General features: G+C 68.5%; 55 protein-coding genes (1 of these 55 running past the window's edge). 27 read left to right on the forward strand and 28 right to left on the reverse strand.

What is annotated here, in order from left to right; all coding sequences use genetic code 11:
- The 3 genes from O1Q03_RS24265 to lpxL all read right to left on the reverse strand — a co-directional run.
- Nucleotides 1–549, reverse strand: a 549-nt coding sequence (locus O1Q03_RS24265; RefSeq protein WP_269506554.1) for a DUF484 family protein, incomplete at its 3' end; no start/stop codon positions are given.
- 36 nt (nt 550–585) lie between these two features.
- Nucleotides 586–1,455 carry a diaminopimelate epimerase gene (gene dapF / locus O1Q03_RS24270; RefSeq protein ID WP_269506555.1) on the reverse strand — a complete coding sequence of 290 codons (870 nt, stop codon included), beginning with the start codon at nt 1,453–1,455 and terminating at the stop codon, nt 586–588.
- A gap of 317 nt (nt 1,456–1,772) precedes the next feature.
- A complete protein-coding gene (gene lpxL / locus O1Q03_RS24275) occupies nt 1,773–2,657 on the reverse strand; it encodes a lauroyl acyltransferase LpxL (protein WP_269506556.1) in 885 nt (294 codons plus the stop codon).
- A gap of 265 nt (nt 2,658–2,922) precedes the next feature.
- Here lpxL and metK point away from each other — a divergent pair, with 265 nt between their 5' ends.
- Entirely contained in the window at nt 2,923–4,110 is a 1,188-nt protein-coding gene (gene metK / locus O1Q03_RS24280) for a methionine adenosyltransferase (protein ID WP_269506557.1), read from the forward strand.
- Nucleotides 4,111–4,214: 104 nt separating this feature from the next.
- Here metK and O1Q03_RS24285 read toward each other — a convergent pair whose 3' ends face one another.
- A complete protein-coding gene (locus O1Q03_RS24285) occupies nt 4,215–4,556 on the reverse strand; it encodes a hypothetical protein (protein ID WP_269506558.1) in 342 nt (113 codons plus the stop codon).
- A gap of 351 nt (nt 4,557–4,907) precedes the next feature.
- Between O1Q03_RS24285 and O1Q03_RS24290 the strand changes: the two genes are divergently transcribed.
- Nucleotides 4,908–5,681: a phytanoyl-CoA dioxygenase family protein gene (locus O1Q03_RS24290; RefSeq protein WP_269506559.1), complete on the forward strand. Its 774-nt coding sequence runs from the start codon at nt 4,908–4,910 to the stop codon at nt 5,679–5,681.
- Nucleotides 5,682–5,848: 167 nt separating this feature from the next.
- Here O1Q03_RS24290 and O1Q03_RS24295 read toward each other — a convergent pair whose 3' ends face one another.
- A complete protein-coding gene (locus O1Q03_RS24295) occupies nt 5,849–6,055 on the reverse strand; it encodes a DUF3185 family protein (protein WP_269506560.1) in 207 nt (68 codons plus the stop codon).
- Between the two features lie 185 nt (nt 6,056–6,240).
- Here O1Q03_RS24295 and mgrA point away from each other — a divergent pair, with 185 nt between their 5' ends.
- Nucleotides 6,241–7,284: an L-glyceraldehyde 3-phosphate reductase gene (mgrA, locus tag O1Q03_RS24300; RefSeq protein ID WP_269506561.1), complete on the forward strand. Its 1,044-nt coding sequence runs from the start codon at nt 6,241–6,243 to the stop codon at nt 7,282–7,284.
- Nucleotides 7,285–7,401: 117 nt separating this feature from the next.
- On the opposite strand, the gene O1Q03_RS24305 is transcribed toward mgrA, so the two are convergent.
- The 3 genes from O1Q03_RS24305 to O1Q03_RS24315 form a co-directional block, all read right to left on the reverse strand.
- Nucleotides 7,402–7,587, reverse strand: a complete 186-nt coding sequence (locus O1Q03_RS24305; protein ID WP_011886314.1) for a hypothetical protein — start codon at nt 7,585–7,587, stop codon at nt 7,402–7,404.
- Between the two features lie 300 nt (nt 7,588–7,887).
- Nucleotides 7,888–8,769, reverse strand: coding sequence for a DMT family transporter (locus O1Q03_RS24310; protein WP_269506562.1), 882 nt, complete (start codon nt 8,767–8,769; stop codon nt 7,888–7,890).
- A 374-nt stretch (nt 8,770–9,143) separates the two neighbouring features.
- Nucleotides 9,144–10,394, reverse strand: coding sequence for an MFS transporter (locus O1Q03_RS24315; protein WP_269506563.1), 1,251 nt, complete (start codon nt 10,392–10,394; stop codon nt 9,144–9,146).
- A 332-nt stretch (nt 10,395–10,726) separates the two neighbouring features.
- Here O1Q03_RS24315 and O1Q03_RS24320 point away from each other — a divergent pair, with 332 nt between their 5' ends.
- Nucleotides 10,727–10,939, forward strand: coding sequence for a hypothetical protein (locus O1Q03_RS24320; RefSeq protein ID WP_014895745.1), 213 nt, complete (start codon nt 10,727–10,729; stop codon nt 10,937–10,939).
- Nucleotides 10,940–10,997: 58 nt separating this feature from the next.
- The gene (locus O1Q03_RS24325) at nt 10,998–12,020 is read left to right on the forward strand and encodes a serine/threonine protein kinase (protein ID WP_442865832.1); all 1,023 of its coding nucleotides are present in this window, start codon (nt 10,998–11,000) and stop codon (nt 12,018–12,020) included.
- A gap of 73 nt (nt 12,021–12,093) precedes the next feature.
- Here O1Q03_RS24325 and O1Q03_RS24330 read toward each other — a convergent pair whose 3' ends face one another.
- Nucleotides 12,094–13,536: a coniferyl aldehyde dehydrogenase gene (locus O1Q03_RS24330; protein WP_269506565.1), complete on the reverse strand. Its 1,443-nt coding sequence runs from the start codon at nt 13,534–13,536 to the stop codon at nt 12,094–12,096.
- Between the two features lie 719 nt (nt 13,537–14,255).
- On the opposite strand from O1Q03_RS24330, the gene O1Q03_RS24335 reads away from it, so the two are divergent.
- Nucleotides 14,256–15,896: a GMC family oxidoreductase gene (locus O1Q03_RS24335; protein ID WP_269506566.1), complete on the forward strand. Its 1,641-nt coding sequence runs from the start codon at nt 14,256–14,258 to the stop codon at nt 15,894–15,896.
- A gap of 32 nt (nt 15,897–15,928) precedes the next feature.
- Here the strand turns inward: O1Q03_RS24335 and O1Q03_RS24340 are convergent, their stop codons facing one another.
- The 6 genes from O1Q03_RS24340 to fliF are packed head-to-tail and all read right to left on the reverse strand — an operon-like array spanning nt 15,929 to nt 22,670.
- Nucleotides 15,929–17,215 carry a flagellar hook-length control protein FliK gene (locus O1Q03_RS24340; protein WP_269506567.1) on the reverse strand — a complete coding sequence of 429 codons (1,287 nt, stop codon included), beginning with the start codon at nt 17,213–17,215 and terminating at the stop codon, nt 15,929–15,931.
- Between the two features lie 31 nt (nt 17,216–17,246).
- On the reverse strand, nt 17,247–17,705 hold the full coding sequence (gene fliJ / locus O1Q03_RS24345) for a flagellar export protein FliJ (protein WP_269506568.1): 459 nt from the start codon (nt 17,703–17,705) through the stop codon (nt 17,247–17,249).
- A gap of 5 nt (nt 17,706–17,710) precedes the next feature.
- Nucleotides 17,711–19,252, reverse strand: a complete 1,542-nt coding sequence (fliI, locus tag O1Q03_RS24350) for a flagellar protein export ATPase FliI (protein ID WP_269506569.1) — start codon at nt 19,250–19,252, stop codon at nt 17,711–17,713.
- Nucleotides 19,246–19,929, reverse strand: a complete 684-nt coding sequence (fliH, locus tag O1Q03_RS24355; RefSeq protein WP_269506570.1) for a flagellar assembly protein FliH — start codon at nt 19,927–19,929, stop codon at nt 19,246–19,248. The genes fliI and fliH overlap by 7 nt, the downstream gene beginning before the upstream one ends.
- A complete protein-coding gene (gene fliG, locus O1Q03_RS24360) occupies nt 19,922–20,917 on the reverse strand; it encodes a flagellar motor switch protein FliG (RefSeq protein WP_269506571.1) in 996 nt (331 codons plus the stop codon). Before fliG ends, fliH begins: the two co-directional genes overlap by 8 nt.
- Complete coding sequence (fliF, locus tag O1Q03_RS24365; protein ID WP_269506572.1) at nt 20,907–22,670, reverse strand: flagellar basal-body MS-ring/collar protein FliF; 1,764 nt, start codon at nt 22,668–22,670, stop codon at nt 20,907–20,909. Before fliF ends, fliG begins: the two co-directional genes overlap by 11 nt.
- Before the next feature lie 249 nt (nt 22,671–22,919).
- Between fliF and fliE the strand changes: the two genes are divergently transcribed.
- The 7 genes from fliE (at nt 22,920) to O1Q03_RS24400 (ending at nt 27,140) form a co-directional block, all read left to right on the forward strand.
- Nucleotides 22,920–23,264 (forward strand): flagellar hook-basal body complex protein FliE, encoded by a 345-nt coding sequence (gene fliE / locus O1Q03_RS24370; protein ID WP_269506573.1) that lies wholly within the window; start codon nt 22,920–22,922, stop codon nt 23,262–23,264.
- 145 nt (nt 23,265–23,409) lie between these two features.
- Nucleotides 23,410–23,844, forward strand: coding sequence for a flagellar export chaperone FliS (gene fliS, locus O1Q03_RS24375; protein ID WP_269506574.1), 435 nt, complete (start codon nt 23,410–23,412; stop codon nt 23,842–23,844).
- A complete protein-coding gene (locus tag O1Q03_RS24380; protein ID WP_269506575.1) occupies nt 23,841–24,173 on the forward strand; it encodes a flagellar protein FliT in 333 nt (110 codons plus the stop codon). The genes fliS and O1Q03_RS24380 overlap by 4 nt, the downstream gene beginning before the upstream one ends.
- Before the next feature lie 73 nt (nt 24,174–24,246).
- The gene (locus O1Q03_RS24385; RefSeq protein WP_269506576.1) at nt 24,247–25,605 is read left to right on the forward strand and encodes a flagellar hook-length control protein FliK; all 1,359 of its coding nucleotides are present in this window, start codon (nt 24,247–24,249) and stop codon (nt 25,603–25,605) included.
- Complete coding sequence (locus O1Q03_RS24390; protein ID WP_269506577.1) at nt 25,602–25,940, forward strand: EscU/YscU/HrcU family type III secretion system export apparatus switch protein; 339 nt, start codon at nt 25,602–25,604, stop codon at nt 25,938–25,940. Before O1Q03_RS24385 ends, O1Q03_RS24390 begins: the two co-directional genes overlap by 4 nt.
- A 172-nt stretch (nt 25,941–26,112) precedes the next feature.
- A complete protein-coding gene (locus O1Q03_RS24395; protein WP_269506578.1) occupies nt 26,113–26,295 on the forward strand; it encodes a hypothetical protein in 183 nt (60 codons plus the stop codon).
- 125 nt (nt 26,296–26,420) lie between these two features.
- Nucleotides 26,421–27,140 (forward strand): PepSY-associated TM helix domain-containing protein, encoded by a 720-nt coding sequence (locus tag O1Q03_RS24400; RefSeq protein WP_269506579.1) that lies wholly within the window; start codon nt 26,421–26,423, stop codon nt 27,138–27,140.
- Between the two features lie 84 nt (nt 27,141–27,224).
- Here O1Q03_RS24400 and O1Q03_RS24405 read toward each other — a convergent pair whose 3' ends face one another.
- The 9 genes from O1Q03_RS24405 to O1Q03_RS24445 form a co-directional block, all read right to left on the reverse strand.
- Nucleotides 27,225–28,250 (reverse strand): XdhC family protein, encoded by a 1,026-nt coding sequence (locus O1Q03_RS24405; RefSeq protein ID WP_269506580.1) that lies wholly within the window; start codon nt 28,248–28,250, stop codon nt 27,225–27,227.
- Between the two features lie 395 nt (nt 28,251–28,645).
- Nucleotides 28,646–30,046: an amino acid permease gene (locus O1Q03_RS24410; RefSeq protein ID WP_269506581.1), complete on the reverse strand. Its 1,401-nt coding sequence runs from the start codon at nt 30,044–30,046 to the stop codon at nt 28,646–28,648.
- A gap of 285 nt (nt 30,047–30,331) precedes the next feature.
- Nucleotides 30,332–30,988, reverse strand: coding sequence for a response regulator transcription factor RqpR (rqpR, locus tag O1Q03_RS24415; RefSeq protein ID WP_269506582.1), 657 nt, complete (start codon nt 30,986–30,988; stop codon nt 30,332–30,334).
- 7 nt (nt 30,989–30,995) lie between these two features.
- Nucleotides 30,996–31,811, reverse strand: a complete 816-nt coding sequence (gene rqpS / locus O1Q03_RS24420; RefSeq protein ID WP_269506583.1) for a quorum system sensor histidine kinase RqpS — start codon at nt 31,809–31,811, stop codon at nt 30,996–30,998.
- A 415-nt stretch (nt 31,812–32,226) separates the two neighbouring features.
- A complete protein-coding gene (locus O1Q03_RS24425) occupies nt 32,227–32,997 on the reverse strand; it encodes a ferredoxin--NADP reductase (protein ID WP_269506584.1) in 771 nt (256 codons plus the stop codon).
- Between the two features lie 226 nt (nt 32,998–33,223).
- A complete protein-coding gene (locus tag O1Q03_RS24430) occupies nt 33,224–33,871 on the reverse strand; it encodes a LysE family translocator (RefSeq protein ID WP_269506585.1) in 648 nt (215 codons plus the stop codon).
- A 71-nt stretch (nt 33,872–33,942) separates the two neighbouring features.
- Nucleotides 33,943–34,758 carry an endonuclease/exonuclease/phosphatase family protein gene (locus O1Q03_RS24435; RefSeq protein WP_269506586.1) on the reverse strand — a complete coding sequence of 272 codons (816 nt, stop codon included), beginning with the start codon at nt 34,756–34,758 and terminating at the stop codon, nt 33,943–33,945.
- Between the two features lie 5 nt (nt 34,759–34,763).
- Complete coding sequence (locus O1Q03_RS24440; protein ID WP_269506587.1) at nt 34,764–35,252, reverse strand: hypothetical protein; 489 nt, start codon at nt 35,250–35,252, stop codon at nt 34,764–34,766.
- Between the two features lie 147 nt (nt 35,253–35,399).
- Complete coding sequence (locus tag O1Q03_RS24445; protein WP_269506588.1) at nt 35,400–36,128, reverse strand: nitroreductase; 729 nt, start codon at nt 36,126–36,128, stop codon at nt 35,400–35,402.
- A gap of 229 nt (nt 36,129–36,357) precedes the next feature.
- Here O1Q03_RS24445 and O1Q03_RS24450 point away from each other — a divergent pair, with 229 nt between their 5' ends.
- The 10 genes from O1Q03_RS24450 to O1Q03_RS24495 all read left to right on the forward strand — a co-directional run bounded on the left by O1Q03_RS24450 (nt 36,358) and on the right by O1Q03_RS24495 (nt 47,801).
- A complete protein-coding gene (locus O1Q03_RS24450; RefSeq protein WP_269506589.1) occupies nt 36,358–37,338 on the forward strand; it encodes an AAA family ATPase in 981 nt (326 codons plus the stop codon).
- A gap of 152 nt (nt 37,339–37,490) precedes the next feature.
- Entirely contained in the window at nt 37,491–38,600 is a 1,110-nt protein-coding gene (locus O1Q03_RS24455) for an NAD(P)/FAD-dependent oxidoreductase (RefSeq protein ID WP_269506590.1), read from the forward strand.
- Between the two features lie 173 nt (nt 38,601–38,773).
- Entirely contained in the window at nt 38,774–39,085 is a 312-nt protein-coding gene (locus O1Q03_RS24460) for a high-potential iron-sulfur protein (protein WP_269506591.1), read from the forward strand.
- A gap of 189 nt (nt 39,086–39,274) precedes the next feature.
- Entirely contained in the window at nt 39,275–40,582 is a 1,308-nt protein-coding gene (locus O1Q03_RS24465) for an MFS transporter (RefSeq protein ID WP_269506592.1), read from the forward strand.
- A 311-nt stretch (nt 40,583–40,893) separates the two neighbouring features.
- The gene (locus tag O1Q03_RS24470; protein WP_269506593.1) at nt 40,894–42,522 is read left to right on the forward strand and encodes an ABC transporter substrate-binding protein; all 1,629 of its coding nucleotides are present in this window, start codon (nt 40,894–40,896) and stop codon (nt 42,520–42,522) included.
- 118 nt (nt 42,523–42,640) lie between these two features.
- Nucleotides 42,641–43,651 (forward strand): ABC transporter permease subunit, encoded by a 1,011-nt coding sequence (locus O1Q03_RS24475; protein ID WP_269506594.1) that lies wholly within the window; start codon nt 42,641–42,643, stop codon nt 43,649–43,651.
- Between the two features lie 4 nt (nt 43,652–43,655).
- Nucleotides 43,656–44,573 carry an ABC transporter permease subunit gene (locus tag O1Q03_RS24480; protein WP_269506595.1) on the forward strand — a complete coding sequence of 306 codons (918 nt, stop codon included), beginning with the start codon at nt 43,656–43,658 and terminating at the stop codon, nt 44,571–44,573.
- An 84-nt stretch (nt 44,574–44,657) separates the two neighbouring features.
- Nucleotides 44,658–45,653, forward strand: coding sequence for an ABC transporter ATP-binding protein (locus O1Q03_RS24485; RefSeq protein WP_269506596.1), 996 nt, complete (start codon nt 44,658–44,660; stop codon nt 45,651–45,653).
- Entirely contained in the window at nt 45,650–46,666 is a 1,017-nt protein-coding gene (locus O1Q03_RS24490; RefSeq protein ID WP_269506597.1) for a peptide ABC transporter ATP-binding protein, read from the forward strand. Before O1Q03_RS24485 ends, O1Q03_RS24490 begins: the two co-directional genes overlap by 4 nt.
- Nucleotides 46,659–47,801 (forward strand): TraB/GumN family protein, encoded by a 1,143-nt coding sequence (locus tag O1Q03_RS24495; RefSeq protein ID WP_269506598.1) that lies wholly within the window; start codon nt 46,659–46,661, stop codon nt 47,799–47,801. Before O1Q03_RS24490 ends, O1Q03_RS24495 begins: the two co-directional genes overlap by 8 nt.
- Nucleotides 47,802–48,346: 545 nt before the next feature.
- Here the strand turns inward: O1Q03_RS24495 and pxpA are convergent.
- From pxpA to pxpB, 3 genes are read right to left on the reverse strand one after another with little or no spacing between them, the layout of a single operon-like run.
- Nucleotides 48,347–49,111, reverse strand: a complete 765-nt coding sequence (pxpA, locus tag O1Q03_RS24500) for a 5-oxoprolinase subunit PxpA (RefSeq protein ID WP_269506599.1) — start codon at nt 49,109–49,111, stop codon at nt 48,347–48,349.
- Nucleotides 49,112–49,165: 54 nt separating this feature from the next.
- Nucleotides 49,166–50,233 carry a biotin-dependent carboxyltransferase family protein gene (locus O1Q03_RS24505; protein WP_269506600.1) on the reverse strand — a complete coding sequence of 356 codons (1,068 nt, stop codon included), beginning with the start codon at nt 50,231–50,233 and terminating at the stop codon, nt 49,166–49,168.
- Entirely contained in the window at nt 50,230–50,886 is a 657-nt protein-coding gene (gene pxpB / locus O1Q03_RS24510) for a 5-oxoprolinase subunit PxpB (RefSeq protein WP_269506601.1), read from the reverse strand. Before pxpB ends, O1Q03_RS24505 begins: the two co-directional genes overlap by 4 nt.
- A 148-nt stretch (nt 50,887–51,034) precedes the next feature.
- On the opposite strand from pxpB, the gene O1Q03_RS24515 reads away from it, so the two are divergent.
- Nucleotides 51,035–51,547, forward strand: a complete 513-nt coding sequence (locus tag O1Q03_RS24515; protein ID WP_269506603.1) for a winged helix DNA-binding protein — start codon at nt 51,035–51,037, stop codon at nt 51,545–51,547.
- Between the two features lie 74 nt (nt 51,548–51,621).
- Here O1Q03_RS24515 and O1Q03_RS24520 read toward each other — a convergent pair whose 3' ends face one another.
- On the reverse strand, nt 51,622–52,230 hold the full coding sequence (locus O1Q03_RS24520) for a 5-formyltetrahydrofolate cyclo-ligase (protein WP_269506604.1): 609 nt from the start codon (nt 52,228–52,230) through the stop codon (nt 51,622–51,624).
- 8 nt (nt 52,231–52,238) lie between these two features.
- On the opposite strand from O1Q03_RS24520, the gene O1Q03_RS24525 reads away from it, so the two are divergent.
- From O1Q03_RS24525 to O1Q03_RS24535, 3 genes are all read left to right on the forward strand, one after another.
- Nucleotides 52,239–54,191: a lytic transglycosylase domain-containing protein gene (locus tag O1Q03_RS24525; RefSeq protein WP_269506605.1), complete on the forward strand. Its 1,953-nt coding sequence runs from the start codon at nt 52,239–52,241 to the stop codon at nt 54,189–54,191.
- A 239-nt stretch (nt 54,192–54,430) separates the two neighbouring features.
- Entirely contained in the window at nt 54,431–55,390 is a 960-nt protein-coding gene (locus tag O1Q03_RS24530) for a complex I NDUFA9 subunit family protein (protein ID WP_269506606.1), read from the forward strand.
- A gap of 55 nt (nt 55,391–55,445) precedes the next feature.
- A protein-coding gene (locus tag O1Q03_RS24535) for a glutathione S-transferase family protein (RefSeq protein WP_269506607.1) crosses the window boundary here: on the forward strand, nt 55,446–55,982 show its 5' portion. Its footprint extends 111 nt past the window's final position; only the first 537 of its 648 coding nucleotides appear in the window; its start codon is at nt 55,446–55,448; its stop codon lies off the right edge, out of view.

The raw sequence follows: 55,982 nt of genomic DNA on the forward strand, positions 1-55,982 counted from the left end.
CGTGGCGGCGCCGTCGCCGGCCGGCGCGGCTTCGCCGCCTTCCGCGGCGTTCGCGGCAGGGGCGGCGAGCGCGGGCGCGAGCCACTGCGCCGCTTCGAAGCCGGTGTTCGCACCGCAGTACGGCGTCGACAGGCCGTTCGTGAACAGACGCACTTCCTCGCCGACCTGGCGCGCGAAATCGGCCTGCGCGTAAGTATCGGCGACGTCCCACACGCGCAGCGCCGTTTGCGGCACGTCGAACACGTCGGAAATGCCGTCGGCGATCGTGCGCGGCAGCGCGTACGGGTCGCGCTCGGCGATCACGCGGGCGGTCCAGCGGCTGAACTTCGCTGACAGGCTGTCGTTCTCGTGCCCGTAGCGCACCAGTTCCGCGAGCCGGCGCTCGAGGTGCTTGTTCTTGTCGCGCAGCATTTCCATCTGCCGCTCCTGCAGCGAGATCGCGGCCTTGCCGTGCGGGTTCGCGAGACGGACCGTCGCGAGCAGTTCCGCGTGTCGCGCGAAGAATTCGGGATTGGCGAGCAGGTAGTCGGCGACTTCGCGATCGTTCATGTGACTGGAGCGTTCAGTTATCAGGACGTTGAAGGGTCAGACGTTCAGGTCGATCTCGCCTTCGAACACGGTCGCGGCGGGCCCGGCCATCATCAGCGCGGCGGTTTCGTCGCGCGCGCCGTCCCAGCCGATCGTCAGCGTGCCGCCGTGCGTGTGCACGGTCACCGGCGAATCGAGCAGGCCGCGCCGGATGCCGGCCGCCACCGCCGCGCATGCGCCGGTGCCGCACGCGAGCGTTTCGCCCGCGCCGCGCTCGTAGACGCGCAGCTTCACCTCGTGGCGCGACACGATCTGCATGAAGCCGGCGTTCACCCGCTCCGGAAAGCGTGCATGGCGCTCGATCAGCGGGCCTTCTTCGAGCACCGGATACGCTTCGGTGTCGGCGACGACCTGGACCGCGTGCGGGTTGCCCATCGTCACCGTGGAGATCCAGCGCGTGTGGCCGCCGACGTCGAGCGGCCACAGCGTGTCGCGGCCTTCCGTGCGGCCGTCGAGCCCCGACGCGTCGAACGGCACCTGCGCCGGCGCGAACAAGGGCGCGCCCATGTCGACGACGACTTCGCCGTTGTCCTGCATCGTCAGCGTAATCAGGCCCTTCATCACCTGCACGCGCACGGTGCGCTTGTCGGTCAGGCCGCGGTCGCTGACGAACTTCACGAAGCAGCGCGCGCCGTTGCCGCAGTGTTCGACCTCGCCGCCGTCGCAATTGAAGATCCGGTACTTGAAGTCCACGCCGTCGATGGTCGGTTTTTCGACGAGCAGCAACTGGTCTGCGCCGATGCCGAAGTGCCGGCTGGCGAGTGCGCGCACTTGCGCTTCGGTGAGCGGCGGCAACGCGCGCGAATAGCCGTCGAGCACGACGAAGTCGTTGCCCGCGCCGTGCATCTTGGTGAACGAAAGTTTCACAGGGTCCGGAATTCCATGGCGAACAAGGCGGCGGCGCGACGAACGCGATGTGCCGCCATTCCGGGCGGCGTCGTTCGTCGTGCTGATCTCAACCGCAAATGATACATGCAGCCGACGGGGGCGTCCTGCGCGGGCGGGGCGGCGGGTGTCGTTCGAGCGTCGCGACGGCGCGATGTCGGCCGATCGGCCGACTGGTTGCGTGGGCAGCGAGTGGGCAGATTGAAACGGCGCGGCAGGCGCGCGCGAAAGGCGCGCCGAAGGTGGCGAGGGTGCGGGCACGCGCGTGACGGCGCGCCCGCGAACGTCTCGCGGCAGGCTCAGTACAGGCTCGGCTCGCCGGGCGGCCGGGTCTTGAAGCGCTTGTGGACCCAGTAATACTGCTCGGGCATCAGCGGAATCTGCTCCTCGAGGAATGCGTTCATTCGCCGCGCGTCGAGATCGTCGTCGCCGGTCGGGTAGTGATCCCACGGCTTGAATACCTTCAGACGGTAGCCCTTGTAGTTCGGCAGCACCTCGCCGATGAACGGCACGACCTGCGCGCGGCCCGTCTTCGCGAGCCGGCCGACGGCCGTCAGCGTGCAGGCCGGCACGCCGAAGAACGGGACGAACGTCGAATTGCGCAGCCCGTAATCCATGTCGGCGCCGAGCATCACCGGCTTGCGGTCGCGCAGCCAGCGCAGCACGACGCGCGCGCTGTCCGCGCGGCCGACCATCTCGGCGTCGAAGCGCCCGCGCGCCTTTTTCGCCTCGTCCTCGAGTATTGCGTTCGAGAACGGCTGGTACAGCGACCCGCAACGGCGGTGCAGCGACCGGTTCAGCCAGATCGAGCCGGCTTCGATGCCGACGAAATGCAGGCCGAGGAACAGCGTCGGGGGCAGATCGGGATCGGTGAGGTCGACGGCGCTGTCGACCTGGATCAGCTTCGCGAGCTTGCGCTCGGAGCCGAACCACTGAACGCTGCGCTCGACGTAGCTGCGGATCGCGTGACGGAAATGCAGGCCCGCCACTTCCTCGCGCCGCTCGTCGCTCCAGTCCGGGAAGCAGAGTTTCAGATTCGTATGTACGATGCGCTTGCGCCGGCTGGGGATCTGATACAGCAGCCAGCCGAGGCCATCGCCGAACCGTGCGGTCAGACCGTACGGCAGCAGGGCGAGCAGCTTCAGCAAGCCGATGGCGAGGTGCGTGCCGAGGCGGCCTAGCATGCGGAATCTCCGTGGGGCCGGCTGGCCGGCACGTTGCGAACAGGGTGGTAAGACAGCGGAAGATGCAGCACGGGCAACGGTCTGTGACAATTCAGGAAAGCCGCTATAATACGGGCTTCGCCGAGTTAACTGACAACTTGCGGGGCGAAGCCGGCTGGCGCGAAGCGCGCTGCCCGGTCCTGGTAATCCGCTAAAGCGTCGCCGCTTCAGGCCCAACGAAGCTGGCTACGTGAAACCACCCGTAACCACACAGGAGCCTGAAAAAGTGGCAAACGATTATCTCTTCACGTCCGAATCCGTCTCCGAAGGCCATCCGGACAAAGTCGCGGACCAGATCTCGGACGCGATTCTCGACGCCATCCTCGAGCAGGACAAATACTCCCGCGTTGCGGCCGAAACGCTGTGCAACACGGGTCTCGTCGTGCTGGCCGGCGAAATCACCACGACGGCGAACATCGACTACATCCAGATCGCGCGCGACACCATCAAGCGCATCGGCTACGACAACACCGACTACGGCATCGACTACAAGGGTTGCGCCGTGCTCGTCGCGTACGACAAGCAGTCGCCGGACATCGCGCAAGGCGTCGACCGCGCACACGACGACAACCTCGATCAAGGCGCCGGCGACCAGGGCCTGATGTTCGGTTACGCGTGCGACGAAACGCCGGAACTGATGCCGCTGCCGATCTACCTGTCGCACCGCCTCGTCGAGCGCCAGGCCAGCCTGCGCCGCGACGGCCGCCTGCAATGGCTGCGCCCCGACGCGAAGTCGCAGGTGACGGTCCGCTACGTCGACGGCCGCCCGGATTCGATCGACACCGTCGTGCTGTCCACGCAACATGCACCGGACATCGAACTGCCGGCGCTGCGCGAAGCCGTGATCGAGGAAATCATCAAGCCGACGCTGCCGGCCGAGCTGATCAAGGGCGACATCAAGTTCCTCGTGAACCCGACCGGCCGGTTCGTGATCGGCGGCCCGCAGGGCGATTGCGGCCTGACCGGCCGCAAGATCATCGTCGATACCTACGGCGGTGCCGCACCGCACGGCGGCGGCGCATTCTCGGGCAAGGATCCGTCGAAGGTCGACCGTTCGGCTGCGTATGCAGGCCGCTACGTCGCGAAGAACATCGTCGCTGCCGGCCTCGCGTCGCGCGCGCTGATCCAGGTGTCGTACGCGATCGGCGTCGCCGAGCCGACCTCGGTGATGGTCAACACGTTCGGCACGGGCCGCGTGTCGGATGCGGTGATCACGAAGCTCGTGCGCGAGCACTTCGACCTGCGTCCGAAGGGCATCATCAAGATGCTCGACCTGCTGCGCCCGATCTACGAGAAGACGGCCGCTTACGGCCACTTCGGCCGCGAAGAGCCGGAATTCTCGTGGGAAGCGACCGACAAGGCGCTCGCGCTGGCCGAAGCGGCCGGCGTGGAGCCGACGGCCCGCGTCGCGTAAGCGTCGCTCGCCTGAAACGAAAAACCCCGGCATGCCGGGGTTTTTTTACGCATATTGGGCGCCGCAACGAGGCGATCGTCGCGGGCGCTGCCCGCGGCGCGGCTTCAGCGTGCGCTGAAGCCGAACCAGCCGGCGCTCGCCGCGAGGCGGCGCGGGCGGTTGATGCGGCGCTGCGGGCCGAGCGTGCGGCGCAGCGCGAGCGCCCGCAGCGACGACGGCTTCTGCAGCAGCGAGCGCAGGCCGGCGCGGCGGGCGAACGCCTGCGTACTCATCATCGAGAAAAACGCGTGGAACCACGCGCGAATGCCGTCCAGCCGGCTGTGCGCGTGCGTGCGCTCGGTGAGCGCCTGCGTGCGTGCACGGTGATGGCGCAGCGAGCGGGCGGGAGCGGACGGCACGACGCGCTTCGCAGCGCGGTTGAAACGGGAAGTCAGACGGAATGGCATGTGAACGATGCTTCGCTTGTATGGGTGGCGCCCTGAAGAGCGCACTGGTATGAACGGCCTCGGATGGCGCAACGGATCTTACCGAAACTCGTTGCGCGCCGCGCCCGCCAGAATTGACAGGCCGCGACAGGCTACAGCGGTTTCGTGACGGGCAAAAGTCGCGATAAACCCTTGTGCCGCAAGCGCGTGCCGCATACCGCCTGTCGCTGAGGCACGCATCGCGCCGCACAGTTCCCTTGCGCCAGATCAAATCGCCGATTGGCATGCCCCTGCGTACGACAATGGTGCTGTTCGCGGCATCCGGCGCCGATTTACAATCGTCACATTCACACAATAAACGTCTGGCATCCCATGTCGTCACCATTGCAGTCGGAATCGATCCGCGCGCAAGTCGCGGAATTGCGCGAACGCGGCTTCGTCGTTGCGCGCGGCCTCGTCGGTGAAGCGCAGTGCGCGGCGCTCAAGCGCATCGCGGAGCGCCAGTTGCAGGAAGCGGCGGAGCCGATCGAATTCGAGGCGGACCTGCGCTATCCGGGCGCGCCCGATTCGAAGCATGCGCCGGGCGGGCACACGGTGCGGCGCTTGCTCGACGCGTACAACCGCGATCCGGCGTTCGCCGAGCGCGCGATCGCGCCCGAAATCGGCGCATGGATGCGCGAGTACTTCGGCGAGCAGCCGGTTCTGTCGTGCGCGCATCACAACTGCATGATGACGAAGCACCCGGCGTACGGCAGCCTCACCGGCTGGCATCGCGATTTCCGCTACTGGGCGTTCGAACGCGCGGACATGGTGTCGGTGTGGCTCGCGCTCGGGCCGGAAACGAACGAAAACGGCGCGCTGTGGCTGGTGCCGGGCTCGCATACGGCCGAATTCGGGCCGGAAGCATTCGACGATGCGAAGTTCTTTCGCAGCGATCTGCCCGAAAACCGCAAGATGATCGACGCGGCCACCTGCCCGCCGCTCCAGACGGGCGACGTCGTGTTCTTCCACTGCAACACGCTGCATTCGGCGGGGCAGAACCGTTCGAACCAGGTGAAGTTCTCGCTCGTGTACACGTATCACGGCGTGAGCAACCGGCCGCTGCCGGGCACGCGTTCGGCGGCGAAGCCGGAAGTGCAGTTCTAGCAGCGGTATCGGTGTCGGCCGGCGTGGCGGCCCGATGGGGCGCCGCGGCGGCTCGGCGGATGAAGAAACGGGCGGCCCAGGCCGCCCGTTGCATTTTGCGCGGCCGCGATCGCGTGACGCGGGCCGTGACGTGACGCAGACCGCTGCGCGGCCGCGCAGTGCTGCGCTCAGCGCTTGTTGGTCGGCATCGCGAGGCCGATCAGGCCGATCAGCATGGCGACGGCGCCGCCCGCGATCAGCAGGATCGTCTTCGTGGCGGGCGAGCCGGTGAAGAAGCGCGATACGTTGTCGTTGATCGAATGAAACGACAGGCCGCCGAAATACAGCAGCACGACGCCGCCGACGAGCAGCGCAACCGAGATGACCCGGGACATACCAACCTCGCTGTAACGGTGATTCGAGACGCCGCAGTGTAGGCGACGTGCGCGGCGTCGTCCATCGCCGTGCGCGCTCGCGCGACGTTCGCTACCATAGCCGTCGTGCGTTTTCCCCGCCGCCGGCGCGCGATGTTCGCGTGCGGCGCGCGTCCCTCCCCCCGACGTCCTGACGGAACACACTGATGGCCTACGAAGCAGCTTCCGAGCGTTATGCCGACATGCAGTACCGCACCTGCGGCAAATCCGGGCTCAAATTGCCCGCCCTGTCGCTGGGCCTGTGGCACAACTTCGGCGACTCGACGCCGATCGCGACGCAGCGCGACATCCTGCGCACCGCGTTCGACCTCGGCATCAACCACTTCGACCTCGCGAACAACTACGGGCCGCCGTACGGCAGCGCCGAAACCAACTTCGGTCGGCTGCTGAAGGAGGATTTCCGGCCGTACCGCGACGAGCTGCTGATCTCGACGAAGGCCGGCTGGGACATGTGGCCGGGCCCGTACGGCAGCGGCGGCGGGTCGCGCAAGTACGTGCTCGCGAGCCTCGACCAGAGCCTGCAGCGCATGGGCCTCGACTACGTCGACATCTTCTATTCGCATCGCTTCGACGCGCACACGCCGCTGGAGGAAACGGCCGGCGCGCTCGCGTCGGCGGTGCAGCAGGGCAAGGCGCTGTACATCGGCATCTCGTCGTATTCGGCCGCGAAGACGCGCGAGATGGCCGCGCTGCTCGCGCAATACAAGGTGCCGCTGCTGATTCACCAGCCGTCGTACAACATGCTCAACCGCTGGATCGAAGAAGATCTGCTCGATACGCTCGACGACATCGGCACGGGCAGCATCGCGTTCACGCCGCTCGCGCAGGGGCTGCTCACGTCGAAATACCTGAACGGCGTGCCGGCCGATGCGCGCGTGAACAAGCCGGGCGGCGGTTCGCTGAAGGAGGATCATTTGAGCGCGGACAACCTCGAGCATGTGCGCAAGCTCGACGGCATCGCGCAGCGGCGCGGGCAGAGCCTCGCGCAGATGGCGCTCGCGTGGGTGCTGCGCAACGGCCGCGTGACCTCCGCGCTGATCGGCGCGAGCCGGGCGGAGCAGGTGCGTGAAAACGTGGGCGCGTTGAAGAACCTCGAGTTCACGGCCGACGAACTCGCGGAGATCGATCGCTATGCGACCGAAGGCGGCGTGAATCTGTGGGAAAAGCCGTCCACCGACCAGGCGATCTGATCGACAGCGGTGATGGTCGATACGGTATGCGAACTATCCGATACCGTATCGCAGCCGCACATGAGGCCGTCACGCCGCTGCAGTGCAGCGACGTGGCCGGCACGCGCCGACGCCGCGCTAGAGGAGCGCAGGCAGCCCTTCGACGAGGAGTACCGCGACGCCGACGCCAAGGATCACGCCGAGCACGCGCAGCAGGTTGTGGCGGAATTGCGTGGCGCACGGCACCGCGCCGAGGAACAGCGCGCCGGCCAGCGCCATCGGGATCAACAGGATGAAGTCGCCGATCGTGAAGTAGGTCGTCATGCGTGTCTCCGTAGTCGGCTGGAGACGGCGCATGCGCGTTCTCCAGCCCCATGCCGGGTATTTCTCGTATGGTGCCGCCCCGATTGCGAGCGGGCCGGACAATTCGAGTATAGGCAAGCTCGCGTCGTTTTTCGCTATCCGAACCATTAAAAGTCTGCGGAAAACCCGGGGAAATCCGCGTTTTCCCGCGAACAAGACGAACGCCTTGCGCGACGCTTTCCGGTTCCTTTCGCTTTGCGCGGAAACGTCGTACGTGTCCGATACGGGCCGCCGTACCGCGCCGGCGCGGCGACCGTCCCGTTACGCGCGGTCGGGCTGAGTACGAACGGCCGGCGTGCGGAATACGAGCGCGAGCCCCGCGACGATCGCGCCCATGCCGGCGAGCGCGAGCGGTTCAGGGCGATTGCCGAGCCAGACGGCGTCCATCAGCGTGGTGACGATGGGCACGAGATAGAACAGGCTCGTCACGTTGACGAGATCGCCGCGCTGCATCAACCGATAGAACAGCAACTGCGCGATCACGGAGATCACGATGCCGAGCCAGAGCAGCGGCACGACGAACGCCCAGCTCGCATCGAGCGAGATCGGCCGGAACGGCAGGATCGCCACGCATAGCGCGAGGCCGATCGCGTTCTGCAGCGGCAGCACGTCGGCAGGTGCGGTGCGCATGCGCTTTTGCAGCAGCGAGCCGGCGGTCAGCGCGACGAGTGCGGTGAGCGCGCAGCCGACGCCCACGATCGGCAGCCCGGCGCCGCCGACGCCGCGGCACACGACGAGCGCGAGGCCCGCCAGCGACAGGCCGAGCCCCGCGACGCGCATCGGCTGCCAGCGCCGCTCGACGATCGCGAGCGTGAGGATCGGCTGCACGCCGAGGATCGTCGCGAGCACGCCCGGCGCGATTCCGCGCTCGAGCGCGAGCAGGTAGAAGATCGAATAGCCGCCCATCATCAGCAAGCCGGTCAGCGCGGCCATGCGCCGCTCGCCGCGCGGCGGCAGCCAGCGTCCGCGCATGAAGGCCAGCCCGAGCAGCACGAGCGACGCGAGCGCGAAGCGGGCGGTGAGAAAGACGAACGCGGATGCGTGACGCAGCCCGAGTTCAGCGAAGATCGCGCCGCTGCTCCACAGCAGCACGAAGAGCGACGTCGCGCCATGCGCGGCGAGCGCGCGTTTGAACGAAACCATGTGAGTCCACCTGTCGAACGGATCGAAACGTTCCATGTCGCGCGCGGCAACGCACCGTGCGTCAACACGCACGAACGGCCGCAAACGGGCGAATGGAAAACGGGAAGGAAGCCGGCTGGTCAGCCGACGCGTGCCGCCCGCGGGGGAGGCGCGGTGCCGACGAGCGGCGGTGCGACAGGAGGAGGAAGGACCGACGGATGCGCGCACGCCTGCGGCCGCGAGTCGAACTGCGGCCGGGATGTTGCGAGAGCGGACGTGAATGGATGCATCGTGTGTCGAAATGCGCTTGAACGCGAATGAGCTTCAAAGGTATCGCAAGGTAGCCATCCGGCGCAACTACCCGCGATGCGTCCACGTCGTCCGCGCGAACGACGTCACGTAGCGCCGCTACGTTCGCGACCGCGCAGCCATGTTGCAGCGGCCAGCCCGAGCGCGAGCAGCGTGGCGACGAGCGCCGCGACGCCGGGCCAGCCATACGCGCTCCAGAAGCGGCCGCCGAGCGAGCCGACGATGCTCGAACCGAGGTAGTAGGACAGCAGATACAGCGCGGCGGCCTGCCCCTTGCCCTGCGTCGCGAGGCGTCCGACCCAGCCGCTCGCGGTCGAGTGCCCGGCGAAGAAGCCGAACGTCACGCACGCGATGCCGAACGCGATCGCGGCGACGGGCTGCAGCAGCGTCAGCGCGACGCCGGCCAGCATGATCGCGACGCTCGCGATCAGCACGCGACCGCGGCCGATCGAATCGGCCATGCGCCCCGACCACGGCGATGCGACGACGCCGACCAGATAGACGACGAAGATCGCGCCGATCGTCGCCTGGTTCATCGAATACGGCGGCGCGAGGAGCCGATAGCCGACGTAGTTGTACAGCGTGACGAAGCCGCCCATCAGGATGAAGGCCGTGGCAAACAGCACGGGCAACTCGCGGCGGCCGGCGAGATGCCGGACGAGCGCCGCGCGATGCTGCACGAAGCCGAGCCCGCGACGCGGCGTGAAATGGCGCGACGGCGGCAGCAACGCGCGAAATGCGAGCGTCGCGGCGAGGCCGAGCACGCCGATCGCGCCGATCGCGATGCGCCACGTGAACAGGTCGGCGAGCACGCCCGCGATTACGCGTCCGGCCATCCCGCCGATCGCGTTGCCGCCGACGTAGAGCCCCATCGCGAGCCCGAGCCCGTCGGGGTGCACTTCCTCGGCGAGATACGCCATGCCGACGGCGGGCACGCCGCCGAGCGCGAGCCCGGTGAGCGCGCGCAGCACGAGCATCTGGTGCCAGTGCGGCGCGAACGCGGCGACGAGCGTGAGGAGCGAGGACAGCATCAGCGATGCGGTCATCAGCCGGTGGCGGCTCAGCCCTTCGGACACGAAGCCCGCGACGAACACGGCCACGGCGAGCGCGCCTGTCGCGAACGACAGCGCGAGGCTGCTTTGCGCGGGGCTCGCGCCGAACGCGCGCGAGAATTCCGGCAGCAGCGGCTGTACGTAGTAGAGCAGCGAGAAGGTCGCGTAACCGGCGAACAGCAGCGCGACGCTCGCGCGCCAGTAGTTGCGCGAGCCACGTTCGAGATAGGGCGGGGATGCATCGCGGCGCGACGCCGCGGGCGTGGTTCCGTTGGATGCGGTCACGCGAAATCTCCTGACGGCCGGGCAAAAAGCAGACGATACGCCCGTTGCGCGAATCGCGTGCGCGCCGCGCGGCGGCGGGCCCGATTCGGCAGGCAGTCACATTCGACAGGGTATGATGGGGGTAAGCGCCCGTGCAAGCGCACGCGCGACGCAGTGGTTGATTGGAGACATTCGACGAATTCGCGGCACTTCACCCGCTTCTTCTTCTTTTCGCGCTTCGATAAACCGTGAACAATGGGATACGCGCAACACCCCGGCGAGGGCGGCGCGGATCGTGCATTTGCCGGCTCGCCAGCGGGCCGCGTTTCAAGTTTCAAGAGTGGGGAACCATCATGCATGTCGGGTCGATTGTCTGTACTACCCATATCGCAGTGCCGAAGGGCGCGCGCGGCATCGTTCAGCGCGTTCTGGGCGACATGGCCATGGTGACCTGGTACGCGGGCGTGCCGGGCGAGTCGAAAGAACTCAACACCGAGCCCTTCTTTCTCGAGGACCTGATCGACACCGGCGAATCCGTGCTGCCGGCCGGCGCCGCGGTCCACTGAGCGCGCATGCTGCACCGGAAGCTCGTCTTTCGGCGCGGCTGACGGCACAATGCGGGGCATGAAAGACGTCACTTCCGCCCCCGCCGCTCCCGCCGGCCCGCCGTTCGTCGGCCTCACGCCCGAGTGCGTGCTCGATGCGCTCGACAGCGTGCTGATCCCGGCCGGGCTGCGTACCGACGGGCGCCTGCTTGCCCTCAACAGCTACGAAAACCGCGTCTACCAGGTCGGCATCGAAGACGGCCCGCCGGTCGTCGCGAAGTTCTACCGGCCGGCGCGCTGGTCGGACGAAGCGATCCTGGAAGAGCACGCGTTCGTCGCCGAGCTCGCCGCGCGCGAGATTCCGGCGGTGCCGGCGCGCACGTTCGACGGCCGCACGCTGCACGCGTTCGACGGTTTCCGCTTCTCGATCTTCGAGCGGCGCGGCGGCCGCGCGCCCGATCTCGACCGCAGCGATACGCTCGAATGGCTCGGCCGCTTCATCGGCCGTATCCATGCGGTCGGCGCGACGCAGCCGTATGTCGCGCGCCCCGTGCTCGACATCCGCACGTTCGGCTACGAGCCGCGCGACTACCTGCTCGCGCACGATTTCATTCCGGACGACGTACGGCCCGCGTACGAGACGGCCGTCACGCTCGCGCTCGAAGGCGTCGAAGCGGCGTTCGAGCGTGCCGGTGACATCCGCCTGCTGCGCACGCACGGCGACTGTCATCCGAGCAACGTGTTGTGGACCGACGCGGGCCCGCATTTCGTCGACTTCGACGACAGCCGGATGGCGCCTGCCGTCCAGGATCTGTGGCTGCTGCTGCCGGGCGATCGCGAAGGCGCGTCGCGCGCGCTCGCCGACCTGCTCGCCGGATATGAGGATTTCTGCGAATTCGAGCCGCGCGAACTGCATCTGGTCGAGGCATTGCGCACGCTGCGGCTGATTCACTATGCGGCGTGGCTCGCGCGCCGCTGGGACGATCCGGCCTTTCCGGCCGCGTTCCCGTGGTTCAACACGCATCGCTACTGGGAAGCGCGCGTGCTCGAACTGCGCGAGCAGATCGGCGCGATGCAGGAAGGGCCGCTCTGGCCCGTGTGACGGCGCGCGCGGGCAGCAGTGGCGCGCGGCATTTTCCGGCGGGCGGCCGCGCGTCGCGCGAGGGCCGCGCCGCTCAGAGCTTCAGCATCATCTTGATCACCGCCGCGAAGCGCTTGCCGTAAGGCGGCGCGATCAGCCCGCGCATGTTCATGCGCGGTTGCGTGAGCACCGGCTTCATCTTCGAGAACGTCACGAAGCCGTCGTAGCCGTGATACGCCCCCATGCCGCTCGCACCGACGCCGCCGAACGGCAGGCTGCCGCACGCGATGTGCATCAGCGTTTCATTGACCGTCACGCCGCCCGAGATCGTCTCGCGCATCACGCGGTCGATCGTGCCGGCATCTTCGTCGAACAGATACAGCGCAAGCGGCCGCGGGCGCGCATTCACGTATGCGATCGCCTCGTCGAGGCGCTCGTACGGCACGAGCGGCAACAGCGGCCCGAAGATCTCCTCCTGCATCAGCTGCGACGCGGCCGGCACGTGCGTGACCGCGCACGGCACGAAGCGGCGCGACACGGGATCGGACTGCGCGTCGGTCAGCGGATGCAGTTGCGCGCCGGCCGCCTGCGCGTCGGTCGCGAGCTGCTGCAACCGCGCGTAATGGCGCGGCGACACGATCGTCGTGTAATCGCCGTTGTTCGACAGGTCCGGATACAGCTTCGCGAAGCGCGCCCGGGCGCGCTCGATGAACGCGCCTTCCATGCCGCGCGGCAGCAGCACGTAGTCGGGCGCGATGCAGGTCTGGCCCGCGTTCAGCGTCTTGCCGCCGATGATCGCGTCGACGGCCGCATCGAAGCGCGCGTTCGGGCCGACGATGGCCGGCGACTTGCCGCCGAGTTCGAGCGTGACGGGCGTCAGGTTGTCGGCCGCGGCGCGCATCACGTGACGGCCGACGTGCGTCGAGCCGGTGAACAGCAGGTGATCGAACGGCAGCGCGCTGAACGCGGCGCCGATCTCCGCATCGCCGTTGACGACCGCGACGTGATCGCGCGTGAAGGTCTTCGCGATCAACTGCTCGAACAGTGCGGACGTGCGCGGCGTCAGCTCGGACATCTTGATGATCGCGCGGTTGCCGGCGGCAAGCGCGCAGATCAGCGGGCCCGCCGCGAGCAGCACCGGGTAGTTCCACGGCACGACGATGCCGACCACGCCGAGCGGCTGCGGCAGCACCTTCGCGCGCGCCGGACGCAGCCACTTGTTCATCGGCTTGCGGATCGGCTTCATCCAGCGCTTGCCGTGCTTGAGCGCATCGTCGATCTCTTCCTTCGCCATCCAGATTTCCGATAGCAGCACCTCCTGCTTCGCGCGATGACCGAAGTCGGCGCTGATCGCGTCGGCGAGCGCATCCGCGTGATCGATCAGCATCGTGCGCAGCGCGCGCAGATGCTGCGCGCGGGTGTCCCATTCCGGATACGGCGCGCGCAGGTAGGCCGCGCGCTGATCGCGCAGCAGCGACGTCAGCGCGTCGGTCGACGGGAGCGCTTGCGGGGCCAGTTCGGGCAGGTCGTTTTTCATGTCATCTCCTCCAGGGGGCGTGGCGCGTCGGCCAGCAGTCAGGCCGCACGTGCGCGCTCGGCGAGCGTGGCGGGGCGGATCGGGGTGGCGCGCGTCGCACGGCGCCGGGCCGGATGCGATACGCGGTCGGAAACCGGTTGCTGCGTGCGGCATGCGTCGCATCCGCGCGACGGTGTCGGCATCGAGAAACGGAGTTGCGGGGCACTCACGTGAGACGCGATGCGGTGCCGCGCGTGCGTTCGATGCCGCGCTGCGCACGCATGCCGAAGCACCGGAGCAGGGCGGCGCGCCGCGCGCGGCCGTGCGCAATCCGGCATACCGTGCCGCGCGTGCGACAAGCCGTCCAAACGGTCGGCGACGCCGCGCGTCGTTCGATTTCGATCGGCCGCGCGCGCGGTGTCGGACTTTGCCGTACGGCCTGCCGTTTGAAATGAAATGCGGGCCGCGCGCAGTGCGTCCGGACGACCCGGTCGGCACACGGCCTGCAGAACCTGGCGCTGCATCGTCGTCTCCCCAGTTTCGCGACGGCGCGGCTTCTGGCGGCCGCTGCATCGCGTCGAATCAATCGATACATCTTAAATTTAGTTCACGCGGGCGTTTAGAGGAATCGCTCTTGAATCCGCGTGCCGCGCGCGCGGCGGCCCTTCCTACAATGCCCGAACATTACAAGCGGCGCCGGGCCGCGCCGGGTGCCGTTCATGACACGAAGGAGACGTGACATGCAATACGACTACATCATCGTCGGCGGAGGGTCGGGCGGATCGAGCCTCGCCAGCCGTCTCGCCGATGCATGCCCCGACGCGACGATCGCGCTGATCGAGGCCGGCTCGCACACCGATCGCAACCTGCTCGTCAACATGCCGGTGGGCATCGCGGCGCTCGTGCCGTTCAGGCTCGGCACGAACTACGGCTACGAGACGGTGCCGCAGCCGGGGCTCGGCGGCCGCCGCGGCTACCAGCCGCGCGGGCGCGGGATGGGCGGCTCGAGCGCGATCAACGCGATGATCTACACGCGCGGCCACCCGGGCGACTACGACGAGTGGGCACGGCTCGGCGCGACGGGCTGGGGCTGGCAGGATGTGTTGCCGTATTTCCGCCGCGCGGAAGGCAATCAGCGCGGTGCCGATGCGTGGCACGGCGCGGACGGCCCGTTGACCGTTTCCGATCTGCGCTTTCGTAATCCGTTCTCCGAACGATTCATCCAGGCCGCGCACGCGGCCGGCTATCCGCTGAACAACGACTTCAACGGCGCGACGCAGGAAGGCGTCGGCTTCTATCAGGTCACGCATCGCGACGGTTCGCGCTGCAGCGTCGCGCGCGCGTACATCTACGACCGCAAGCGGCCGAACCTGAACGTGATCACCGATGCGACGGTGCTGCGGGTGGGCTTCGACGGCAAGCGCGCGGTGGGCGTCGTGGTGTCGCGCAACGGCAGCGTCGAGACGCTCGGCGCGCGCGCGGAAGTGATCCTGTCGGCCGGCGCGTTCAACTCGCCGCAACTGCTGATGTGCTCGGGGATCGGTCCGGCCGAACAACTGCGCCGGCACGGGATCGCGGTGGTGCAGGATGCGCCGGACGTCGGCACGAACCTGATCGACCATATCGACTTCATCATCAACACGCGCGTGAATTCGTCGCGGCTCGTCGGCATCTGCCTGCGCGGAATCGCGAAGATGACGCCGGCGCTCGTGCGCTACTTCTCGAGCCGCTCGGGGATGATGACGAGCAACGTCGCGGAGGCCGGCGGCTTCATCAAGAGCGACCCGTCGCTCGATCGTCCGGACCTGCAGCTGCATTTCTGCACGGCGCTCGTCGACGACCACAACCGCAAGATGCACTGGGGCTTCGGCTATTCGCTGCACGTGTGCGCGCTGCGTCCGTACAGCCGCGGCACGGTCGCGCTCGCGAGCGGCGACGCGCGCGATGCGCCGTTGATCGATCCGCGCTTTTTCAGCGATCCGCGCGACCTGGACCTGCTCGTGCGCGGCACGCAGGCGATGCGCCGGATCCTGTCGCAAGCGCCGCTCGCGTCGCAGGGCGGGCGCGAGCTATACACGCGCGCGGACCAGAGCGAAGCCGAGCTGCGTGCGACGATCGTCGCGCATGCCGACACGATCTATCACCCGGTCGGCACCTGCCGGATGGGCTCCGATGCGCGCGCGGTGGTGGATCCGCAATTGCGCGTGCGCGGCGTCGAGGGGTTGCGCGTGGTGGATGCGTCGGTGATGCCGACGCTGATCGGCGGGAACACGAATGCGCCGTCGGTGATGATCGGCGAACGCGCGGCGGACTTCATCGTCGCGGCACGCAACGGCGGCGCGTCGCGCGGCGAGGCGGCCGCGGCGGTGCACGGCCGCTGAGCGGCGCGCGCCGCACGCGACGCGCGCGATGTTCAGGCAAACGTATCGACGAGGCCCACCCGGCCGACGGTCGCGACGGCCGCTGCGGATTGCACAGCGGCGACCGGTGCCTCGGGGGCTGGCGATCCGGCGCGTGCACGCTGCGACGACTGGCCGCCGGCGAAGCTCTGTTGCGCGTTCTGCTGTTGCGATGCGAAACCGCCGTCGCTGACGCTCGCGCTGCCGAGGCCGAGCCCGCCGGCTTCCATCGCTTCGCGCAGCTTCGGCAGCGCGGCTTCCACCGCCTCGCGCACCTGCGCATGTTGCGACACGAACAGCGCGTGCGCGTGATTGTCGGCGACGCGCAGCACGACCTGCAGCGGGCCGAGGTCCGGCGGGTTCAGCGTCAGCTCGGCGCTCTGCTGGTGCGCATTCGACAGGAACACGACCTTCTGGCTCAACGCGTCGGTCCAGTCGGCAGTGCCGACCTGCGGCGTCAGCACGTGCGTGTTGGCCGCGGCGATCGCACCGGCGGCCGGCGCTGCCGGCACGTTCGACTGCGCTGCCGCGGCAGCCGTTGCGGCGGCCGCGGCCATCGCGTCGGCGCTCGGGCTCGCGGTGTCGCCAGCCTGCGCGAGCGCGGGCTGCGCGGCCGGCTCGGCGGTCATGGCGGCCTGCAGCGCCTGAGTGTTGGCCGGCGTGGGCGTCTGCGGCGCGGCGAACGCGCCTTTTGCGTCGGCAAGCGTGCGGTCGAACGCCGCCGCTTTCGACGCCGGCGGTGCGGCGGCGGTCGATCCGGACGTCGCCGATGCCGTGCCCGCCCCGATCGCGCCCGCACCGCCCGTCAGCTTCGCCAGCGCAGCCTGCAGCGCGTCGCGGCCCGATGGCGATACTGCCGTCGCATCGTGGCTTGCGTGGCCGGTGGCGTCCGGCCGCGCGGACGCCGCTGCGGCCGTCGCGGCATCGGCACCGGCACCGGCCGGCGTCCCGTCGTTGGTGCGCACCTGCAGCTGCGCCTGCACGGCGGCGGCCGCGGCGAGCGCGGCGGCGTCGCCCTGGGTCGCAGTGTTCGTATCTTCGGCGGATTTGTCGTCGTGGTCGCCAGCGGGCATGGCGCCGCCGGCCGGCTTCGACGACACGTGTTTCGTCGCGGTATCCGGCTGGCTACCGTTTGCCGTGTCGTGCCGCGCGGCGACGCTGTGCTTCAGCGTCTGCGCGAACGGCGCGGCGGCGGGCGCGGTGGCGGCGTCGCTGCCGGCGGACGAACCCGCGCCCCGGATGGCGCCGAGTGCGGCGCCCGCGGTGTCGATCAGCGCGCCGAGCAGAGGAAGGGGAGGCATGGCGATTCTCTCGTTCGAAAGCGGTGGACGGTTATGCCGATCGGGCCGCGTCGGCCCGCATGCGCAGGATCTTCGCGGCGTGCTCGTCGGCATCGCGCTGTTCGCGCTTCGCGTCACGTTGCGCTGCCTGCGCGACGCCGCGTGCGTGCAGGATTTCGTATGAGCCGACGGTGCGCTTCTTCTGTTGCCAGTTCGGGCGCGCTTCGTCGATGCGCGCGTCGGCGGCGGCCAGCACGTTGCGCTGCTGCGCGATCGCCGTATCGAGCGTATCGATGAACGCCTGGAAATTGCGCCAGTTGCCGGCCGGCATCCCGTGCTGCGCGGACTGCGCGAAGTTCGCGTGGTATTCGTCGCGATAGCGCAGCAGTGCGTCGAGCTGTTCGGCGGCCGACGCGCGCTCGCGCTGCGCGGTGCCGAGCTGCTTCGCGGCCGTGTCGAGGTCTTCCTGCGCGCGGTCGAGCAGCAATTGAAGGGGAAAGCCGTGTGCCATCCGGGTCAGCCTCCGTATACGTCGAACAGCGCATCGAGCGCGGTGAGGCTCGACGCGAACGGCGCGCATTCGCGAAAGCCCTGTTGCAGGAACGATTCGATGCGCGGATAGAGCGCGATCGCGCGGTCGAGCTGCGCGTCGCGGCCGGGCGCGTAGGCGCCGACCGCGATCAGGTCGCGATTGCGCTGGTAGCGCGACAGCATCTGCTTGAACTGCCGCACGCGGTCGAGATGCTTTTCGTCGATCAGCGCCGTCATCGCGCGGCTGATCGACGCCTCGATGTCGATCGCCGGATAGTGGCCGGCCTCGGCGAGCGCGCGCGACAGCACGATGTGGCCGTCGAGAATGGCGCGCGCCGAATCGGCGATCGGGTCCTGCTGGTCGTCGCCTTCGGTCAGCACCGTGTAGAACGCGGTGATCGAGCCGCCGCCTTCGGGGCCGTTGCCGGTGCGCTCGACGAGCGCGGGCAGCTTCGCGAACACCGACGGCGGATAGCCCTTGGTCGCGGGCGGCTCGCCGATCGCGAGCGCGATCTCGCGCTGCGCCATCGCGTAGCGCGTCAGCGAATCCATCAGCAGCAGCACGTGCTTGCCCTGGTCGCGGAAATACTCGGCGAGCGACGTCGCGTACGCGGCGCCCTGCATCCGCAACAGCGGCGACACGTCGGCCGGCGCCGCGACGACGACCGAGCGCGCGAGCCCGTCCTCGCCGAGGATCTGTTCGATGAATTCCTTCACTTCGCGGCCGCGTTCGCCGATCAGCCCGATCACGATCACTTCCGCGCTCGTGTAGCGCGCCATCGTGCCGAGCAGCACCGACTTGCCGACGCCGGAGCCCGCGAACAGGCCCATGCGCTGCCCGCGGCCGACGGTGAGCAGCGCGTTGATCGCGCGCACGCCGACGTCGAGGACGTGGTGGATCGGCTCGCGATCGAGCGGGTTGATCGACGGCGCCGACAGCGGTGCGTCGGCGTTCGAGCCGAGCGGGCCGAGGCCGTCGAGCGGGCGGCCCGACGCATCGACGACGCGCCCGAGCATCTTCCAGCCGACCGGCAGCCGCTTGGCGCCCGCGAGCGGGTCGGTGACGGGCGCGTTCTCGAGCGGCCACACCCGTGCGCCGGGTAGCACGCCCGCGACGTCGGTGGTCGGCATCAGGAACAGGCGGTCGCCGGAGAAGCCGACGACTTCCGCTTCCGCATGCGGCAGCGTGCTGCCGGGCGGCAATTCGATCGTGCATTCGGCGCCGACCGACAGGCGCAGCCCGATCGCCTCGAGCACGAGGCCGGCCGCACGCGTGAGGCGCCCGCACGGGCGCAGCGGCAGCGCGCGCCGGCTGCGCTCGGCGAGCCCGTTCAGGTGCGTGCGCCACTGCGCGAGATGCGGATTGTGCGGTGCGCGCGGCGCGTCGTCGGGCGAGCTGCCCGCATGCGGCGTCGCATGGCGGGCGGTGTCGTGTGCGCCGTCGGGGGCGAACGACGCGAGCGCGAGTTCCCGCTCGAGCGGCGTCATGCCGTCGTGCGCGAGCGACTCGGGCGCACGCGTCACCACGTGCTCACCTTGCCGATCGCGGCGGCGACGCGCTGCCAGCGCGTGGGCAGCGTCGCGTCGACTTCGCCGGTGGCCGCATGCGCGCGACAGCCGCCGCGTTCGATCGACGCGTCGGTACGCACGGTCCACCCGAGCGTATCGAGATCGTCCTGCAGATACGCTTCGATGACGGGCAGGTCGGCCGGATTCACCGCGAGATGCGGCGCGCCGGACAGCGCCGGCTCGGCGGCGAGCACGTCGCGCACGGCCGCGACGAGCGCGGCGGGGTCATGCTTCACGTGCTGGCGCACGACCTGCTGCGCGATGTCGAGCGCGAGCTGCGCGAGGTCCGCCGCGAGATCGTGCCCGGCGTTCGACACGGCCTCGCGAAACGACGCGGCGAGCGCCGCGAGCTGCGCGGCCTGTTCGCGCGCTTCGGCCTGGCCGGCCTCGAAACCCTGCGCGTGGCCCTGTTCGAAACCGGCCTGGTAGCCGCGCGCCTGGCCTTCGACGTGGCCGGCCGCATGGCCTTCGGCGTGCGCGGCGTCGCGCACGCGCTGCAGTTCCCCGGCGAGCGCGGCCGCCGCCGCTGCAGCATCGTCGGCGGGCGGCGGGGGCGGCGGCGGATCGAACGACGTCATCTCCCACCGCTGGTACGCGGTGAGGGTGCCGGCGCGCGCGCGCTTGGCATCAGACATACGCGTCTTCCGCCTTGCCGCCGATCACGACCTGGCCGCTTTCGGCGAGGTTGCGCACGATCTGCAGGATGCGGCGCTGTTGCGTCTCGACTTCGGACACGCGCACCGGGCCGCGCGCGTCGAGATCCTCGGCGAGCAGTTCGGCCGCGCGCTGCGACATGTTCGCGAGGAACTTCTGGCGCAGCGCGGGCGGCGCGCCCTTCAGCGCGACGATCAGCGTTTCCGATTCGACTTCCTTCAGCACCATCTGGATCGCGCGGTCCTCCAGGTCGAGCAGGTTCTCGAACACGAACATCTGATCGATGATCTTCTGCGCGAGATCGGCGTCGTACTGGCGCACGCTTTCGAGCACGCCTTCCTCATGGTTGCTCGTCATGAAGTTCAGGATCTCGGCCGCGGTGCGGATGCCGCCCATCGGGCTGCGCTTGAGGTTGTCGCTGCCGGACAGCAGGCCGGTCAGCACGTCGTCGAGCTCGCGCAGCGCGGCCGGCTGGATGCCGTCGAGCGTCGCGATCCGCAGCATCACGTCGTTGCGCAGCCGGTCGGCGAAACACGACGCGATCTCGGACGCCTGGTCGCGGTCGAGGTGCACGAGGATCGTCGCGATGATCTGCGGATGCTCGTTCTTGATCAGCTCGGCGACGGCGCCCGAGTCCATCCACTTCAGGCCCTCGATGCCGCTCGTGTCGCTGCCCTGCAGGATGCGGTCGATCAGCACGCCGGCCTTGTCCTCGCCGAGCGCCTTGGTCAGCACCGAGCGGATGTAGTCGCTCGAGTCGAGCGACAGCGCGGTGTGGCCTTCGGCTTCCTTGACGAAGTCCTGCAGCACGTCGTCGACCTCCTCGCGCGTGACGTTCTTCAGCGCGGCCATCGCGACGCCGATCTTCTGGACCTCGCGCGGCGCGAGGAACCGGAATACCTGGGCGGCTTCTTCCTCGCCGATCGACATCAGCAGCAGCGCGCTCTTGGTCAAACCTTCAGCGTTCATCGGACACCCAGTTTTTCACGACGGTGGCGACGATCTTCGGATCCCGGCGGGCGATCGTGCGCGCGTAGTCGAGGTTGCGTTCGTAGCGGTTCTTGTCGTTCTCGAAGCCGAGCTGCAGCGGATCGGCGTCGTCGGTGGCGAGCTGTGCGGGCAGGCCGTCGAGCACGACCGTATCGTCCGGCGCCGCGAGCGCGGGCGCGACCGGCTGCGGCGGCGGGAACGCGCGGCGCATCGCCGGGCGCACGAACATGAAATAGAGCGCCACCGCGGCGACGGCGATGCCGAGCCACTTCGCGACTTCCTTCGCCATCGCGATCATGTCCGGCTGGCGCCACCACGGCAGGTCGGCGTACGGGTCGCTCACGTTCGAGAACGCGCTGTTCACGACGTTGACGGAGTCGCCGCGCTTCTCGTCGTAGCCCATCGCGTCCTTCACGAGCTGCTCGACCTGCGCGAGCTTCGCGGGCGGCAGCGGCTGCATCGTCACGTGGCCCTTCGCATCGGCGATCGGCTGGTAGTTGACGACGACGGCGACCGACAGCCGCTTCACGTTGCCCATCGGCTGTTCGGTATGGCGGATCGTCTTGTCGAGCTCGTAGTTGGTCGTCTGGTCCTTGCGGTCGCTGACCGGCGTCGCCTGCGGCCCGTTCTGGCCGTTGCCCGCGACGACCGGCGCGGAAGCCGGCTGCGGCGGCGTGTTCGACAGCGCGCCCGGCACGCCCGACGCGCCGCCCTGCGCGAGTTCGGTCGCGCTGCTGGTCTGCTGGCTACGGATCGCGGCCTGTTGCGGCGTGCCGTTCGGGCCGTAGCTTTCCGAAGTCTGTTCGATCTTCGAGAAATCGACGTCCGCGCTGACCTGCGAGCGCGCGTTGCCGGCGCCGAAGATCGGCGCGAGGATCGCGTCGATGCGCTTCTGCGTGTTGCCCTCGACCTGCTGCACGTACTTGAGCTGGCTCGCGTCGAGGCCGGACGCCGACGCGGACTGGGTCAGCAGGTTGCCGTCCTGATCGACGATCGTCACGTTCTTCGCGGGCATGTCGGGCACGCCGGACGACACCATCCGCGTGATCGCCTGCACCTGCCCCTCGTCGAGCACGCGGCCCGGGTAGAGATCGACGAACACCGACGCGCTCGGCGCTTCCTTGTCGCGCACGAACACCGACGGCTTCGGGATCGCGAGATGCACCCGCGCGCCGCGCACCGCGTTGATCGACTCGATCGTGCGTTGCAGCTCGCCTTCGAGCGCGCGCTGGTAGTTCACCTGCTCGGCGAACTGGCTGATGCCGAATTTCTGGTTGTCCATCAGCTCGAAGCCGACCGAGCCGCCCTTGGGCAGGCCCATCGCGGCGAGCTTCAGGCGCGTTTCATGCACCTGGTTCGACGGCACGAGGATCGCGCCGCCGGCATCGGCGAACTTGTAGGGAACGTTTGCCTGCTGGAGCGCGGTGATGATCGCGCCGCCGTCGCGGTCCGACAGGTTGCTGTACAGCACGCGGTAGTCGGGCGCGCGGCTCCACAGCACGAGCGCGGTGATCACGGCGATCGCGAACGCGACGGCGATCACGAACGGCAGCTTCGGGTTGCCCTTCATCCGCGAGATGCCCGGGATGCGTTCGGCGAAGCCGCCCAACCCGAAGTCCGCGCCAGCGCCGCCCGCCCCCGGCAGCGCGGCGGCCGCGGTGGCGCCTGGCACCGGGCTGGCGAGGCTCGCGCGGGCGTCGGGGTTGATCAGCGAAGTGGCCTGCGAATCCATGCGACGAGTTTCTCCGGAGCGGGACGACTGAGCCGCTCGGACGAGCGGACGGACAATGACACGATGCGATTATCGTGATCCGGGCGGCGGTCCGATCGACCGAAAAGAGCGGGGTTTCCCCCGTACTTTCGCGGCTTTGGCGCGCGGTGCGCTGCTATCCTTTTTCGCGTTTCCGGCATGGTGCGCATCGTGCGGCGCCGGCGGATCGCCCGGTCGGGCCGGGTTTCTTCTCTTATGTCTGGGGACAGCATGGCTGCCAACGTCAGCGGAATCGGATCGGTGTTGCAACAGATGCAGGCGATGGCCGCGCAGGCGTCCGGCGGGGTCGCGAGCCCGACGGCCGCGCTCGCCGGCTCCGGCGCCGCGACGGCCGGCACGTTCGCGAGCGCGATGAAGGCGTCGCTCGACAAGATCAGCGGCGACCAGCAGCACGCGCTCGGCGAGGCGAAGGCGTTCGAGGTCGGCGCGGCGAACGTGTCGCTGAACGACGTGATGGTCGACATGCAGAAGGCGAATATCGGCTTCCAGTTCGGGCTCCAGGTCCGCAACAAGCTCGTGAGCGCCTACAACGACATCATGCAGATGTCGGTGTGACGCGCACCGGCCGGCCGCGTCGACGGGCCGGCGGCCCGTGCGCCTAAAGCTTTTCAAATTCCTTCCGATAAAGCGGAAGACGGCCGCGTCGTGCAATGCCGGGCGGCGGCCTTCGCATCACTCAACGCATCAAAAGGAGAAGCGCATGTTTTCCCCAGGACACGCTGGAGCCAGTGCGTACGCGCGTGTCGGCGTCGAGACGGGGGTGATGGGCGCGTCCCCGCACCGGCTGATCGCGATGCTGTACCAGGGCGCGCGGCAGGCCATCGCGCTCGCGCGCCTGCATCTGCAGCAAGGCAACGTGCCGGCCCGCGGCGAAGCGATCGGCAAGGCGATCGGGATCGTCGAGAGCGGCCTGCAGGCTTCGCTGAACCGCGACGCGGGCGGCGAGATCGCCGCGCGCCTCGATGCGCTGTATGCGTATATCGGCCGGCGTCTGCTGCAGGCCAATGCGGACGCGAGCGACGCGATGCTGGTCGAGGTCGACGGGCTGCTCGCGACGCTGGAGGAAGCATGGACGGGCATCGCGCCGGAAGTCGCGCGCATGGCTGCGCAACAGGCAGCGGGCGCGGCGCGATGAATCGCAAGGCCGAGTACTTCGCGCGTTACGAGGCGCTCGCCGCAGTGTCGGGCCGGATGCTGTGCGCCGCGCGCGGCGCGGACTGGAGCGCGCTGCCGGAATTGCAGGCCGAATTCCTGCAACTCGTCGACGGGCTGAAGGAGGCCGATCCGGGCGTCACGCTCGACGAATCGGACCTCGGCCGCAAGCTCGGCCTGATCCGCCGCATCCTCGCCGACGACGCCGCGATCCGCGATCTCGCGAGCCCCGAAGTCGCGCGGCTGTCCGCGCTGTTCGAGGCGCGGCGCTCGACCCAGGTATTGACCGATCTCTACCGCGCACGCGGATAGCGTTCGTTGGCCGCGGCCGCGGTTCCCGCGCCCGGATTCGCAACGAGGTGGCTGAGGTGAGCAGGCTCCGATCATGACCGGTATCGACTCCGTTGCGGCCGCCCTGCTGGCGAGCCGCCTCGACAGCCTGCTGACCGGCACCGTGTCGGCGCCCGCCGGCGGCGGCGCGACCGTGCAGGTCGGCACGCCGGGCACCGGCGCGTCGTCGACGTCTGCGGCGAACGTCTCGCCCGCCGCGCCGCCGGCCTCCGCGCAAACCGCACTGTCCGACGTCGCGCTCGCGCTCGATGCGATCTCGCGTGCGGGCGGCGCCGCGACGCCCGTGGTCGCCGGGCGAACGCCGCTGCTGGCCGATCCTTCCGTGCTGGTGACCGATCCGGCAACGCCGCCGGCGTTCGGTCCGGGCGCGTCGGCCGGCACGTCTGCTTCGGCGGTCACGTCTGCTTCGACTGCTTCGACTGCTTCGACTGCCGCGACTGCCGCGACTGCCGCGACTGCCGCGACTGCCGCCGCGCCGCCCGTAGCGGTGCTGCAGGCCGCACTCGCGCAGGCCGTGAGCGAAAGCGGCCTCTTCTACGAATCCCATCTCGCGCAATGGGTGGCCGGCCAGCGCCCGCTCGCCGCGCTGCTGCGCGAACCGCAGGCGCGGCTTGCCGCACTCGCGCAGGGTGGCGCGGACGGTGCGCAGAACGACGCGTCCGACGTGCTCGACGAACTCCTCGCGCCGCGCTCGGCGCTGCCGGTCGCGGCACGAAACGCCGTGCAGCCGGGCGGCACGGGGCCGAATGAACTCGCGCAGAACGCTGCTGCGGGCGCGCGGCAATACGCGCCGTCGGGCGCGGCCGGCATGGCTGGCGATCCGCTCGGCGAACACGCCGGCTTGCGCTGGACGCCCGCGCGCGCCGAACTGGCCGCCGCGTCGTCCGCGCCGCAGGCGCAGACCGCGGCTTCCGTGCACCCTGACGCGGTGCCGATCGTCCGGCAGCAGCTCGATGCGCTCGCAACCGACCAGTTTCGCTGGAGCGGCGACGCATGGCCCGGCGCGCGCCTCGACTGGACGATCGAACCCGACGAGCACGGCGGCCACGCATCGCGCGGCGACGACGCGGGCGACGGCATCGCGTGGCGCACGCGGCTGACGCTGACGTTGCCGTCGCTGGGCACCGTCGATGCGGAACTGGTGCTGAACGGCTCGCAGCTCGTCGCGCGGCTGCGCGCGAATTCGACCGGCGCCGATCGCCTCACGCGCAACGAGGGCGCGCTGCGGCAGCGGTTCGAGGGATCGGGGTTGCAGCTCGGCGGGCTGTCGATCCGCGCGGTCGACGACGAGCCGGACGATTTCGACCCGCGCGTCGCTCAGGCGGCGTCCGCCGCGTATGCGCGCAGCGCGGCCGCCGGCACGCCGGGCCGCGACGACGACTTGCCGCGATGAGCATGACGTCCCGCAAGCGCGCGGCCGCGCTGGTCTACGATCCGAAAGGCGGCGATGCCGCCCCGCGCGTGGTCGCGAAGGGTTACGGGCTGCTCGCCGAGATGATCGTCGCCCGCGCGCACGATGCCGGGCTGTACGTGCATACGGCGCCGGCGATGGTGTCGCTGCTGATGCAGGTCGATCTCGACGACCGGATTCCGCCGCAGCTTTACCAGGCCGTCGCGGATCTGCTCGCGTGGCTGTATTCGCTCGATCGCACCGAGGTCGGGCCCGCGCCCGAGGCCGGGCAGGGGGACGCCGCGCCACGTTTTCCATTGCCGCCGCTGCGCCGCTGAGCGCGTCGGTACGGCAGGGCACGCACGGCACGCACGCACGGCTCGCTCGGCACGGCACTCGCGGCTCGGCTCGGCACGCACGGCACGGCACGCACACACACGCACACGCACACGCACACGCACACGCACACGCACACGCACACACGGCTCGACTCGCTCGGCACGGCACGGCATGGCTCGGCTCGGCTCGGCTCGGCTCGGCTCGGCTCGGCTCGGCTCGGCTCGGCTCGCTCTCTTGCGAAATGCTGTCTTCGTCTTTCGCCAGTATTTCGCCGATATCGCGCGTCTATCTTTTGCGATCGAAGCGCAAACCCCGCACTTCGTCGGCTATCGCGAGATTTCGCCGCCCGCCTGACGCGCTCAGATGGATTGAGTGCCGTCGCAGTTTGTGTAATGATATCCATTCTCATTTTCATGCTGCCCGGGCGGCGCGCGATTTCCGTGCGCCGCCCGTTGCTTTGGACGAATGGAAGCTTTCGCGTGAACGCGCCCGAAACGATCGCCCCGCCGCAGGCGGGCATTACCGTGCTGCATCCGGCCGCACGTCCGCTGACCGACGACGAACTGGCCGCCCGCCGCCAGCGTTCGCGCCGCGCGACCTTCATCAAATGGTTGCGCAAGGTGCACGGCTGGGTCGGGCTATGGGGCGCGGTGCTCGGGCTGCTGTTCGGCGTGACGGGCGTGCTGCTCAACCACCGCGCGCCGCCGCTGAAGATTTCGACCGGCGAGCCGCAGGTCGAGCAGATGCAGATCGCGTTGCCGGACCCCGTGCCGAAGTCGCCCGCCGCGATGACGAAGTGGCTGCAGCACGAGCTGCACTTCGACGGCCGCCCGGGCCGCGTGCGCAAGGAGCCGGCACAGGCAGTCGCGTGGGGCGACAAGCGCGTGATGCAGCCGGAGCACTGGCAGATGGGCCTGTTCGGGCCGCACCAGAACCTGCAGGCCGAATACTGGGTCGGCAACGGCTATGTGTCGGTGAAGCGCACCGGCAACACGTTCCTGACGACACTGAACAACCTGCATCGCGGCGTCGGGATGAGCGTCGGCTGGGTGCTGCTGATGGATACGATCGCGGGATCGCTGATCCTGCTGTCGCTCACAGGCGTGCTGCTGTGGACGGAGCTGAACAAACGTCGCACCGTGGGCTTCGTGCTGGTGGCCGGCTCGGTCGCCGCGGCGCTCGCCGCGGGCCTCGCCTGATTCGCGCAGCGGAATGAATGGCGCCGGCTTGCCGCCGGCGCATCGTGTGCGTCCGGCGCGGCGGCAAGCCGGCGCCGGGCGACCTCAGAGGCCGCAGGTCGCGCCGTTGTTGGCCGCGATCTCGCGCGCGGCTTTCGCGCCCTCGACCTGCAGGATCGTCGGCAGCGACACGTTGTTCTTCGCGGCCGTGACCTCGGCGAGGATCGAGATCGCGATTTCCGGCGGCGTGCGGCTGCCGATGTAGATGCCGGCCGGCCCGTGCAGCCGTGCGAGCTCCGCGTCGTTCAGGTCGAATTCGAGCAGCCGCTCGCGCCGCGCCGCGTTGTTGCGCCGCGAGCCGAGCGCGCCGACGTAGAACGCGGGCGTCTTCAGCGCCTCCATCAGCGCGAGATCGTCGAGTTTCGGGTCGTGCGTGAGCGCGATCACGGCCGAACGCGCATCCAGCTTCATGTCGAGCACCGTATCGTCCGGCATCGTACGCACGACGCGCGTGCCCGGCACGTCCCACGCATCCGTGTATTCCTCGCGCGGATCGCATACCGTCACCTGGTAGTCGAGCCCGACCGCGATCTGGCACAGATAGCGCGACAACTGCCCGGCGCCGATCACGAGCATTCGGTAGCGCGGCCCGTGGATCGTCACGAGGCGCTCACCGTCGAACGCGAGGCCGTCGGTCGCCTGCGCGGGCGACAGCGATGCGCGGCCGGTCGCGAGCGTCATTGTGCGCGTGACGAGCCGGCCGGCCTCGACTTCCGCGCAGAGCGCGGCGATCCCGCTGTCGCGCGCGAGCGGCTCGAGCACGAGCTGGATCGTGCCGCCGCACGGCAGCCCGAAACGGTGCGCTTCCTCGGCCGTCACGCCGTACTTCACGGCTTCCGGGCGCGCATCGGCCGCGATCCCGCTCGCATGCACGCGGGCGATCAGGTCATCCTCGATGCACCCGCCGGACACGGAACCGACGACGAGCCCGTCCTCGCGCACCGCGAGCATCGCGCCCTCGGGGCGCGGCGACGAACCCCAGGTCTTCACGACCGTCACGAGCAGCACGCGGCGTCCTTCTTCGAGCCAGCGCGCGCTCGACTTCAACACGTCGAGATCCACACTTTCCATCGTCGTCACCTCATTGATTGGCCGCATTATGAACCGCCTGCCGTAGCCCTGCTTGCCGTGTGCCGTGTGCCGGACGCCGGACGCCGGACGCCGGACGCCGGACGCCGGACGCCGGACGCCGGACACCGGACACCGGACACCGGACACCGGACACCGGACACCGGACACCGGACACCGGACGGCAGGAGCGGGCGCGGGAGCAGGAGCAGGAGCAGGAGCAGGAGCAGGAGCAGCGGCACCGGCACCGGCACCGGGCCGCGGGCCGCGGGCGGTTCGGACGCCCACTCCCGCCCGCGACGACGGCCAGTGCGCCGCGCCGAAAAAGCAAACGGCGCGCCCGCGAGGCGGGTGCGCCGTGTCGAGCGGGGGCGACGCGGCGCGTCGCCGCCGGGCCGTCAGTCCGCGTGGCCGCGGGCGAGCTTCGAGTTGTGTCGCGAATACAGGAAGTAGATCACGAGGCCGATCACGAGCCAGATGCCGAACGCGGCCCACGTGACGGGCTGCAGGTTCAGCATCAGGAACAGGCACGCGCCGACCGCGAGGATCGGCACCACCGGCACGCCGGGGCAGCGGAACGCGCGCGGCAGCTCCGGATGCGTGCGGCGCAGCACGAGCACCGCGATCGACACCATCGAGAACGCGGCGAGCGTACCGATGTTGATCAGCTCGGCGAGCACGTTGAGCGGCACGAGCGCGGCGATCAGGCCGAAGAACAGGCCCACGAGCCAGGTCGTCAGGAACGGCGTCGCGTAGCGCGGATGCACGCGCGACAGCATCGCCGGCAGCAGCCCGTCGCGCGACATCGCGAAGATGATCCGCGTCTGGCCGTAGCTCATCACGAGGATCACGGTCAGCATGCCGAGCACCGCGCCGAGATCGATGAAGCCCGCGACCCACTTCTCGCCGGCGATCTGCAGCGCATACGAGATCGGGTGCGACACGTTCGCGTACTGGGCCGACGGCACGATGCCGGTCGCGACCGCGGCGACCGTCACGTACAGCACCGCGCACACCGCGAGCGACGCGATGATGCCGATCGGCAGGTCGCGCTTCGGATTCTTCACCTCTTCAGCGGCCGACGACACCGCATCGAAGCCGATGAACGCGAAGAACATCACGGCCGCCGCGCCGAACACGCCGTTCCAGCCGTGCGGCATGAACGGCTTCCAGTTCGCGGGCGTCACGTGGAACAGGCCGACCGCGATCACGAGCAGCACCACCGACACCTTGATGAACACCATGACGTTGTTGATCCGGGTCGACTCGCGGATGCCGATCGACAGCAGCGTGGTGATCACGATCATCACGAGGAACGCGGGCAGGTTGAACCACGTGGTGACGCCCGGCAGCGCGCCGGGCGCAGCCGTCAGCACGGTCGGCAGCGTGAGCCCGAAGCCCTGCAGCAGCGACTGCAGGTAGCCCGACCAGCCGACCGACACGGCCGACGACGCGAGGCCGTACTCGAGCATCAGGTCCCAGCCGATGATCCACGCGACGAGCTCGCCGAGCGTCGCGTACGAATACGTGTAGATCGAGCCCGCGACGGGAATCGTCGACGCGAACTCGGCGTACGACAGCGCCGCGAGCCCGCATGCGATCGCGGCGATCACGAACGACAGCATCAGCGCCGGGCCGGCCTGCACGGCGCCCGTGCCGGTCAGCACGAAGATGCCGGTGCCGATGATCGCGCCGATGCCGAGGAAGGTCAGGTCGATCGCGCCGAGCGCTTTCTTGAGCCCGGCACTGCGCGCGCCGGCGATCATGCGATCGACGTTTTTCTTGCGGAAGAGGGACATTGCGATGGATCGATCGCCAGCGCGCGCGGGCGCGGGACGCTGACTGAGTGAAAACCCGCAATTTTAGCCGATTTGGCGCAAAAGCCTCGTTGCGGCGCAGCGGTGCGGAACGGAATCGTCAGATAAAACAAGCGCTTGCGCGCAGCGCGCGGCAGCCGTCGCCGCCGCGATGCGGGCGACGGCGACGATGCGGGCGATACGACGGCGATATGGGGAGATACGACGGAGATACGACGGAGATAGGGGTTCGATACGGCGACGAAGCGCGCGCGTGCGGCTCGCGAATCAGCCGCCCGACGCCGGCGCCATGTCGACGAGCTGGTTGCTCATCACGTAGAACGTGAGTTCCGCGTTGTTCGACAGCCGCATCTTCTCGAGCAGCCGCGACCGGTACACGCTGACCGTCTTCACCGACAGCGACAGCGTGTTCGCGATGTCGGTGAGCCGCTTGCCCGACGCGAGCATGCAGAGCGTCTGGTATTCGCGGTCGGACAGCTTTTCGTGCGGCAGCGGCTCGTTCTCGAACGACACGTATTCGGCGAGCGCCTCGGCCATCGCCGGGCTCACGTACTTGCGGCCTGCCGCGACCTGCTGGATCGCGCCGATCATCTGCGCGGCGTTCACCGTCTTCGACAGGTAGCCGGCCGCGCCGGCCTTCAGCGCGCGCACGGCGTACTGATCCTCGCGGTACATCGAGAACATCAGCACCGGCGTGCCCGGCAGCTTGCGCTTGATGCGCTTGAGCACCTCGATGCCGTTCGTGTCGGGCAGCGAGATGTCGAGCAGGATCACGTCGAACGTCTGCCGGTCGACGGCGGCCATGGCGTCGCTGCCGTTCTCGGCCTCGGTCACGTCGCGCGCAACGCCGCGATCGATCAGCAGATGGCGGATGCCTTGCCGGACGATGGCGTGATCGTCCACGAGCAGAATGTTCAGGCTCATGACGACCTCACGAACGCGACGCGTGGCGCGCCGCGGCCGGCACCGCGAACAGCGAGTCCCACGCGAAGCGGGCGGCAACGCGCGTGCCGCGGCCGGATGCCGGCGCGCCCGCTTCGAAGCTGCCGCCGAACGCTTCGCAGCGTGCGCGCATGCCGGCCAGGCCGTAGCCGGCACGGCGGCCGCGCGCGAAACCGGTCCCATCATCGGCCACGATCAGCATCAGATGCGTGCCGTTCGTCTCGATCCGGACATCGACGGACGTCGCGCGCGCGTGCTTCGCGACGTTCGACAGCGCTTCTTGCGCGACGCGGAAGATCGCGAGCGCGCTGGCGCCGCCGAGTTGCGTGAGCCGCGCATCGGCCGCGCACACGAAGCTCGTGCGCAGGCCGGTGCGCGCCGCATGGCTGTCGACCCAGCCCGACAGCGCGCCGACGAGCCCGCCGTCGAGCGCGGGCGTGTCGCGTTCGTCAATCAGCCGGCGATTCGCCTCGGTCGCGGAGTCGAGCGCACGCTGCGCGAGTTCGAGCGCGCGCAGGCAGCCGTCGGGCGCATCGGCCGGCAGCCACGTGTGGATATTGGCGAGCGCGAAACGCGCGGCGGTGAGTTCGGCGCCGAGGCCGTCGTGCAGTTCGCCGGCGAGATGACGGCGGGCCGCTTCGTCGGCGACCATCAATTGCGCGGACAGCGCCGCGACACGCGCGTCGCACGCATCGTGTCCGGGCAGGGCGTCGGCCATGGGCGCAGTCGCGGCGCAACCGCGCGCGAGTTGTCGCGACGGGAACGGGGCGTGGGCGCCCGGGGGCGCGTTGAGCGACGTATCCATGACTCTCCCTGCTGTTCAGAAAGCGGTTCAGGCACCGGCCGGCTGCGCGCATCGGCTGCCGTTTCGACGACGGCGCGGCCAGAGAATCGCCCCGTGCCCCGGGTAACAAAAGTTACATATTGTAACGTTCGAACCCGACCCTTAAATGGTGGTTCCGGTCTCAACCGCGCGGGCCGAATAATATCCCAAAAAAATGGAAAAGGTCATGTCGGCCGGACGTTTAAGGGTAAATGTGAATAATCCGAATGAAGACCCTGTAGGAAAAACACCGACACGCAAGCACCCGTCCGCGCGTATCCAAATGTAACTATTTGAGATGACATGATTCCAACTTGTTACGAATTCGCCAAGCACGGGCGAAAAAAAACCGGAGCTCTCGCTCCGGTTCTTGATGCCGCACAAATTCGGGGATCGATCAATCGACGAACGCGCGCTCGATCACGTAGTGGCCCGGTGCACTGTTCTTGCCTTCGACGAGGCCGGCCTGCTTCAGCAGCTCGGTCGTGTCCTTCAGCATCGCGGTGCTGCCGCACAGCATCACGCGGTCGTTTTCCGGCGAGAACGGCGGTACGTCGAGATCCGTGAACAGCTTGCCCGTCGCGATCAGGTCGGTGATCCGGCCCTCGTTGTCGAACGCTTCGCGCGTGACGGTCGGGTAGTAGACGAGCTTTTCCTTGATGATGTCGCCGAGGTACTCGTGGCCCGGCAGGTCGTGCTTGATGTAGTCCATGTACGCCAGCTCGCCTTTCAGGCGGCAGGTGTGCGTCAGGATCACCTTGTCGAAGCGTTCGTAGATGTCCGGGTCGCGGATGATCGACATGAACGGTGCGAGGCCGGTGCCGGTCGACAGCATCCACAGCGTCTTGCCGGGCAGCAGGTTGTCGGCGACGAGCGTGCCGGTCGGCTTCTTGCCGATCAGCACCGAGTCGCCCACCTTCAGGTGCTGCAGGCGCGACGTCAGCGGGCCGTTCTGGACCTTGATGCTGAAGAATTCGAGATGCTCTTCGTAGTTCGGGCTGACGATCGAGTAGGCGCGCGCGAGCGGCTTGCCGTCGACTTCGAGGCCGACCATCGTGAATTCGCCGTTGTTGAAGCGCAGGCTCGGCTCACGGGTGCAGGTGAAGCTGAAAAGCGTGTCGGTCCAGTGATGGACGGATTGGACGGTGGCGGTGTCGTATTTGCTCATGGCTTTGAAAACGGACGCGCGTAGCGAACGCGTGTAACGGGCCCAAAAACGGGCAAAAAACCGAGTGCGTCGGCCCGATCGCGGATCGGCCGGCCGGCGCGTCGGACACGCGCCTTCTCGATGACAGACGTTTGAGGAACTCGTCATTTTACCCTGCTTGGGGCAGATGCGGGCTTGACCCGTGCGGCCACGCGGATTTAGCGCAACGAACCATTTCAATCTGCTTTCAGCGATCGGCCGCGAGCTTCGCGCCGAGGCCGACGAGCGCGGCGCCGCACAGCGCGTCGAGCGGGCGTCGCACGCGCCGGTAGCCGCGCTGCGCGCGCGGGCTCGCGAACAGGAACGCGACGCACGAATACCAGCCGGCCGACAGCACGCCGATCGTCACCAGCACGGCGCCGTTGAACCACAGCGGCACGTGCGCGGGCAGCATCGCGGCGAACACGCTGGTCCAGAACGCGCACGATTTCGGGTTGGTCAGGCAGGTGAACAGGCCGCTGCGGTACGCGCGCAGGTAGTCGCGCGCGTGCGGGGCGGCGAGCGGCGCGCCGTCGTCGGGTGTGTCGGCCGGCGCGGGAGCGCGGCGCGCGCCCGAGCGCAGCAGCTTGAAGCCGAAATACACGAGATAGACGGCGCCGCCGATCCGGACCGTCTCGTACAGCCATTCGACCTGATGCAGCACGGCCGCGAGGCCGAGCATCGCGAGCGTTGCCCACGCAACCGATGCGGTGCCGACGCCGAGCGCCGATGCGGCGCCCAGGCTGCGCCGTCCGGCGAGCGACAACTGCGAGATCATGAAGAAGTTCGGGCCCGGCGTGATCGCCGCGACGAGATAGACGACGGCGATTTGCAGCAGGATCGGCAGGTAGCTCATGGGGCGCGGCGGCGAGGCGGGAGGGCGGGCAAACCGCTACTGTAGCGCACGCCCCACGGGCCTGCGGCGCGTTACCGCGGATCGAGGCGCAGGCGCGCGATATACGGCAGGTGATCCGACAGCCACGCGGTTTCGCCGGACGGCGCCTGCCATTCGAGCGGGGTCAGCCCGCGCACGAACATCTTGTCGAGCGCGAGCGCCGGCGAGAACGCGGGGAAGGTGCGGCCCGACTCGCCGAGCAGCGTCGCGACTTCGGACATCCCGATCTCGGCGAACAACGCGACCGAATCGTTGCGCCAGTCGTTGAAGTCGCCGGCGAGCACGAGCGGGTCGTCGCCTGCGTTGCGCACGATCCAGTGCGCGATCCAGTGCATCTGGCGCAGTCGCGCCGCGCGCGTGAGCGCGAGGTGCGCGCACAGCAGCGTGACGGGCCGCGCGCCGGCGAGCGTCGCGCGCGCGACCAGCAGCCCGCGCCGCTCGAAGCGGTGCGCGGAGATGTCCCAGCGGCCGCCGAGGTCGAGCGGGTGCGGCGACAGGATCGCATTGCCGTGCCGCCACGACGGCTTGAACACGTTCGGACCGAGTGCGATCTTCCAGTCGAGCGCATGTGCGATCTCGGTGGCCTGGCAGTGCCACACGTCGTCGGCCGCGTCGTCCATCGGCGAGCCGAAGCCGGGCGCGAGCACCGGGCGCGGCATGCGGCGCGCCATCGCTTCCTGCAGAAAATACACGTCGGCGTGCGTCGACTGCATCCAGTTGCGCATCGCGTTCCACGCGGTGAAGCCGAGCGGCGAGCGGCCCTTGTGCAGGTTCCAGCTCACCGCGGTGATTTCGTCAGGTGCGCTTTGCGGTTCGGCGAACGGCAGGGACAAGGCGTCGGCGGGCATGGCGTTCAGTCCTTCGCGATGTGCGCACGCACGCGGTAGACGAGGTGCGGATGCTGCTCGACGAGCGTCCAGTCGGTCCATGCATCGCCGCCGACCGCGAGCCCCGGATGGCTCGCGACGATCTGCCGCGGCGACGCGGGCAGGCACGGATCGCTGCGCGCCGCGGTTTCGTCGTCGAGCGTTTCCTGCACGTCGAGCGCGAGCGATACCGTATGCGCGGCGTCGTCGACCGACAGCGGCGCGACCGTCACCGCGCGCGAGCGCTCGGTCGGCACGACGCGCGCGGCATTGCCGCAGCCGACGGGCACGGCGGACGGGTAGCGATGGGTATCGGTGCGGGACTGACCGACGGTGGTGTGCTGCTGGAACGTGTCGATCGTCTGACCGTCGCGCACCACCTGGATCTCCCACGCGACGACGGCAGGTGCGGGGCTCTGCGCATGGGCCGCGAGCGCGACGCTCGCGAGCAGGACGGCCAGGCCGTGTTTCAGCATGAAACTTCTCCGGAAACGCGGGGTAGCGGGGAACGGACGCACATCTTACGCCCGATCGATTTCGACGGTGGTGTGGCCGGACGCATCGCGACGGGTGCGCAGCACGTTCCGGTCCTGATACGAAAGGTAGGTGCGCGTCATGCGTTTTCAAGCGAAAAAGCGTGCGAACTCGGCGACGCTCGCGCGCTCGGTGACGAGGCGGTTCTCGATCGCGTCCGGATCCGCGTGGCCGAGCGCCATCCCGCAGACGAGCTGTTCGTTGGCCGGGATGCCGAGCTGCTCGGCGACGATCCGGTGAAACGGCACGAACGCGGCCTGCGGGCACGTGTCGAGACCGCGGGCGCGCGCGGCCGTCATCACGCCTTGCAGGAACATCCCGCAGTCGAGCCACGCGCCGTGCGTCATCACGCGATCGAGCGTGAAGAACAGCGCGACCGGCGCATCGAAGAAGCGGAAGTTGCGCGCGTGCTGCGCGTGCATGCGCGCCTTTTCGTCGCGGCCGATGTTCAACAGCCCGTACAGATCCCAGCCGACCTTGCGGCGCCGGTCGATATACGGCGACACCCATTCACGCGGGTAGTAGTCGTACTCGGCGACGTATTTCTCGTCGCGCGCCGGATCCTCGTAGGCCGCCGTGAGCGCGGCCGCGAGTGCGTCGCGGGTCGCGCCGGTCGCGACATAGACGCGCCACGGCTGGATGTTGGTGCCCGACGGCGCGCGGCTCGCGGCTTCGAGGATTGCCTCGAGCGTGTCGCGCGGCACGGGCGTCGGCAGGAACGCGCGAACTGCGCGGCGCGACTTGAGCGCGGCGTCGACGGCGTCGACCGTATGAGTTGCGTCGGTGTCGACGCGCGGGGAAGCGGCGGGGACGGACATCGGCATACCTTCGGAACGAGGCGCGCGGCGGCGCGCGGGCGCCGTCGGCAATGCCGGCGCGAAGGCCGGTGAGCCTTCGATGATACGCCGCGCCGCACGACGCTGCAGCGTGCGCGCGGTGTTAGCAGCAGACTCGGCCGGCTGCTTGCTTGCACGCGGATGCCAGATCGTTACACTGAAATCGTAAGGGTCTGATGGGTATGTGACTGCAGCGGCAGCGAGGTTTGGTATGACGACGGCGATGGTGAAACAGGAACTGGCGGTGGCGTCCTTCAGCACGGTGTACGACCTCGAACAGGTCGAGACGGCGCTGAACGACCTGAACGAAAGCGCGAGCGACGCGCTGCGCGCAACCTACGAGCGGATGCTCAAGACCGGCAATCTGCGCTTCTGCGTGAAGCCGAACCGGATGCCGTCGTTCGACGAACTGGAAGAGGCGCTGCCGAATTTCGTCGAGCCGCTCGGCGACGTGCGCAAGCAGGTCGCGCTGTGTCTCGAGACGGAGGACCGGCTCGAACTGATGCCGATCCTGCTGCTCGGGCCGCCCGGCATCGGCAAGACGCATTTCGCGAAGGCGCTCGCGCAACTGCTCGGCACCGCGTACCACTACGTGCCGATGAGTTCGCTTACGGCCGGCTGGATCCTGTCGGGCGCATCGTCGCAATGGAAGAACGCGAAGCCCGGCAAGGTGTTCGAGGCGCTCGTCAACGGCAGCTACGCGAACCCGGTGATCGCGGTCGACGAAATCGACAAGGCCGGCAGCGACGCGCAATACGATCCGCTCGGTGCGCTGTACGCGCTGCTGGAGCACGATACCGCCCGTGCGTTCGTCGACGAATTCGCCGAAGTGCCGATCGATGCGGGCAACGTGATCTGGATTGCGACCGCGAACGACGCGCACGCGATTCCGGAGCCGCTGCTGAACCGGATGAACGTGTACGAGATCGCGCCGCCCGACGCGGCCGGCGCGCGCCGGATCGCGCAGACGATCTACGACGAGATCCGCACGTCGCACGCGTGGGGGCGGCGCTTCCCCGCTACGCTCGACGACGACGCGCTCGACGTGCTGGCCGCGACGCCGCCGCGCACCATGCGCCGCGCGCTGCTGCATGCGTTCGGCACCGCGCGGCTCGACGGCCGCGACGTGATCGCGCCGTCCGACATCCGCGCGGACGAGGGCGCGGCGAAGCGCCGGCCGATCGGGTTCTGAATCGGCGGCGCGCGCAACGATGGGGTTCGCGGGCCGCGCGCCGGGCATCCCGGCGCGCACGCATGTGCGGATGCACATACGTTCTGCAAGCGGGCTAACCGGGACGTACAATTCTTCTCTCTCCCCTCGATGCGTCAGCGACGCGAAACGCCATGGAGCAGACGGATTGTGTGGTGATCGGCGCAGGTGTGGTCGGTCTCGCGATTGCGCGGGAACTGGCCGCCCGCGGGCGCGAGACGATCGTGCTCGAGGCGGCCGATGCGATCGGCACGGGCACCAGTTCACGCAACAGCGAGGTGATTCACGCGGGTCTCTACTACCCGCGCGGCTCGCTGAAGGCGACGTCGTGCGTGCACGGCCGCGAACTGCTGTACCAGTTCTGCGAAACGCATCACGTGCCGCATCGGCGCGTCGGCAAGCTGCTCGTCGCGACGAGTGCGTCGCAGGTGAAGCAACTGAAGGCGATCGCCGCGCGGGCGGCGGAAAACGGCGTGTTCGATCTGCTGCCGCTCACCCGCACCGAGGCGCAGGCGCTCGAACCCGCGCTCGAATGCGTGGAGGCGCTGTTCTCGCCGGGCACCGGCATCGTCGACAGCCATCAGCTGATGCTCGCGCTGCTCGGCGACGCGGAGCGCCACGGCGCGATGTGCGCGCTGAAATCGCCGGTCGAGTCGATCGACGTGCTGCGCGGCGGCCGTTTCGTCGTGCGCACCGGCGGCGACACGCCGACCGAAATCGAGGCGGCGTGCGTGATCAACAGCGCGGGCCTCGGCGCGCAAGCGCTCGCACGCAACACGCGCGGGCTCGATCCGCGCTGGGTGCCGCCGCTCTATCTCGCGCGCGGCAACTACTTCAGCCTGTCCGGGCGCGCGCCGTTCTCGCATCTCGTCTACCCGATGCCCGACCGCGCGGGGCTCGGCATCCATCTGACGCTCGACCTCGCCGGGCAGGCGCGCTTCGGCCCCGACGTCGAATGGGTCGACGCGTTGCGCTACGAAGTCGATCCGGCGCGTGCGCAGGCGTTCTACGCGTCGATCCGCGCGTACTGGCCGGCACTGCCCGACGACGCGCTGCGGCCGGCTTATGCGGGGATCCGGCCGAAACTCGCGGGGCCCGGCGAGCCGCCGGCCGACTTCATCGTGCAGGGCGCGGCGCAACATGGCGTGCGCGGGCTCGTGAACCTGTTCGGCATCGAGTCGCCGGGGCTGACCGCATCGCTCGCGCTCGCGCAGCGGGTGGGCGACATGACGTCGCACGCATGACGCACATGGCCCGCAGCGCTGCGGGCCGCCCGTCCAGATTGCGTTGCGAAGCCCCGTGTGGAATCCCTTATCTCCGGCATTTCTGCGCGCACATTTGTTCACTTGAGCGTTATTCTGTCGAACGGCCGTCGCCAGAACGGCTTTCAAACCGATAACGTTGGAGCGAGTCCCCCATGAAAACATCCCGTCGGAGTTTCCTGATTACGAGCATTGGTGCGGTGTCCGCGCTGGCGCTGTCGCGCGAAGCGCTGGCCGATGCGCCGATGCTGTCGGAAACGGATCCGACCGCGGTGGCGCTCGGCTACAAGGCCGATGCCACGAAGGTCGACAAGGCGAAGTACCCGAAATATGCAGCGGGCCAGGATTGCGCGGCCTGCATGCTGTACCAGGGCAAGAAGGGCTCGGCTTCGGGCCCGTGCGCCGCGTTCGCCGGCAAGCAGGTATCGGCGAAGGGCTGGTGCAGCGCATTCTCGAAGATGGGCTGACGTCCGGCGGCATCGTACGATGCCGCAATGTGGCGAAAACCACAAAACGCCCGCCGTCGACAGACGGCGGGCGTTTTTATTGCTTGAAATCGGTTCCGTCGCTTTCTACACTCGCTGCACAACAGCGCGCCGCGGCCACCCCGCGTACCGCGCCGCCCGATACGGCGAATCAACAAGGACGAGACACGCATGGCGACGATTGCGAATTCATCGAAAACGGTCCGGCCCGAGCGTGCGCTGAACCGGCGTGCGGTGGCGGCGGCCGTGATCGGCAATGCGCTCGAGTGGTACGACTTCACCGTGTTCGGCTTCATGACGGTGGTGATCGCCGAGCTGTTCTTCCCGACGTCGAGTGAATATTCGTCGCTGCTGCTGACCACCGCGACGTTCGGCGTCGCGTTCTTCATGCGCCCGATCGGCGGCATCGTATTCGGGCTGTACGCGGACCGCGCGGGCCGCAAGGCTGCCCTGTCGCTCGTGATCCTGCTGATGACGGTCGGCATCTTCCTGCTCGCGATCGCGCCACCCTATGCGGCGATCGGCATCGGCGGCCCGCTCATGATCGTGCTCGGCCGCCTGCTGCAGGGCTTCTCGGCCGGCGGCGAATTCGGCAGCTCGACCGCGTTGCTGATCGAAGCCGCGCCGTTCTCGAAACGCGGCTTCTACGGCAGCTGGCAGATGGCGAGCCAGGCCGCCGCGCTGCTGATCGGCGCGATCGTCGGCGCGGCCGTCACGCGCGGGCTGTCGCCCGACGCGCTGCGCAGCTGGGGCTGGCGCGTGCCGTTCGTCCTCGGGCTCGTGATCGGCCCGGTCGGCTTCTACATCCGCCGTCATCTCGCCGATTCCGAAGCGTTCCTGCATGCCCAGCAAAGCGCGCGCCGCGCGACGCTCGGCGAGGTGTTCACGCGTCACCCGCGCGAAGTGCTGTGCGGGCTCGGCTCGGTGATCGCGCTGACCGTGACGATCTACGTGCTGATCAGCTATCTGCCGACCTTCGCGGTGAAGCAGCTGAAGCTGCCGTATGCGCAATCGTTCTACGCGGTGATCGTCGGCAACCTGCTGCTGATGGTGCTGTCGCCGATCGCCGGCGCATGGTCGGATCGCATCGGCCGCAAGGGGCTGTCGCTGTGGTCGCTCGTGCTGACGCTCGTGCTGATGTATCCGCTGTTCGCATGGCTCGACGCGGCGCCGAGCATCGGCCGGCTGATCGTGGTGCAGGCCGTGCTGTCGGTCACGCTCGCAGGTTATTACGGGCCGTTCGGCGCGATGATCGCCGAGCTGTTTCCGGCGAACGTGCGCTCGACCGGGCTGTCGATCGCGTACAACGTCGCGGTGATGCTGTTCGGCGGCTTCGGCCAGTTCATCGTCACGTGGCTGATCAAGGTCACGGGCACGCCGCTCGCGCCGACCTACTACGTGATGGCGGGAATCGCGCTGTCGATCGTCGCGGTCGCGTTCGTCCCGGCGCGCAGCGCGGATCTCGACGCGCCGGCGTGACGGATCGAATGCCGTTCCGCGATCGTTACGAAAGCTGCAACGACGGGCTGCGGCCGCCGGAAAATGCGTGACGCGCGTCGCGTCCACGTATGAACTGTTTAGTTGTCGGACGAAACATGCGCGGGATGAACGAAACGGTCGTCGGCGCGCGCAGACGCACTTTTCGCGCGTGCAAAACATCCGCAAAAACCCGTGTGGGCGCGTCTAGAAGACTTTTTTCTCCAGCTTGTTGCAGGATCGATAGCTCAAGTAATATCCGCGTACGCCGGGCCCTGGCGGGACCGGTTCCGATCTGGAGACCTGGAGGAAACATGGAATACAACCGTCTGTTGCACACCCTGCGTGTTACCGCCATTGCAGGCGTGGCAGCGGCATCGCTCGGCGTCGCGGGATCTGCATTCGCACAGATCCCGAACAAAACGCTCGTCTACTGCTCAGAAGGCAGCCCGGCGGGTTTTGATTCCGCGCAATTCACGACCGGCGTCGATTTCACCGCCGCCACGTTCACCGTCTACAACCGCCTCGTCGAATTCGAGCGCGGCGGCACGAAGGTCGAGCCCGGCCTCGCCGAGAAGTGGGACGTCTCGTCCGACGGCAAGGTGTACACGTTCCACCTGCGTCACGGCGTGAAGTTCCACACGACCGACTTCTTCAAGCCGACGCGCGAATTCAACGCGGACGACGTCGTGTTCACGTTCGAGCGCATGCTCGATCCGAACAATGCGTTCCGCAAGGCCTACCCGGTGTCGTTCCCGTACTTCACCGACATGGGTCTCGACAAGCTGATCACGAAGGTCGAGAAGGTCGATCCGTACACCGTGAAGTTCACGCTGGCCGAGCCGAACGCGCCGTTCATCCAGAACATGGCGATGGAGTTCGCGTCGATCGTGTCGGCTGAATACGCGGATCAGCTGATGAAGGCCGGCAAGGCCGCCGACATCAATCAGAAGCCGATCGGCACGGGCCCGTTCATCTTCCGCAGCTACACGAAGGACGCGACGATCCGTTTCGACGGCAATCCTGACTACTGGAAGAAGGGCGCGGTGAAAATCTCGAAGCTGATCTTCTCGATCACGCCCGACCCGGGCGTGCGCGTGCAGAAGATCAAGCGCGACGAATGCCAGGTGATGAGCTATCCGCGTCCGGCCGACATCGCGACGCTGAAGGCCGACTCGGGCGTCGACATGCCGTCGCAGCCGGGCTTCAACCTCGGCTACCTCGCGTACAACGTCGAGCACAAGCCGGTCGACAAGCTCGAAGTGCGTCAGGCGCTCGACATGGCGATCAACAAGAAGGCGATCCTCGAGTCCGTCTACCAGGGCGCCGGCCAGGCCGCGAACGCGCCGGTGCCGCCGACCCAATGGTCGTACGACAAGAACCTGAAGCTGCCCGCGTACGACACCGCGAAGGCGAAGGCGCTGCTCGCGAAGGCAGGCTTCCCGAACGGTTTCGACATCACGCTGTGGGCGATGCCGGTGCAGCGCGCGTACAACCCGAACGCCCGCCTGATGGCCGAGATGATCCAGGCCGACTGGGCGAAGATCGGCGTGAAGGCGAAGATCGTCACGTACGAGTGGGGCGAGTACATCAAGCGCGCGCACGGCGGCGAGCAGGACACGATGCTGATCGGCTGGACGGGCGACAACGGCGACCCCGACAACTGGCTCGGCACGCTGCTCGGCTGCGAGGCGATCAAGGGCAACAACTTCTCGCACTGGTGCTACAAGCCGTTCGACGAGCTGATCCAGAAGGGTCGCACGACGACGGGCCAGGACGCGCGCACGAAGATCTACACGCAGGCCCAGCAGATCTTCGCGCAGCAGCTGCCGTTCTCGCCGATCGCGAACTCGACGGTCTACCAGCCGGTACGCAAGAACGTGGTCGACATGCGTATCGAGCCGCTCGGCTATGCACGTTTCGACGGTGTTGGCGTGAAGTGACCGGGCTGGCGTAAGCTGTCGTCATTGAGAAAACCGGCTTGAAATCATCCGGCGGCGAGGGGCCAAAAGCCCTTCGTCGCCGGTCGCACATTTCCCACAAGAAAATACGAGACGCATCATGTTCCGATTCGTGTTGCGCCGCGTGGGGATGGTGATCCCGACTTTCATCGGCATCACCATCCTGGCGTTTGCGCTGATTCACCTGATACCGGGCGACCCCATCGAAGTGATGATGGGCGAGCGCGGCGTCGATCCCGCGATGCACGCAGAGGCGATGAAACGCCTCGGGCTCGACCAGCCGCTTCCCCTGCAGTACATCCACTACATCGGCCGCGCGCTGCATGGCGACCTCGGCATGTCGATCATCACCAACACGAGCGTCGCGGGCGAATTCTTCGCGCGCTTCCCGGCGACGGTCGAGCTGTCGCTGTGCGCGCTCGTGTTCGCGCTCGCGGTCGGCCTGCCGGCCGGCGTGATCGCCGCGCTGCGGCGCGGCTCGGTCATCGACCACGGCGTGATGGGCACCGCGCTCACCGGCTACTCGATGCCGATCTTCTGGTGGGGGCTGATCCTCATCATGGTGTTCTCGTCGACCCTCGGCTGGACGCCCGTGTCGGGCCGTATCGCGGTCGAATACGACTTCCCGCATCCGACGGGCTTCATGCTGATCGACGCGCTGCTCGCGCCCGACGAAGGCTCGTTCAAGTCGGCGGTCAGCCACCTGATCCTGCCCGCGATCGTGCTCGGCACGATCCCGCTTGCGGTGATCGCGCGGATGACGCGCTCGTCGATGCTCGAAGTGCTGCGCGAGGACTACATCCGCACCGCCCGCGCGAAAGGGCTGTCGCCTGTGCGCGTGGTCGTCGTGCATGCGCTGCGCAACGCGCTGATCCCGGTCGTCACCGTGATCGGCCTGCAGATCGGCACGCTGCTCGCGGGCGCCGTGCTGACCGAGACGCTCTTTTCGTGGCCCGGTGTCGGCAAGTGGCTGATCGATGCGATCGGCCGCCGCGACTATCCGGTCGTCCAGGGCGGCATCCTGCTGATCGCGACGCTCGTGATCGTCGTGAACCTGGTCGTCGACCTGCTGTACGGCGTGCTGAATCCGCGCATCCGCCACACGAGGTAATTCCATGAGCAATCTGCAAAATACCCTGCCGACCGAGTCCGCGCCGGCCGGCGGCCGTGCGCTCGCGCTGCGCGAGTTCTGGGCCAACTTCTCGCGCAACCGCGGCGCCGTCTTCGCCGGCATCGTCGTGATCCTGCTGATCGCAGTCGCGTTGCTGGCGCCGCTGATCGCGCCGCACAGCCCGGTCGAGCAATACCGCGACTACGTGAAGATTCCGCCCGCGTGGCTCGCCGGCGGCAACTGGCAATTCATCCTCGGCACCGACGAAGCGGGCCGCGACATCCTTTCGCGGCTCATGTTCGGCGCGCGGATGTCGTTCTGGATCGGCTTCGTGTCGGTCGTGCTCGCGCTGATCCCCGGCATCGTGCTCGGGCTCGTCGCCGCGTTCTTCCAGAAGTGGGCCGACACGCCGGTGATGCGCATCATGGACGTGCTGCTCGCGCTGCCGTCGCTGCTGCTCGCGGTCGCGGTCGTCGCGATCATCGGCCCGGGCCTCACCAACACGATGTTCGCGATCGCGATCGTCGCGCTGCCGGCCTACGTGCGCCTCACGCGCGCATCGGCGCTCGGCGAGCTGCAGAAGGAATACGTGACCGCGTCGCGCGTGGCCGGCGCCGGCACGCTGCGCCTGATGTTCTCGCAGGTGCTGCCGAACTGCACGGCGCCGCTGATCGTGCAGGCGACGCTCGGCTTCTCGTCGGCGATTCTCGACGCGGCCGCGCTCGGCTTCCTCGGCCTCGGCGTGCAACCGCCGACCGCCGAGTGGGGCGCGATGCTCGCTTCCGCGCGCGACTACATCGACAACGCGTGGTGGATCGTGACGATGCCCGGCCTGTCGATCCTGATTACGGTGCTCGCGATCAACCTGCTCGGCGACGGGCTGCGCGACGCGTTGGATCCCAAACTGAAGCGGATGGCCTAAGATGAAACGACCCCCACGCTCTCTTCGTTCGCTGCCCCCCACGGGGGCGGTCATCCTCCTTGGGGCGGCCCGGCGGAGGATGACATGAGCAACCTTCTGACCATCCGCAATCTCGCGGTGAACTTCAACGGCCTGCCCGCGGTCGACCGGATCAACCTGTCGGTCGCGCCGGGCGAGGTGGTGGGCGTCGTCGGCGAATCGGGCTCGGGCAAGAGCGTGACGATGATGGCGCTGATGGGCCTGATCGACGCGCCGGGCAAGGTGACGGCCGACGAGGTCACGTTCAACGGCGTCGACCTGCTGAAGGCGTCGCCGAAGGCGCGCCGCAAGATCGTCGGCAAGGACATCGCGATGGTGTTCCAGGACGCGCTGACGAGCCTGAACCCGAGCTACACGGTCGGCTACCAGATCAAGGAAGTGCTGAAGCTGCACGAAGGCCTGCGCGGCGACGCGCTGCACCGGCGCGCGCTCGAACTGCTCGACCAGGTCGGCATTCCCGATGCGAAGAACCGCATCGCGTCGTTCCCGCACCAGATGTCGGGCGGGATGAACCAGCGCGTGATGATCGCGATGGCCGTCGCGTGCAACCCGAAGCTGCTGATCGCCGACGAGCCGACCACCGCGCTCGACGTGACGATCCAGGCGCAGATCATGGATCTGCTCGTGAAGCTGCAGAAGGAGCGCGGAATGGCGCTCGTGCTGATCTCGCACGACCTGGCCGTGGTGTCCGAGGTCGCGCATCGCGTCGCGGTGATGTACGCGGGCGAGATCATCGAGACCAATCGCGTGCCCGACATCTTCCGCGCGCCGCATCATCCGTACACCGAAGCACTGCTTGCGGCGATTCCCGAGCACAATAAGGGGGCGCGTCGCCTTGCCGCATTGCCGGGCATGGTGCCGGGCCGCGATGATCGCCCGTCCGGTTGCCTGTTCGCGCCGCGCTGCAAGTACGTCGTCGACGATTGCCGCAAGGCACGGCCGGCGCTCGACACGCTGGTGTCGGGCAACGACGCGATGCGCGCGCGCTGCATCAAGCCGCTCAATGTTTCCACCCTCGACCTGACGGGAGGCGCACGATGAATGCAGTCCACGAAACGCGTGCCACGCCGCACGACGAGGAAGCCGTGCTGGTGGCCGACGGCCTCGCGAAGCACTACACGGTCAAGCGCGGGATGTTCGGTCAGGGCACGGTGAAGGCGCTGAACGGCGTGTCGTTCTCGCTGAAGCGCGGCAAGACGCTCGCCGTCGTCGGCGAGTCGGGCTGCGGGAAGTCGACGCTCGCGCGCCAGCTCACGATGATCGAGACGCCCACCGCGGGCAGTCTCATGATCGACGGCAAGAACGTCGCCGGCGCGAACCGCGAGACGGTCGCCGACCTGCGCCGCCGCGTGCAGATGGTGTTCCAGAACCCGTTCGCGTCGCTGAACCCGCGCAAGACCGTCGAACAGACGCTCGCGGAGCCGCTCGAGATCAACGCGAACCTGACTGCGGCCGAGCGCGCCGCGCGCGTCGCGCAGATCATGCGCACGGTCGGCCTGCGGCCCGAGCACGCGAAGCGCTATCCGCACATGTTCTCGGGCGGCCAGCGCCAGCGGGTCGCGATCGCGCGCGCGATGATCCTCGATCCGCGCATCGTCGTCGCCGACGAGCCGGTGTCCGCGCTCGACGTGTCGATCCAGGCGCAGATCCTGAATCTGTTCATGGATCTGCAGGAGCAGTTCAAGACGAGCTACGTGTTCATCTCGCACAACCTGTCGGTGGTCGAACACGTTGCCGACGACGTGATGGTGATGTACTTCGGCAGCGTCGCCGAGCTCGGCGACAAGGCAACGATCTACGCACGGCCGCGCCATCCGTACACGCGCGCGCTGATGTCGGCGACGCCGGCGATCTTCGAGGAAGACCGCCGCGTGCAGATCAAGCTGCAGGGCGAGCTGCCGTCGCCGCTCAATCCGCCGTCGGGCTGCTCGTTTCACCAGCGCTGCCCGTACGCGATCGAGCGTTGCCGCGTCGAGGAACCGCAGCTGCGCGACGTCGACGGACGCCGCGTGGCCTGCCATCGCGCCGAGGAGGTCGGGGAGGAGAATGCCTGATGTGTTGGCGGCGCGCGCGCCGAGCGTGCGCCGTTCGGGGGCCGGCAGCGCGCGCGTGATGCGCGCGTGCCGCAACGCACGGCGCTGGAGCGTGCGCACGGTCACGGGCGCGGCGCTGGCCGGTGCGTGCGCGGCCGCCAGCGTGCTGGTTCCCGTCGACGCCGCGCATGCCGAAGGGCGTGCGCCGGCGAGTTCGCCGCTCCGTCCGTCGCAGGTTCCGCCGCCCGGCATGAACCTGCCGGGCTTTCATGGGCCGTCCGTGTCGAACGGGACGGTCGCGCGCGGCACCGTGCGCGTGCAGCCGGCGCGCATGCCGTTCTACGTCGCCACCAAGGGCAAGGTCACGCTGTACGTGCTCGGCACGCTGCACACCGGCGACCCGGCCGACCATCCGAGCCAGCAGCCGTTCCGGCCGCGCATCCTCGCGGCGCTCGCCGCGTCGCCGACGCTCGCGCTCGAGCTGTCGCCGGACGATCTGCTCGAATCGCAGGACGACGTGTCGAAGTACGGCGTGTGCCGCTATCCGTGCCTGCAGCGCCTGCTGCCCGAGCCGCTGTGGCAGCGGCTCGCGGCGCGCCTGCGCGGCAATCCGGCCGCACTCGCGGAGATCCGCCGGATGCGGCCGTGGCTCGCGGCGCTCGTCGTCGAGACCTACGACTCGCTGTCGGCCGGCCTGCAGACGGAATTCGGCACCGAGGCGCAGCTGCAGAACGTCTATCTGAAGAAGGGCGGCCGCGTGATCGGGCTCGAGACGCTCGCCGAGCAGATGCGCGCGTTCACCGGGCTGACGCTGGCCGAGCAGCGCGAAATGCTTGCGCAGGACATGGTGCAGACCCCGCAGCAGAACGCCGACGACATCAAGTCGCTGCACCGACTGTGGCAAATTGGCGACGCCGACGCGATCTCCGCGTGGGCGGTCGGGAAGAGCGAACGGCTGGCCCGTTCGAAGGTGCTGTCGGCGTCGATCGACAACAAGATCCTGTACGAGCGCAACCGGCGCTTCGTTGCACGGATGACGGCAATCGCCGCGCCGAACCGGCCGCTGTTCGTCGCGATCGGCGCGCTGCATTTGGGCGGCCCGCGCGGCGTGCTCCAATTGTTGCGCCAGCAAGGATACCGGGTCGACGCGAGCTGATCGCGCGCGTCCGCCCGCACCGATCTTCCCCTGTTTGATCGACCGTGCGCGCGCGGAGCAACGCGCCTGCGCAGTCGTGCGGGCCGATCAGGAAAACCCTCGAATCTTCAGAAAATAGCGTTTAAAACCATTGACATCCCGTTCTGCCAATATCTATTCTTCATCCCACAAGTTGAAAAAATGAAAAGAATAGAAAAAGTTCTACGGGGTAGCAAAAACAAAGCGCGGGGTTAGCGCGTTGCCGGCACGTGATGTACGTGCCGGCCGCGGAGTGTCTGCATGTACGGCGGGGCCACCATCGTCGGACAACAACAATGCATGCGGGCCGGCTTGCGAATAAGCGACGTTCCGTCGTCCAACCGGGGTGAAGTCAATCGGCCGGCGGCGGACGTTTTTTAATCCGGGATCGTGTTCCGGACGCCGTCGCGAGACGGTTTCGGGGGGCTGAATCGACAGACGGCGAAGCCGCGGCGATCAAGCCAACAGAAAAGCGCCACGAGGGCGCTTTTTTCTTTGGTGCGGCGGTTTGGCGACGACGCGTTGCGTCAGGCGCCTTCGTCGGCCTGCAGTGCGCCGGGCGCCACCAGCTCGACGCCAGCCGCTTCGAGCGCCGCGCGGATCCGCTTCGCGAACGCGAGCGCATGCGGGCCGTCGCCGTGCAGGCAGACCGTCTGCGCATTGAGCGGCACCCACTCGCCGCTCACCGCGCGTACCTGCCGGTTGCGCACCATGTCGAGCGTGCGCGCGAGCACCGCGTCCTCGTCGTCGATCAGCGCGCCGGGCTGGCTGCGCGGCACCAGCGAACCGTCCGCGCGGTAGCCGCGATCGGCGAACACTTCCTCGACCGCGGCCAAGCCCGCGTGCCGCGCGGCCGCGATGAACACGCTGTTCGCGAGCCCGAACACCGCGAGCGACGGATCGAAGTCGTGGATCGCGGACACCACCGCGTCGGCGATCATCGGATCGCGCGCGGCCTGGTTGTACAACGCGCCGTGCGGCTTCACGTGCACGATGCGGCCGCCTTCGGCCTGCGCGATCGCCGACAGCGCGCCGAGCTGATACAGCACGCCCGCGTAGATATCGCCGGCCGGCAGCTGCATTTCCTTGCGGCCGAAATTCTCCGGGTCGTGAAAGCTCGGGTGCGCGCCGATCGACACGCCTTTCTGCACGGCCCAGCGCACGCAGTCGCGCATCGCGTTCGCGCCGCCTGCATGCCACCCGCATGCGATGTTCGCCGACGTGACGAGGTCGAGCAGCGCCTCGTCCGATCCGCATCCTTCGCCGAGATCCGCATTCAGATCGATTTCCATGGGTTCCTCGTCCACTGGTTGCGTGGCACGTCCTCTGTCCAGCTACCGCCATTGTCACGCCGCGCGCGATTGCGTGCGACGGCGGGTTTCCTCGCGCATTTCGATCGCGACGTCGATCTGACGCAGATACGCACGTTCTGCGACCAGGGCGGCGCGCGCGACGTCGGGTGTCGTCCGCACGAAGCGGATCGGCAGGTTGAGCCGCGCCTGTGCGAGCTTCCATAGATCCGCGCGGATCACCGTGCCGATCTTCGGATAGCCGCCGGTGGTCTGCGCGTCGTGCATCAGCACGATCGGCTGGCCGTTCGGCGGCACCTGGACCGTGCCGGGCAGCACCGCGTGCGACAGCAGTTCGGCCGGCCGCTCGCGCACGAGCTCGGTGCCGGCCAGGCGATAGCCCATCCGGTTGCTGTTCGCGGTGACGAGCCAATCGTCATCCCAGAACGCCTGCTGCGAATCGGCGGCGAACGACGCGTAGTCGGGCCCCGGCAGCACGCGCACGGGCATCGCCCACGGCGCATGGGCGGGGCGGTGGCGGCGCGGCGGTTCGTCGACGCGCGCGAACGCGCACCACGCGGGCGCCTTCACGCCGAATTCGGGCGCATCCGCCGCGAGGCAGCCGGCGCCGGCCGGCGGCACGCCGACCGGCAGCCGGTCGCCGTCGCGCAGCGCGCGGCCGCCGAGGCCGCCGAAGCGCGACGCGAGATCGGTGCTGCGCGAGCCGAGCATCGGCAGCACGTCGATGCCGCCCGCGATGCACAGGTAGCCGCGCATGCCGCGCTTCGCGGCCGGCAGCACGAGCGTCTGCCCGGCTTCAACCGGCAGGCTCCACCACGAATACACGGGCTTGCCGTCGAGCGTCGCGCCGAATTCGGTGCCGGTGATCGCGATGCGCGTCGCGCGCGTGAAGCGCAACGTGGCCGGGCCGATCGTGATTTCGACGGCGGCCGCGTCGGCGCGGTTGCCGACGAGCCGGTTGCCGACCTCGAGCGCGAGAGCGTCGAGCGCGCCGCCCTGCGCGACGCCGAGATGGCGCGTGCCGCGGCGGCCGAGATCCTGCACGGTCGACAGCGGGCCGGCCCGTAGCACTTCGACGGTGCCCGGTGTGGTGTTCTGGCTCATGTCGCGTCGACTCCCGCAATGGTGAAGCGCACGCGATCGCCGGGCAGCAGCAGCGTCGGCTGCTGGCGCGCCGGATCGAACAGCACGTGCGACGTGCGGCCGATCAGCTGCCAGCCGCCGGGCGAGGTGGCCGGGTAGATGCCGGTTTGCGCGCCGCCGATGCCGACCGAGCCGGCCGGCACTTCGAGCCGCGGCGCCGCGCGGCGCGGCGTGTGCAGCGACGCATCGAGGCCGCCGAGATACGCGAAGCCCGGCTGGAAGCCGATGAAGAACACGACGTATTCGCCGGCCGCGTGACGCGCGACGACCTCGTCGGCCGACAGCCCCGTGTGCGCGGCGACGGCCGGCAGGTCGGGGCCGGCGGCGCCGCCGTATTCGACCGGGATCTCGACCGTCCGGCCGTCCGCGTGCTCGACGTCGGCCGTCTCCCACGCGTCGCGCAGCGCCGGCGTGAGCGAGTCGGCCGTCGCGGCGAGCGCGTCGAACACGATCGTCAGGTTATTCATGCCGGGCACGACGTCGATCACGTCGGGCCACGCGCGAGCGACCTCGGCCACGGCCCAGACGCGGCGTTGGCAATCGAGCGTGGCGGGTGGCGGCACCTCGCAGACGAGGGCGGCATCGCCGAGCGGATAAATGCGGGGTGGCGTCATCGGACTGGCACGGTTCGGACGGCAATGTTAGCGTACATTGTCAATAAGATATCGATAACTTACCAATAAGCGTTTTTGCCTAGCTCGCCTGCCGCTGCTTCTGGCGTACACTCGGCACACCCTGGCATCCGGCTTGCGCCGCCTTTTCATGAAGCGTCCTGCGACCAAGATCGTGTCATCCGAACACCTCGTTTCCGATTCGAGCGCGGAGTTGTCGGAACTCGAATACGGGCTCATCATGGCCGGCAACGCATTCAACCGATGGATGGTGCGCTGCATGTCGGCCGCCGGTGCGAAGGACATGACGGCGGTCGAGGTGTCGCTGCTGCATCACGTCAGCCATCGCGAGCGCAAGAAGAAGCTCGCCGACATCTGCTTCGTGCTCAATATCGAGGATACGCACGTCGCGACCTATGCGCTGAAAAAACTGATTGCGCGCGGCTATGTGAAGAGCGAGAAGAACGGCAAGGAGGTGTTCTTCTTCGCGACCGACGCGGGCCGCGAGCTGTGCCTGAAGTATCGGGAAGTGCGCGAGCACTGCCTGATCGAAACGCTGAAGGACAGCGGCCTCACCAACCAGCAGATCGGCGACGCGGCGCAGCTGCTGCGCCATGCATCGGGGCTCTACGACACGGCCGCGCGCGCGGCGGCATCGCTGTAAACGATTGCGCACGAAACGGCACGTGGTGCCCGGCTGACGCACATGCGGCAATGGCCGCGGCGCCGCGTGCGACGTCATCCGGCGGCCGGGTAGAGCGCGCCGTCGGTCACGATCCAGCGCATCGCGAGATCGTGCGCTTCGGCCGGCAGTGCATCGACGCGGCACGCTTCGTACGCGATGCCGACCGTCACCGGCAGCGTGTCGGCCGGCCACACGGCGAGCGTGCGATCGTAATAGCCGCCGCCATAGCCGAGCCGGTAGCGCTGCAGGTCGAATCCCACACACGGAATCAACAGCAGATCGGGCACGACGACGACCCCTGACGCCGGTTCCGGAATCCGGTGATGGCCTTCGCGCATCGGCGTCGCCGCATCCCACGCGTGGAACGCGAGCGGTGTGTGGCGCTCGCCGATCACCGGCAGTGCGGCGCGGCGGCCCGCGCCTGCCGCGGCCCACGCGAGCACCGCATCGCGTGCGTCGAACTCGCCCGGCAGCGGCCAGTAGAAGCCGACCGTGCGCGGTGCGAGCCGCTCGAGCAGGCGGCGCAGCCGCGCGTCGAGCGCGGCGTTCGCGGCGGGCTGCGACGCGGCGTCGCGACGCGCGCCGGACAGCGTTTTGCGCAGGGCAACCTTCGGGTTCGGCACAGGGTTGCATGCTATGCTTTCGCTCAATTCGTGCTCCATTCAAAACGATGTCGAACAGCCTTTTCCGAGTATATCGCGCGGTCGCGCTGACGCTTTCGGCCGCCGCGCTCGTGGCGGGCACGGCGGCGTGCGCCGCACCGAGCGACGACACGCTCTCCGGGGATGACCAGATCTTCGTGCAGCTTCGCGAAGCCGCGCGCCGTAACGACGCCGCGAAGGCTGCGCAGCTCGCGTCGACGATCCCGAACTATCCGGTCCCGTCCTACGTCGAGTATTTCCAGATCAAGCCGCAGTTGTTCGATTCGTCGGGCCAGGCACGCCTCGATGCGCCCGACGCGCCGGTGCAGTCGTTCCTGCAGCGCTACGACGGCCAGGCGATCGCCGACCGCCTGCGCAACGACTACCTGCTCGTGCTCGGCGCGCGCCACGACTGGCGCGGCTTCGACGACCAGTACAAGCGCTTCGTGCTCGACGACGACACGCAGGTCAAGTGCTACGCGCTCGAATCGCGCGCGGCGCGCGGCGAGAACGTCGCCGACGCGGCGCGTGCGCTGCTCGTCGAGCCGAAATACTACGGCGACGCCTGTGTCGACCTGATTACGGCGCTCGCCGTCAACCAGCAGTTCACGAGCGACGACGTGTGGCAGCAGGCGCGCCTCGCGTTCGAGCAGAACTACACGACGCTCGGCGGCAAGATCGTCGACGCGCTCGGCCCGCGCCCGGTCGGCTTCGACCAGGCGACGAGCGCGCCGCCGCTGTACCTCGCGCGCGGCGTCGGCCCGGACGCGGTCTCGCACCAGCTTGCGCTGATCGCGCTCGGCCGCATGGCCCGCAACGATCCGGATGCGGCGGCGGGGATGCTGACAACGGTCGCGCCTTCGCTGACCAAGCAGGAACAGGCGATCGCGTGGGGCGCGATCGGCTACCAGGGCGCAATCAAGCGCTCGCCGCTCGCGTCGGTCTGGTATGCGAAATCCGCGAACGCGCCGCTGTCCAACGCGGGCTACGAATGGCGCACGCGCGCGGCGCTGCTCGCCGGCAACTGGCCGATGGTGCGCTGGTCGATCGAGCAGATGCCGCCGTCGCTGCGCAACGATCCGGCGTGGATCTACTGGCATGCGCGCGCGCTCAAGCAGAGCGGCGACACGCTGCAGGCGAACCAGGAATTCGAGCAGGTCGCGGGCCAGTTCAACTTCTACGGGCAGCTCGCCGGCGAAGAGCTCGGCCAGCGCACGACGATCCCGCCGCGCACCAAGGTGAGTGACGCGGAGATCGACGCGATGAGCAAGATCCCGGGCTTCGCGCTCGCGCAGCGCTTCTATGCGCTGAACCTGCGTCTCGAAGGCAATCGCGAATGGAACTGGCCGCTGCGCGGGATGACCGATCGCCAACTGCTCGCAGCCGCCGAATACGGCAAGCGCGTCGACCTGCTCGATCGCACGGTCAACACCGCCGATCGCACGAAGGCCGAGCACGACTTCACGCTGCGCTATCCGTCGCCGTACCGCGACATCGTCGAGCGCTACGCGCGCTCGACGAGCCTCGACGTCGAATGGGCGTACGGGCTGATCCGCCAGGAATCGCGCTTCATCACGAGCGCGCGCTCGTCGGTCGGGGCGGGCGGCCTGATGCAGCTGATGCCGGCGACGGCGCAGATGGTCGCGAAGAAGCTCGGGCTCGGCCCGATCACGCGCGCGCAGATGCACGACATCGATACCAACATCCAGCTCGGCACCTGGTATCTGTCGGACATCTACAACACCTTCGACAGCTCGCCGGTGCTCGCCACGGCCGGCTACAACGCGGGCCCGGGCCGGCCGCGCCAGTGGCGCCAGGTGTTGACGCAGCCGATCGAAGGCGCGATCTTCGCAGAGACGATTCCGTTCAACGAGACGCGCGACTACGTGAAGAACGTACTGTCGAACACCGTCTATTACGCGGCGCTCTTCGAGGGCAAACCGCAGTCGTTGAAGAAACGTCTAGGCATGATCTCGCCCTGATACGCAATCTTCACACTGCCGCGCGAGACGCGGCAGTGTTCCAACGGGCGGTTCACGCTGATAACGGGCTTGCCGATACCGACACAATCCATCATGGGGCTGGCCGCCGGAACGGCTGATCGCGGCGTCGCGCTCCTTGCGGATACGGCGAGTGTTCGCTTCGTCGCAATCCTTGCTCGGCCCTTCCGGCGGCGGCGCAAGCCTGTTGTCAGCGTGACCAGACCCGAGGAGTTCGGAATATGGATCGCCAGACCGTCGCGCTGCTGGGCGGCACCGGCTTCATCGGCAGCCGGCTCGTCAATGCACTGATCGACGCCGGCAAGCAGGTACGCATCGGCACGCGGCGACGCGACCATGCGCGCCATCTGCAGATGCTGCCGGTGGAAATCGTCGAACTCGACGCACTCGATACGCGCACGTTGGCCCGCTTCGTGGCCGGCGCGCACGCGGCGGTCAATCTGGTCGGCGTGCTGCACGGCGGCCGCGGCACGCCGTACGGGCCGGGCTTCGAGCGCGCGCACGTCGCGCTGCCGGCTGCGCTGGCCGCCGCATGCGTCGAGGTCGGCGTGCGGCGCGTGCTGCACATGAGCGCGCTCGGCGCGGATTCGCACGGCGCGAGCATGTACCAGCGTTCGAAGGGCGACGGCGAGGCCGCGCTGCATGCGGTCGCCGCGACCGATTCGCTCGCGCTGACGATCTTCCGGCCGTCGGTCGTGTTCGGCCCCGGCGACGCATTCCTCAACACGTTCGCGAAGCTGCAGCGCACGTTGCCCGTGCTGCCGCTCGCGATGCCCGATGCGCGCTTCCAGCCGATCTTCGTCGGCGACGTCGTGCGCGCGTTCGTCAACACGCTCGATCTCGCGGGCGCGCACGGCAAGACCTACGAACTCGGCGGCCCGACCGTCTACACGCTCGAGCAACTGGTGCGCTATTGCGGCACGCTGGTCGGACGGCAGGCACGCATCGTGCGGTTGCCCGACGCGCTCGCGCAACTGCAGGCGCGGGTGTTCGAAAGCCTGCCCGGCGAGCCGGTGATCACGCGCGACAATCTCGCGTCGATGTCGGTGCCCAACGTGCTGTCCGGGCCGCTCGCACCGGAACTCGGGATCGCGCCCGCGAGTCTCGAAAGCATCGCCCCCGCGTATCTCGGCCACGCCGCGCGGCGCTCGCGCTTCGACTGGTTCCGCTCGCGCCGCTAGGGCGCCGCACGCGGCCGCTTTCGTCCTTCATTTTTGCGCTTTTCGGAACACCGCCATGAAACTCGTCATTGGAGACAAGAACTGCTCGTCATGGTCGATGCGGCCGTGGCTGCTGCTCGCGCACTTCGGCATCCCGTTCGACGAGATCGCGATCGAGCTGCGCCGCGACGACACCGCCGCGCGCATCCGCGAGTATTCGCCGTCCGGCAAGGTGCCGTGCCTGATCGACGACCACGGCGCCGCGATCTGGGATTCGCTCGCGATCGCCGAGACGCTCGCCGAGCGCTATCCGCACTTGCCGATGTGGCCGGCCGATCCGGCACAGCGCGCGCACGCACGCTGCATCTCGGCCGAGATGCATTCGGGCTTCGCCGCGCTGCGCACGCAGATGGGGATGAACGTGCGCGCGTCGATGCCGGGGCGCGGTGCGACGCCCGACGCGCTCGCCGACGTCGCGCGCATCGACGCGCTGTGGAGCGAATGCATCGAGGCGTCGGGCGGGCCGTTCCTGTTCGGTGAATTCGGGATCGCCGACGCGATGTATGCGCCCGTCGTGATGCGCTTCAACACGTACGCGCCGGCGCTGTCGCCG

The organism is Burkholderia sp. IMCC1007, assembly GCF_027257875.1.
Taxonomy (GTDB): domain Bacteria; phylum Pseudomonadota; class Gammaproteobacteria; order Burkholderiales; family Burkholderiaceae; genus Burkholderia.

Coding starts and splice junctions, on each gene's coding strand:
- lpxL (WP_269506556.1), bottom strand. CDS start 2,657: ATGCTAGGCCGCCTCGGCACGCACCTCGCCATCGGCTTGCTGAAGCTG.
- O1Q03_RS24285 (WP_269506558.1), bottom strand. CDS start 4,556: ATGCCATTCCGTCTGACTTCCCGTTTCAACCGCGCTGCGAAGCGCGTC.
- O1Q03_RS24290 (WP_269506559.1), top strand. CDS start 4,908: ATGTCGTCACCATTGCAGTCGGAATCGATCCGCGCGCAAGTCGCGGAA.
- O1Q03_RS24295 (WP_269506560.1), bottom strand. CDS start 6,055: ATGTCCCGGGTCATCTCGGTTGCGCTGCTCGTCGGCGGCGTCGTGCTG.
- mgrA (WP_269506561.1), top strand. CDS start 6,241: ATGGCCTACGAAGCAGCTTCCGAGCGTTATGCCGACATGCAGTACCGC.
- O1Q03_RS24305 (WP_011886314.1), bottom strand. CDS start 7,587: ATGACGACCTACTTCACGATCGGCGACTTCATCCTGTTGATCCCGATG.
- O1Q03_RS24310 (WP_269506562.1), bottom strand. CDS start 8,769: ATGGTTTCGTTCAAACGCGCGCTCGCCGCGCATGGCGCGACGTCGCTC.
- O1Q03_RS24320 (WP_014895745.1), top strand. CDS start 10,727: ATGCATGTCGGGTCGATTGTCTGTACTACCCATATCGCAGTGCCGAAG.
- O1Q03_RS24325 (WP_442865832.1), top strand. CDS start 10,998: ATGAAAGACGTCACTTCCGCCCCCGCCGCTCCCGCCGGCCCGCCGTTC.
- O1Q03_RS24330 (WP_269506565.1), bottom strand. CDS start 13,536: ATGAAAAACGACCTGCCCGAACTGGCCCCGCAAGCGCTCCCGTCGACC.
- O1Q03_RS24335 (WP_269506566.1), top strand. CDS start 14,256: ATGCAATACGACTACATCATCGTCGGCGGAGGGTCGGGCGGATCGAGC.
- O1Q03_RS24340 (WP_269506567.1), bottom strand. CDS start 17,215: ATGCCTCCCCTTCCTCTGCTCGGCGCGCTGATCGACACCGCGGGCGCC.
- fliJ (WP_269506568.1), bottom strand. CDS start 17,705: ATGGCACACGGCTTTCCCCTTCAATTGCTGCTCGACCGCGCGCAGGAA.
- fliH (WP_269506570.1), bottom strand. CDS start 19,929: ATGTCTGATGCCAAGCGCGCGCGCGCCGGCACCCTCACCGCGTACCAG.
- fliG (WP_269506571.1), bottom strand. CDS start 20,917: ATGAACGCTGAAGGTTTGACCAAGAGCGCGCTGCTGCTGATGTCGATC.
- fliF (WP_269506572.1), bottom strand. CDS start 22,670: ATGGATTCGCAGGCCACTTCGCTGATCAACCCCGACGCCCGCGCGAGC.
- fliE (WP_269506573.1), top strand. CDS start 22,920: ATGGCTGCCAACGTCAGCGGAATCGGATCGGTGTTGCAACAGATGCAG.
- fliS (WP_269506574.1), top strand. CDS start 23,410: ATGTTTTCCCCAGGACACGCTGGAGCCAGTGCGTACGCGCGTGTCGGC.
- O1Q03_RS24380 (WP_269506575.1), top strand. CDS start 23,841: ATGAATCGCAAGGCCGAGTACTTCGCGCGTTACGAGGCGCTCGCCGCA.
- O1Q03_RS24385 (WP_269506576.1), top strand. CDS start 24,247: ATGACCGGTATCGACTCCGTTGCGGCCGCCCTGCTGGCGAGCCGCCTC.
- O1Q03_RS24390 (WP_269506577.1), top strand. CDS start 25,602: ATGAGCATGACGTCCCGCAAGCGCGCGGCCGCGCTGGTCTACGATCCG.
- O1Q03_RS24395 (WP_269506578.1), top strand. CDS start 26,113: ATGGCTCGGCTCGGCTCGGCTCGGCTCGGCTCGGCTCGGCTCGGCTCG.
- O1Q03_RS24405 (WP_269506580.1), bottom strand. CDS start 28,250: ATGGAAAGTGTGGATCTCGACGTGTTGAAGTCGAGCGCGCGCTGGCTC.
- O1Q03_RS24410 (WP_269506581.1), bottom strand. CDS start 30,046: ATGTCCCTCTTCCGCAAGAAAAACGTCGATCGCATGATCGCCGGCGCG.
- rqpR (WP_269506582.1), bottom strand. CDS start 30,988: ATGAGCCTGAACATTCTGCTCGTGGACGATCACGCCATCGTCCGGCAA.
- rqpS (WP_269506583.1), bottom strand. CDS start 31,811: ATGGATACGTCGCTCAACGCGCCCCCGGGCGCCCACGCCCCGTTCCCG.
- O1Q03_RS24425 (WP_269506584.1), bottom strand. CDS start 32,997: ATGAGCAAATACGACACCGCCACCGTCCAATCCGTCCATCACTGGACC.
- O1Q03_RS24430 (WP_269506585.1), bottom strand. CDS start 33,871: ATGAGCTACCTGCCGATCCTGCTGCAAATCGCCGTCGTCTATCTCGTC.
- O1Q03_RS24435 (WP_269506586.1), bottom strand. CDS start 34,758: ATGCCCGCCGACGCCTTGTCCCTGCCGTTCGCCGAACCGCAAAGCGCA.
- O1Q03_RS24440 (WP_269506587.1), bottom strand. CDS start 35,252: ATGCTGAAACACGGCCTGGCCGTCCTGCTCGCGAGCGTCGCGCTCGCG.
- O1Q03_RS24445 (WP_269506588.1), bottom strand. CDS start 36,128: ATGTCCGTCCCCGCCGCTTCCCCGCGCGTCGACACCGACGCAACTCAT.
- O1Q03_RS24450 (WP_269506589.1), top strand. CDS start 36,358: ATGACGACGGCGATGGTGAAACAGGAACTGGCGGTGGCGTCCTTCAGC.
- O1Q03_RS24455 (WP_269506590.1), top strand. CDS start 37,491: ATGGAGCAGACGGATTGTGTGGTGATCGGCGCAGGTGTGGTCGGTCTC.
- O1Q03_RS24460 (WP_269506591.1), top strand. CDS start 38,774: ATGAAAACATCCCGTCGGAGTTTCCTGATTACGAGCATTGGTGCGGTG.
- O1Q03_RS24465 (WP_269506592.1), top strand. CDS start 39,275: ATGGCGACGATTGCGAATTCATCGAAAACGGTCCGGCCCGAGCGTGCG.
- O1Q03_RS24470 (WP_269506593.1), top strand. CDS start 40,894: ATGGAATACAACCGTCTGTTGCACACCCTGCGTGTTACCGCCATTGCA.
- O1Q03_RS24475 (WP_269506594.1), top strand. CDS start 42,641: ATGTTCCGATTCGTGTTGCGCCGCGTGGGGATGGTGATCCCGACTTTC.
- O1Q03_RS24480 (WP_269506595.1), top strand. CDS start 43,656: ATGAGCAATCTGCAAAATACCCTGCCGACCGAGTCCGCGCCGGCCGGC.
- O1Q03_RS24485 (WP_269506596.1), top strand. CDS start 44,658: ATGAGCAACCTTCTGACCATCCGCAATCTCGCGGTGAACTTCAACGGC.
- O1Q03_RS24490 (WP_269506597.1), top strand. CDS start 45,650: ATGAATGCAGTCCACGAAACGCGTGCCACGCCGCACGACGAGGAAGCC.
- O1Q03_RS24495 (WP_269506598.1), top strand. CDS start 46,659: ATGCCTGATGTGTTGGCGGCGCGCGCGCCGAGCGTGCGCCGTTCGGGG.
- pxpA (WP_269506599.1), bottom strand. CDS start 49,111: ATGGAAATCGATCTGAATGCGGATCTCGGCGAAGGATGCGGATCGGAC.
- O1Q03_RS24505 (WP_269506600.1), bottom strand. CDS start 50,233: ATGAGCCAGAACACCACACCGGGCACCGTCGAAGTGCTACGGGCCGGC.
- pxpB (WP_269506601.1), bottom strand. CDS start 50,886: ATGACGCCACCCCGCATTTATCCGCTCGGCGATGCCGCCCTCGTCTGC.
- O1Q03_RS24515 (WP_269506603.1), top strand. CDS start 51,035: ATGAAGCGTCCTGCGACCAAGATCGTGTCATCCGAACACCTCGTTTCC.
- O1Q03_RS24520 (WP_269506604.1), bottom strand. CDS start 52,230: ATGGAGCACGAATTGAGCGAAAGCATAGCATGCAACCCTGTGCCGAAC.
- O1Q03_RS24525 (WP_269506605.1), top strand. CDS start 52,239: ATGTCGAACAGCCTTTTCCGAGTATATCGCGCGGTCGCGCTGACGCTT.
- O1Q03_RS24530 (WP_269506606.1), top strand. CDS start 54,431: ATGGATCGCCAGACCGTCGCGCTGCTGGGCGGCACCGGCTTCATCGGC.